Origin of the sequence: Pseudophaeobacter sp. TrK17 (assembly GCF_042192375.1) — a bacterium.
Lineage (GTDB): Bacteria > Pseudomonadota > Alphaproteobacteria > Rhodobacterales > Rhodobacteraceae > Pseudophaeobacter.
In genome coordinates, this window is the sequence record NZ_CP071704.1 from 56,370 (window position 1) to 114,040 (window position 57,671).

The following is a 57,671-nucleotide window of genomic DNA, read 5'->3' on the forward strand; positions in this document are numbered from 1 at the left end:
TCCGGCGCGCAGGCCAATCAGGCCGTGTTCCTTGCCCTGCTGAAACCGGGCGACCGGATCATGGGGCTGAACCTCGCGCATGGTGGGCACCTGACGCACGGTTCGCCCGTCACCATGTCGGGCAAATGGTTCGATGTGGTCAGCTATGAGGTCTCCAAGGACGATCTACTCATCGACATGGACAACGTGCGCAAAGTCGCGCTTGAGACGAAGCCAAAGCTGATCGTCGCGGGCGCGTCGGCCTATCCAAGGCACATGGACTTCGCAGCATTCCGCGCCATTGCCGACGAAGTCGGTGCCTATCTAATGGTCGACATGGCGCATTACGCGGGCCTTATCGCGGCGGGCGAATATCCTGATCCGGTGCCGCATGCTCATGTCGTGACTTCGACTACGCACAAGACGTTGCGCGGCCCACGTGGCGGGATCATTCTGACCAATGACGAAGCACTGGCCAAGAAGTTCAACTCCGCCGTGTTCCCTGGCAATCAGGGCGGCCCGCTGATGCATGTGATTGCGGCCAAGGCCGTGGCTTTTGGCGAAGCGCTACAGCCTTCGTTCAAGCAATATGCAAAGGATGTGATTGCCAATGCACGTGCGCTTTCTGAGGTGCTGGTTTCGGGCGGTCTGGGCGTGGTGTCGGGCGGCACCGATTGCCACATGGTTCTGGTCGATCTGCGCCCCAAAGGTGTGACCGGCAAGGCGGCGGAAATCGCCCTCGAACGGGCAGGGCTGACCTGCAACAAGAACGCCATTCCGTTTGATCCTGAAAAACCCTTTGTCACCTCCGGCGTGCGCCTTGGCACATCCGCAGGCACGACGCGCGGCTTTGGCGAGGCCGAATTCCGCAAGGTGGGTGAATTGGTTCTCATGGTGATTGACGCGTTGTCGGCGAATCCTGAAGGCGACGCCGCTGTCGAGGCAGCGGTGCTGGAAGAGGTGCGCGCGCTTTGTGAAGCCCACCCGATCTACACTGACGGCGTGTAAGTCATGTTCTTGTCGGTTTTCGACATCTTCAAGATCGGTGTCGGCCCTTCTTCGTCGCACACGATGGGGCCGATGACCGCTGCCGCGCGTTTCCTCGACGATCTGCGCGGCGGGGCCGAAAAAATTCCCGGAGCGGGCACGCTGACCCGCCTGGGGGCCTCACTTCATGGGTCGCTCGCCTTTACGGGCAAGGGCCACGGAACGGACCGCGCGGTCATCCTCGGGCTGATCGGGTATCTGCCTGCCTCGCTTGATCCCGATGCTGCCGAAGAACTTGAGACCGAAGTCCGCCGCATCAAACGCATCAGCCCGCCGGGGCTGGGTACGCTCGATTTCGACCCCGAGAGCGATCTTGTGTTTGATTTTGGCCCACCTTTGCCGGGCCATGCCAACGGGCTTGTACTGAGCGCGTTCGACGAACGCGGGAATCCCTACATGACGCAGACCTACTATTCGGTTGGCGGTGGATTTGTCGTGACCGAGGCCGAGCTTGAGACCGAAAAGGCCGCCAAGACGAAGACGCTGCACGCCGAGAAGGACGCGATGGGTTATCCCTATCCCTTCGGATCAGCAGCCGAGATGCTGGAGATGGGCCGCGCATCGGGCAAGAGCATCGCTGAGATGAAACGCGCGAATGAATGCGCCCATCAGAACATCCAGCCACGCGAGCTGTCTGGTCAGATCACCCGTATCTGCGACGTGATGAACGCCGTTATCGACCGCGGCCTTCGGATAGACGGCATTCTGCCCGGTGGGCTGAGCGTCAAGCGGCGCGCCAAAGCGATGCACGAACAGCTTCTGGCGGAACGCGGAAACAACCGCAGCCAGCCGCATGTCGCCAATGACTGGCTGTCGGTCTACGCAATGGCCGTGAACGAAGAAAACGCCGCCGGGGGCCGTGTTGTCACCTCGCCCACCAACGGCGCGGCGGGTGTCGTGCCGTCGGTCGTGCGCTATTACCGCGACCACTGCATCGGGGCCACTGATGCCGGTGTGCAAACGATGATGCTGACGGCGTCGGCCATTGGCGGGCTGATCAAGCACCGCGCGTCGATCTCTGGGGCGGAATGTGGCTGTCAGGCCGAAGTTGGCAGCGCCTCGGCCATGGGAGCAGCCGGACTGTGCGCAGCACTTGGTGGCACAAATGAACAGATTGAAAACGCAGCTGAAATCGCGCTTGAGCATCACCTTGGCATGAGCTGCGATCCCGCCGCTGGGCTGGTGCAGGTGCCCTGCATCGAACGCAACGGTCTGGGGGCCATAAAGGCGGTCAGCGCTGCAAGTCTCGCGCTGCGTGGGGACGGTACGCATTTCATGCCGCTCGACAATTGCATCGAGACCATGCGCCAGACCGGCGAAGACATGAACACCAAATACAAGGAGACGAGCCTTGGAGGCCTTGCTGTCAACCTGCCGGAATGCTGAGCCAAATCCAGTTTTGCGGGAGCCATCCGAACCACAATTCATCCTGAAACTATCCTGCGACGCGGCACCGGGGATCGTGGCGGCGGTGACGTCCGCGCTGGCCTCCCAGGGGGCCAATCTCGTCGAGACCGCGCAGTTCTGGGATCGCCAGAGTGATCGCTTTTTCCTACGCGTTGCGTTTCTGGCAGAGGACGGCGATGAGACCCGCATCCTCGACGCGCTCGCACCGATCAAGGTGCAGTTTGATATGGATTTGAACCTCCGCCATACGGCACGCAAGCCGCGCCTGCTCATCATGGTGTCGCGCTTTGATCACGCAATGCTGCATCTTCTGTACCAAGTTCGTGTTGGCTGGCTCGATGCTGAAGTCGTGGCCATCGTTTCGAACCATCCAGATGCGCGCCGCATCGCGGAACACGAAGGTTTGCCCTTTTACCACCTGCCTGTAACCCGTGAAACCAAGGCCGAAGCCGAGGCGGAACTGCTGACGCTGGTCGAGGAAACAGACGCCGATCTGGTGGTTCTGGCGCGTTACATGCAGGTGCTGTCTGACGAATTTTCGCGCGCGCTATCGGGGCGGGTGATCAATATTCACCACTCGTTCCTTCCCAGCTTCAAGGGGGCCAAGCCCTATCACCAAGCGCATGAACGTGGGGTCAAGCTCATCGGGGCCACGGCGCATTATGTTACCGCCGACCTCGACGAAGGGCCGATCATCGAGCAGGAGGCTGAGCGGGTCGCCCATTCCATGACCCCGGACGATCTTGTGGCGGTCGGCCGTGATATCGAAGCGCGGGTTCTGGCGCGCGCTGTCAAGATGCACCTTGAAGGACGCGTCATGCTGAGCGGGCAGCGCACGCTGGTTTTTACGTAGCCGAGAGTACCGCAAAGTGTGGGGCAGTTGAATTTTGGGATTGATGCTGGCAAGGATTTTGGATGTCATCCGCTTCTCAAATCTATCAGCTAAAGGTACGCCTTCTTGGGTTGAGCCCGATGATCTGGCGGCGTGTTTTGGTATCGGATTCGACGACTCTGCGTGAACTGCACGGCATTCTTCAGGTTGCGATGGGCTGGGAGGGCATTCATCTGTTCCTCTTCGAGGTTCACGCGGTACAATACGGCTCGTTCGAGTTGCATGCTGGAAACCCGGATGTATCCTTGCAGCAGTTTGGATTCCGCGAGAACCAACGATTTTCTTACGTTTACGATATGGGGGATCACTGGGAACACGAAATCCGTGTTGAAGCGATTAATCCGCCACCAAAGAAAACCTATCCGGCCTGCATAGGCGGTTCCGGAGCCTGCCCGCCTGAAGATTGTGGTGGTGTATATGGGTATCTTGAACGGCGGGATGAGGCTGACGGCTATGATGCCTGGAATGACATGGGCGTCATGGTTGGTTTCCTTGAAGATGTTGTAGCAGCGAACGCCCCCAATCGGCCGGTATCTGATTTCATGTCTGACGAGGTGGAAGCTGCGATGGAACGGGTGGTTGCTCGCAAACCGTTCGTCGAGGGGAAATTCTCACGGGGTGCTGTGAACAAGCGGTTTCGATCCGGAGATCATCGCGACCTGATGCGCCAGCAGATGTGGTAAGGGCCGTCCGTAATCGTTCGGTTCCGGACAGGGCGTAATGATCTGTCCATAAATTATCTTGAACCTGTATCGAACAGGTGTATGATTTTGGACAATATTTCCGGACAGAATTGCAATGCTGTGACCAGAACATTCGCCTACGCCAGAGTATCGACCGTCGAACAGGACCCCGAAAACCAGATCCGGGAGATCGCTGTCGCAGGATTTGCGGCGGAGCCACACCGGATCATTACCGAAACGGTTTCCGGCTCACAGGCCATCGCACAGCGGAAGGGATTTGCGCGTCTTCTGGACAAGATGGAGCGTGGCGATGTTCTTGTCGTGACCAAGCTGGACCGGCTGGGGCGCGATGCGATCGATGTCAGTACCACCGTCGCCAAGCTGGAAACCTTGGGCATCCGTGTGCATTGCCTCGCCTTGGGCGGCGTGGATCTGACCAGTTCTGCGGGCAAGCTGACGATGGGTGTGATCAACGCAGTTGCCCAGTTCGAGCGAGACCTTCTGATCGAACGCACGCAATCGGGGCTGGCGCGTGCGAAAGCGCAAGGCAAAACACTGGGGCGCCCATCAACCCTTTCGGCTGATCAGCAGGCGTTGGTCCGCAAAAAGATCGCCAATGGCGCGACAGTTTCCTCCATCGCACGCGAAATGGGCACCAGTCGGCAGACAGTCATGCGGGCGAGGGACTCAGAACCAATATAATCAAGCAGGCAGGACCTCGAAGATGGATATCGAAATCAGCGTCACAATAAGGCCCTGTACGCACGAAAGGGGTCAAAAACGGCCACATTTTCATGAGAGATCGGTTGTCCGCTTGATGCGGTCGATTGTTGCGACGCCGACGTTGAAGTGGCGTGCGATGGCGCGGATGGATTGGCCATCTTTGAGCATGGTTCTGACTTGATCCTGTTGATGAGGGGTGAGCTTGAGCTTGCGCCCGAACTTGACGCCGCGCTTTCTGGCGGAGACGCGTCCTTCCTCTGTTCGCTCGTTGATGATATTGCGTTCAAGCTCAGAAAGTCCAGCAAAAACAGTAAGTAAGAACTTTCCCATTGAGCTTGTACTGTCGGCCCAGGGCTCGCGCAGAGAGCGGAACGATGCTCCAGCAGTTTCAATTTTCTGGGTGATGGCAAAGAGATCATTGGTCGAGCGCGCCAGTCGGTCGAGGCTGGTGACCAGGAGCGTGTCACCGGGTTGTAGGGAACCTATCATCTTTTCAAGCTGAGGCCTACGCCGGTCAAACCCCGTGATTTTCTCCTGGAAAATCGTGTCACAACCTTCGCTCTGGAGATGCTCGATCTGGCTTTCAAGGTTCTGGCCGGTGGTTGAGACCCTTGCGTACCCAATCAGCATGGGATTTGCCTTGATTTGGCTGCCTTAATGCGGAACAAATATACGGATCTTGCAAGGCGCTGATTTTGCGTGCAAAAAATGTCGTTCCGTTTGTTATAAGTTTCGGAACGCATCATGCTGCCATCCTCATCTCTTCGAGGGGAAGGCGCGTATCCATATCGAGATCAAAGACACCATATGGGTTGAAGTGGCTGTGCGGCAGCGGGTTCAGCGCTGCCATGTCGCGGGCGGTCATCTTTTCGCGCCAGGGGCGCTCACGAAGTACCTGCTGGATCATGAGCGTATTCACATAGACCATCGCCGCTTGCAGCAGGTGCAGGCTGAGGACAGAGATTTCATGATCGTCACGACGGTTGGACACCAGCTCATTACCATTGCCGTAGAAGATGAAGTCGTTCACCCCGTTCCAGCGCTCTATGACATTGAGCCCGGAATGGATTTCGCGGCGCAGCTCCGCGTTGCCGAGATACCGGCATAGAAAGATCGTTTTGACCGCCTTGCCCAATTCCAGAAGTGCCGAGAACACTGGGTGCGTTTGGCCCCGTGTGAAGCGGCGGAGGATGGTCTCCGCATCGGCTGTCCGCAGCTTGAGGGCAATCGCAAGGCGGATCATCTCATCGTAATGCCGCGCGATCAGATCCCAGTCGATGGGTCGGGCCGTGCAAATCGGCTCAATATTTGCGAAGCGGCGGTCGGCCTGCTTGTCTGCGCGGGAGAGTTTTTGGCCGGCGATACCTCTCAGGCGTGGCATCAAGTCGAAGCCAAGAAGGTGGCAAAAAGCAAACCCCACGACGCTTTGTCCGTGAGTATCAACAAACTGGCGGTCGATATCCAGGTCCGTGCCGTGGTGCAGTACGCCCTCAATCATGGACGCAACCTCGGAAGACGAGACTTGTTTCAACTGTGAATGGACACAGGTGGCCTGCTTATCGACATGCCAATAGATCATTACACCACGCCCGCCATAGCGCTGATGCCACTCGGTCATCAGGTTCTGGTCCCAGGATGCCAGTTGCGTGGAATCCGAGGCGCAGCTCGTACCCGAATCTCCCCAGATATCGGAGCTGCGAATGCGGTAGGTGGCATCTGCAATCCGGCGGGTTGCATCCTGCAGTGCTGTTTTGTGAATGAAGCGTTGCCGGATGTAGAGCAACTCCTTGTAGCTGACCTTATGGGGGCCCGCCGCAATGGCCTTGAGCCCGATATTTGTCCCGATCCCGAACAGGGCGAGCAAGAGACGCCGGGAGACCTCTTCCTGCGGCAAGTTCTGCCGAGACCCCGCTGCACGGAACAGCGGCGTGAACTCTGTGCGCAGATCGACTTCCTTCAGCACATCCAGAAGGCTGGTCATCGGCCACCGTCGGCCAAGCTCCGCTTTAAGGTCTTCCAACCCCACAGGATCAGTCTGTGGACTCAAGGGACGCAAGGATAGGCGCGCGCCTCCGGCCCGAGCCTTGAGTTTGACATCCCTGTTGGCCGGGAAGCCTTGATCAAAGGCGCTCAGGGCCTCTCTCATGCCGTCTCGCAACGCCTGGACAAACTGAGCCGCACTCTGGGGCTGATCAAGCAAGTCGAAGTAGTGCGCGCGGCGCGTATCAAAATCGGCTGGTAGATCTTGGTCCGGATCGCAATATCGCTTTGCACCCTCTATCCAGATTTCTTTTGTCCGCAGCTTCTCACGCAGAGTCTGAAGGACACATATCTCGTAGTTGATGCGATTGACGCGGACCACGTCTCCAGGGCCCACCTCGAGAACAATGTCTCGCCACTTGGGGCGAATAACACCGTCGATCGGAACCTCCTCCTCAGCATAAAATTGTGGCTTCCGGTCCGATGGCTCCGTCAATACGGCAAGGGCGGCCAACAACGGCTCGGCACTGGTGCTGCTCGTCCGGAACGTCAGTGCTCTCAAGATCACTGGCAGGACGCGCCGGTAATGCCGCGCATAAGAGCGGCGGATTGTATGATGCACGCGGGTCGTGAATGAAGGCGTGTCTGCCTGGTAGGTTTTCGCCAGCTCACGGATCGTCTCACGCGGGACGACCGGGTAGATGACCTGCGGGATGTCGCCTTCCGGCTGCCCATCGACTGCGAGCACGATCTTGCCCAAAACCGTGTCTTTGCTTTCCGCCTTCCGAAAGTCAGCGACATATTCCTTGATCACCTTACTCTCAGCGCGCGCAGATATCTTGTGGATGATGCTGATCACCAAATCGCCCAGATCATCTGTCAATTCTGCGGCTCTGATCGCGCAAAAGCAACTGAGCAGGGCATGCCGTACAGCCTCGGGACGGCGGCGCATGTCCCAAGCATCTTCGCTGGCGGCGCGGCGAGCCAGGCTGGCGATATGGTCTGGATGAATGCCCTCCAAGAGATGAGGCGGTAGGCCGATGGCACGAACCATCTCTAACCGCGCCACAGCATCCTGAACGGCCTGTACGCTTGCCCCGCCTGGACCTCGCGCAAGCTGCGCAAATCGCGATGCGGCCTCATCGGTCGTCAGCAAAGCATCCAAGGCGTGTTTGTGCGCCAACGTCAGCCGCCCTGAAATCTTGGCGTATTGCCTGTGATCGAACTGGCGTTCCGATTGAGCCATCAGCTTGTCCAAGCGCGATTGCTCTGGTCGGATGAAACGATTGGCTAGAAACCACGCTGTCATCCGCTCATCAAGCGCCGACACCTGCGGCGCGTTCGGCAAGACCTCAACCACAAGCCATTCCACAAATTCGCCAGAAGCGGCTCGATCAAATCGCCGCAGCCGCAAATGATCCGAAACCAGACGGCGATACCGGCGATCCGAGCGCTCTGGTACATCTGATGGCAGCGGACCGTCATACTCGATCTGTTCCGCCAAAAACTGCACAACAGCCTCTGGCATGGCATCCATTCGGTTAGGAAATCTGGCATGGCGTTGGAAAAACTTCAGGTAGTATCCGAGTACAAGCCGTTTCGGCCCAGGCAACCCCTTCAGCAGCGGCTGCTCTGAGGGTTGCAAAACCCAATGTAAACGCAGGGCCTCTGCTGACCAAAGCTGTTCCATGCACGCTCCAAGTTAATTTATATCGGAGCATATATACGGATCAGTCCGCCATATCAACTCAAAATGCACAACCAGAAAATGTGGCCGTTTTTGACCCCTTTCGTGCGTACAGGGCCATCTTCGCTGTAGAGCGTGAAATCACTGGCCTGTCAGCCGCAGCGCGTCATGAAGTTCGCCAGCAGCGGGTCGCGCCGCTGGTCAATGATCTGCATGACTGGATGCGGGCCGAGCGGGCACGGATGTCAAAGCACAACCCTGTCGCCAAGGCGATCAATTACATGCTCGACGGGACAGGTCGCTGGGACGCCTTTACTGCCTTCCTTGATGATGGGCGCCTCTGCCTGACCAACAATGCCGCCGAGCGCGCTCTACGCGGCATCGCATTGGGCAGAAAATCATGGCTTTTTGCAGGGTCTGAACGTGGTGGCGACAGGGCAGCCTTCATGTATAGCCTCATCGTCACGGCAAAGATGAACGACATCGACTCTCAGGCTTGGCTGGCCGATGTGCTCGCCCGTCTGCCGGATATCCCGATCTCGCGCGTGCATGAATTGCTGCCTTGGCATTGGAAGGCCGCCACTGAATTGAAAAGGATTGCCGCATGACACTGGTCGCACGTCTCAAGGTGACATTATCCGATGTAGAGCCTCAGGTGCTGCGGCGCTTCGATGTGCCACTCAAGATCAAGCTGAACCGCCTGCACGACGTGATCCAGGCCGCGATGGGATGGACCGACAGCCACCTTTATGAGTTCCGGGCCGGCGGTGTTGGCTGGGGCGTGCCAGACCCTGACGGCTATTACGATGGCCCGCTGCCCGCGAACAAATCCAGCCTGCTGGATGTCCTCGAAGATGTCGGCACCAAGACCATCCTTTACATCTATGACTTTGGCGACAACTGGCACCATGTGATCAAGGTCGAGAAAATCGATGATGCCATCCCGGGTGCTGCATACCCGCGCCTTGTCAGGGCCATCGGGGCATGCCCCCCTGAAGATGTGGGTGGCTTCCCCGGATACGCCGACTTCGTTGACGCCATGGCCGACCTCAAACACGAAGAACACCATCGGATGCTGGAATGGTATGGGGAAAAGTTCGACCCTGAAGAGGCAGAGATCGGTCGCATCCTCGACAACTTCGAGCGCCTCGCCAAAAAGTGGACCCCAAAACCCCGCAAACCAAAAGCAGTTCCAAAACCCGTTTGATCAATAGGGCACGTCAGCGGCCTTCGGCGGATACTTACAAATGGGCTTCTGCGAGGTTCGGTATATCAGCCAACGCGGTGTCCTTCCGAGTCAATCAGCGGCGTGCCGTCCTCTTTGGCAATAGGGCCAAGGGGAGATGGTCGAGAAGATTCAGCACGGCGTCGCTAGGGCGGCAGGGCCGGACGCCCTTGGGCGCGAAGACGATAGGACCATTGACCAGAATAGGATGTTCCAGCATCGCGGCAAGCAACGTGTCGTCGTCCACCGAAAGATCAAGCAGGCCCAGCTCCTCTGCCGGGGACTTCGTCACCCGCAGGGCGGTGCGAGGCGTAAGGCCTGCGGCGGCGAACAGCGCCAGAAGCTGCGGGCGGGTCTAGCCGGTTTCGAGAAAAGGAACGACGACCGGCGTCTCGCCCGACGCCTCGATGATTGCCAGCACGTAGCGCGAGGTGCCGCAGTCGGGATTGTGATGGATGACGACGGTCATGCGGACCCTTCCTTGGGAAACCAGTGCTGAGTGCGGTTTGCGAAGGCGAAGAGGGACAGCATCACCGGCACCTCGATCAGAACGCCGACGACCGTGGCCAGCGCCGCACCGGACCCCAGACCGAACAGGCTGATCGCGACGGCGACGGCCAGTTCGAAGAAGTTGGACGTGCCGATCAGGGCGCAGGGTGCCGCCACGTTGAACGGGATACTCCAGGCGCGCGCCGCGCCGTGGGCCACGAAGAAGATGCCGTAGGACTGGATCAGCAGTGGCACAACGATAAGCACGATGACGAGCGGGCGGTCGAGGATGACCTCGCCCTGAAACACAAAGAGAAGCACCATCGTCACCAGCAGCCCGACGATCGAGAACGGCTGCACACGGGTCTTGAACGCGTCGATCGCCGTCTTGCCACCCTTCGCAACGAGGCTCCGGCGTGTCAGGTAGCCCGCGAGCAGCGGCAGCATGACGTAGAGGCCGACCGACAGCAGCAGCGTGTCCCAAGGCACGACCGATCTCATAATCGTCCCCCCTTTCACTCGGGGACGAGTTCTGCAATCTTTTCAAGAAGTGTACCACGCTCAATCACACCGGGGATTATTTCGTCACCCAATACGAACGTCGGCGTTCCAGTTATACCCAAAGCTTCTGCGAAACGCAGAGAGGCAGCAATGTGATCACTCACTGAATCAGATTGCATATCTGTTTTCAAAATTTCGAGATCGAGCCCCACATCGCCTGCAATTTTCATAACGCTTGCTTCAACGGCTTGCGCGTTCAATGCCATCATTGCCTCGTGAAACTGCTGATATTTACCTTGATTTCTCGAGGCAAGTGACGCGCGCGCCGCAACTTCGGAACCGGGCCCTAGGATTGGGAATTCACGATAAATAATGCGGACATCCTTGCTTGCCTCCAGTACCGCTTTGACCTCAGGTGCCGCGCGGCGGCAATATCCGCAGTTATAATCAAAAAATTCGACTAGCGTGACGCTGCCATCCAAGTTCCCGAAGATCGGAGCATTCTGTTCGAAATCATCGCGCAACTCAGACAGGGCGTCAGTCTGCGCTTCGGCGAGCGCTACATTTTCACGTTCCTGAAGGATTGCAAGCGCTTCGATCAGAATTTCGGGTTTTTCCAAGATCGCTTCAAGTGCGAGACGCTTGATATCTGCTTCATTGAGCTCTTGTGCGGCCACAGTAGTAACAGGAAATGCTGCTAATACTGTTGCAAGAACAATTTTCGACAGGCCGCGTCGCGCTAATAACATCTTGAATCCTTCCTAGGATTGAGAGAGATCCGGGGTGATTGAGTTATCTTCCCTAGGAAATCTTCTGCTGAAAAGCTACCAAAACACGCTGATCTCGCCAAGGCAGTGTTCTAAGTTGCGGGGTATAGGATCACACGGGTGTCCAGCGGGACTTTATCATAAAATTGGACAATCTGATCGTTCACCAATCTGGCGCACCCGTTCGAGACTGCACGGCCGATAGTGCTTGGGTCATTTGTGCCATGCACACGCAAAAAGGTATCGCCACGACCCGGTTGAAAGAGGTAGAGGGCCCGCGCACCTAGAGGATTGCTCAGACCGCCAGGCATTCCATTTCGTAAGGGACCATATTTCTGAGGCTCACGACGCAACATGCCCGGGGTTGGTGTCCAGCTGGGCCATTCCTTCTTTGCCCCAACATAGAATTCGCCTGCCTCATAAAGACCCGGGCGACCGATCCCAACGGTATAGCGAATTGCAGTGTTGTCAGGTTGGGTCCAGAAGAGGGCAAACTGGCTTGGGAAAACATGAATTTCGTATGGATCAGCGCCTCCTGGGATGCTTACTACTTGAGGCAAATACTCCGGCGGCAAATCATACTTTGGCAGCACTACATGAGCTGAAACGGGCTGACTGCACAAAGCACCGACAGCCCCGGTGGCAAGGAGAAATTTTCTTCGTTTCATGAAATTATGGCTTTCGAGTAGTGAACGTAGAATGAGCGCTGGTACAGGAGATCAGACTTTAACAAGTCATGCGAAGTGCGGGATCAAAACAGTTTGACTTGTGTTCCTACTTCGGCCAAAGCGAACAATTCTTTGATATGTTCGTTATAAAGACCAATGCACCCATTTGATGATCGGCGGCCAATCTTCCGCGTGTCTCCTGTCCCGTGGACGCGATAATACTGCCATGACAGGTAGAGAGCGTGCGTGCCCAAAGGATTATCAGGACCAGGTGGAAAGTAGTCGGGCCATTCTGGATTGCGGATTTTCATTGAAGGAGTTGGGCGCCAGCTTGGACCTTCCACTTTCTTGATCACGCTAGTGTACCCGCGTTTGGTAAGATCTTCGGACTCAGGCACACTGGAAGGATAAAGCTTATAAACGCTTTGGTTTTCGGACCAATACTGCACCGCTCGGGAATCTATATCGCAGAGTATTACCCCATGTTTCAGGTTGTCGAAGTGATCCTCCCAATTCGCGACAGCAAAACCGGACGAGTTCCTACGTACAACCGGTGATGCTATCGGAGGCGTGTTTTGGGCAAATGCGGTGCCCGCTTTCAGAGTGAGGCCGCTCGCCGCTGCTCCAAGCAGGATACTGCGCCGCGAGATAGCCGCATCTTTTACAAACTTCATTCCACTACCCTCAAACTAAACTTTTCCGGTTTCTACAACCTTCACCCACTGGAGGTTCAACCAATTTAGTATCACAAAAATGTGAGGTCAGTAATTTTGAGATTTTCGACAGGCGAGTGATGGCGTCTGAGATGCTCCCCGAAATTCGGACACTGGTGTAAGCTGCGATTTGTAGTCTGCTGATCTTCAACACGAAGGAGATCTGACATGTCGAAACGGAAGCAGCATCGCCCTGAATTTAAGACCAAGGCCGCATTAGAGGCGCTGAAGGGCGAAGAGACGGTCAGCGAGTTGACCAGTTGATTTGGGGTTCACTCAACGATGCCCCCTCAATGGAAATTATATGCCTGCCCGGGTCACTTCTGAGTGGAAATCAACAGCCTGCGGCAGGAAATGGATGCCGCCCTGCAATTTCCCGGCGTATCGAACGCCTGGACGATGCCGATCCGGGCGCGCATCGACATGCTGTCCACCGGCATCCGCACGCCTGTGGGGATCAAGGTCTTCGGCACCAGCCTGACCGAGATGGAAAAGGTCGCCCGTGAGGTCGAAGCCGTGGTACGATCGGTGCCCGGACCGTACAGCGCTTGGCCGCTACGGTCTGTCGGTGCAGGATGTGCAAGAGGTAATCGGCATGGCGTTGGGGGCCAAGGCCATCACCCAGACCGTCGGGGGACGCGAGCGCTACGACGTCGCAGTGCGCTATCCGGCGATACTGCGGTCTGATCCGGAGGCGATTGGGCGCGAGGTTCAGGTTGCACTGCCGGGCGGTGGCACCATTCCGCTGGGGGACGTGGCCACCATTGAACGCACCCGCGGAGCTACGTCGATCCGCACCGAGAACGGACAGCTTGCCGTATATATCTTTGTCGATATCGTCGGACGCGATCTTGGCGGCTATGTGGCCGAAGCTCAGGCGGCGGTCGCGGCCTCCGTCACTCTGCCACCCGGCTATTCTTTGGGCTGGAGCGGTCAGTTCGAATACCTTGAACGCGCGAAACAGCGGCTGGCCACTGTTGTTCCGCTGACGCTGGCGCTGATCTTTCTGCTGCTTTACCTAAACTTCCGCCGCCTGACGGAAACCTTGATCGTGATGCTGTCGCTGCCTTTCGCTCTGGTCGGTGGCATTTGGCTCATGTGGTTCATGGGCTTCAACATGTCGGTTGCGGTGGCCGTCGGGTTTATCGCGCTGGCCGGGGTGGCGGCTGAAACCGGAGTGATCATGTTGATCTATCTCGATCAGGCGTTGAATGAAGCGCGTGCCCGCGAGGGCGACAGGGACCTGACCCGCGACGAGCTCTACGCCGCGATCATGGTGGGTGCAGTAGACCGCGTGCGCCCCAAGATGATGACAGTTGTCGCAATCATGGCCGGCCTGATGCCGATCCTTTGGGCGCATGGCACCGGGTCCGAGACCATGCAGCGCATCGCAGTGCCCATGATCGGGGGAATGGTGTCGTCAACCTTGCTGACCCTGATCGTCATTCCGGCGGTTTATGCCATCATCAAAGGGTGGAGCCTGAAGCAAGCCGGTACAGTGCCTGATTTGGCCCTCGGGCGGGCCGCAGAATAAGGGCAACGGCGTCAAGCAAGCAATAGGATATTGAGATGTATGCTCGAAACCTATGGAGTCACCGCGACTTCGACCATGCGGATTGTAGTGTCCCCATCCCCGCCGCCGGTCGGCTGCGTCCAGGCCACAAACGTACCGGCGTCTCCGCGCGCCATTCGGGGAAAACCGATCGATCCGCCGCCCCGATTGATATGGAGCGCCTGAGGCGCTGCGCATCCGGTACTTCGCGATATGTGGCACATGACGATCGCTTCACCGCCTCCCACATATTCAATCCAGAGCGCCAATGCGCTTCCATCCGGCATTTGCAGAACATCCACCCGTCCCGCGGCTGTGCCGAGGTCAATGCGGAGCGGTTCGTCAAACTGCGCACCGCCATCGTCCGAAAACGCGATATAAACCTCCGGTTTATTCTCAGCTGCAGTGAACCAGACAACGGACACCTTGTCGTCCATCGTATCAACGGCTGGGCCATTTACGGGGCATCCGGAGATCTCCCATCCGTCGTTATGGATCGTGGCGGGCTGCGTCCATTCCCCGTCGGCGTGCCGCACAAGCGATATATCGCGGATTTCACCCGCCGTGCGGTCGCGATAAACGGCCACGATGTCGCCCGAGCCGGTGCGCGCCGCCGACGTCTGGCAACAAGTGCAAGCGCGCACATCCAACAAGCTTTCTGGCTTCATCGTTCCGTCAGAGTTGATCTGCCGCGAACGCAACTGCATTGCATTCTCGAAACTGTCGCCTTCTGTCTGACTTTCATACTTCCGGCCATCCAGCCACAGCGCCGTCAATCCGCCAAACTGATGGGGAACCAACGAAACAAACCCATGCTGGCGTTGAGATCTGTCATCATGGAGGATAAGGGGGACCGACCAACTTTTGCCCTCATCGAGGGAAAAAGCAATATTCACGTCGTATTGGTAATCGCTCGTACCATTGAGTTCGAGCCATTGTGCCGCCAGACCACCATCAGCCAGCACCGTTACCGATGGAAAATCGGCCCAGTTGATGTAAATCTTTGACGATTTATGAATTGCACGAGCGTCCGACCACTCACTGCCATCGAGGATGGCCATGCGAACCTCCGATTCGGCTCCTTTTTCTTCTGTCCAGCTCAATATGATCCGGCCATCCGGCAAGGTTGAAAGTGATGGTTCACGGGCGCCGATGCCGACCGGTGCTGCGTGGTCGGTCAATCTAAAGAGGCCGGTTTCCTCGGCATGAGTTGCGGTGGAAGATCCGAAAAATGCAGCAAGGATCAGGATCGATGCAGCGAGACACTTACTCATCTAGAGAATTTTCCTCAACAGTTGTGGCCATGTCGCGGCGAGCCGAATAGTCGTTGACCGCGAACCAAATCCCACCCTTCTGTCCGTCGAGACGGCTCAATTGATCCCATTGGCACGCTGCAATGCACGAACGTAAGACACGATATCGAGAATATCTGATCGCGTCACGCCTTCAACCGCTGGCATGTTGCCAAATTTCCAATGATGCGCCCGAACGCCATTCTGCGCTGCAAGGACAAACGCCATGTCACCGTGGTGGCCCGGCTCATAAATCTTGTGAACAAGCGGTGGAGCAACACCATCCCGGCCTTGCCCGTTCAGGCCGTGGCAGGCGGCACAGTCCGCATCATAAGCGCTTGCGCCGATCTGCTCCTGCTCTGTAAAACTGGCTGGCAGCTTAACAGTTGCAAGCGCACCTGCAGGAAGCACCCTGCCCTCCTCCGTCCGGGTGCCCGTTTGGGAGTCGGTCTGCTGCTTGAAATACCATCCCGCCGCAACAACGGCGACCAGAGCAAAAAATATTGCTGCCCATCTCATTCTATCAGACTCCTTCATGATGTTGTGATTGCCCCCTGTCTCTTCAAAGGCAAAGCCGGATATCTCAGTGTGGCTTCCTCGAATTGGCTGACCTCTTCTAGCTTAGGGTTGTCTGCCTGAGATTTCCTCGATCGCTGAATCGATCCAGTGAAAAAGGTCGTGATTTCCTGATATCGGATCCGCGTGTCTTCCAGCGTCTGATAGTAATTGAAGAGCTCTTTCAGCGGTGCCGAAAAGTCCTTGTGCGCTGCCAGGACGGCCACAAGCGCGCCGAGTGTAATCCGCCCGTCGATGACGAAGTATCCGCCCAGAGAGTAGAACAGGAATGGCGTCAGCGCGGTCAGAAAATTGTTCAGGGCCTTGATAAAGAATTTCAGGCGGAAGATCTTCCTGCGCACGTGCTCAAGCTCTCTAAAACTTGCACTCGCTGGCAGCAGCCCAGCCGAGTTGACCTGCCGTTGGCGCAATTGATCGCTGAGCTGCCTGCCAAGCTGTCGGACTTCCTTGATCCTGGTACGCGAAAGCGCGTTGACCCGGCGTTGCAGCTTGGGCAGCAGCACGAGCTGAATTGGCAGTACCGTCAGTGCGGCGGCACCCAAGACAGGGTCCTGAATGAACATGAAAAACAGGATCGTCAAAAGCGTACCGCCTTGCAGGATTGGCAGCGTAAGGACGTCCGCCGCGAAGCCACCTATCGGCTCGACTTCCTGTGCAAGAATTGGGACGATCTCGCTTTGGTTTCGGGAGTCTGGATCGCTGCGCCATTGCCGATAGACCAGCAGGCGGAAGCGTCGAAGAAAACGCTCCGCGACATACCCTTTGAAGACGTTAAGGCCATATTTGTTTAGCCCATTCAGGACAATAGCCAAAAGGTAGAGACCGCAAAGAAGCATGAGGAAAACGACCTGGTCGACGTCCCGTCCCAAAACGGCAACAGGGAAACGGTCAGAATCCAGAGCGTTGTTTACGATCTGTTTTGGCAGCTCCAGGGTCAGATAGAGAATAGGCATCGCGATGAGGCTAACCACGATCATCAGCGCCTGCTGCCTTCTGGAATAGCGCAAGACGGTGCTGAAAAGACTGCCTTCGAGCCCTCGTATGGGCTCTTGGTGGAACGCAGGCGTGCGAAGGTGCCTCCAAAGCTTCAGAACGCCGCGAATTGCAAGATATGAGCCAACACTGATCAGCAGCGCAGGCGCCAAGACCAGTATGAGATGAATGAACGGATGCACCCAGTCTGGCGTGGCATCATTGTAGTCGTATCCGAACGCGGCAGATACGTTATGTACAAACACATGATACCTATCCGAGAGCGACATGGAAAAGTCTAACCCTTGGATTTCGGCGCGAGGTGATCGTGGACGATGATGACGCCCCACATGCCCGCCTCCCGGTGGCCGGGTATCAAGCATGCAAACTCCAGGTTGGTCACATCGGAGAACTCCCAGATCAAATCGGCATTTTGTCCACTTGGGATCGAAACCGAGTTGGCGCTGTCATGCTGCATATCGGGATGTTCGCGCATCCATTGCTGATGTTTTGCGACCTCGTCAAAGGAACCGAGAAAGAACTCGTGATCCAATGCGCCGGTATTTCTGATTGAAAACCGGACAACCGAGCCGCTTTCAATCTGGATCGCGTCCGGCTCGAAAAGCATGTAGCCGCTTTCTGTCTCCCTGATGGACAATTCAATCGTCGTGTCGATTGAGGAGCCATCACCGGGTTTCCCGATCGGATCATGGCCAGGCACTTCGAATGCACGCGCGTGAGGCTGCTGGCCCTTGCCACTGGAAGCGCCCACTGAAAAAGCCGGAAGGACGAGCGCAAGGGCGATGGTGCAGGTTCTCAGGAAATTCGTCATGCTCGGCTACCTCCGTAGCGCTTGATTTTTTGGGATCTTCTTGCTTGCTCGGGCCAAGCCTCAAAGCGATGGGGCCAAGGCGTTTGCCCTGGCCCCATGGATTTTCATCACTTGATCTGTGTGACAGTGAGTTTGCCCTTGACCCGGTCAGCGACGAATTCGATGTCCTGACCTTCCGACATGTTCGCGATCATCGTCTCGTCCGCGCGAAACACCATGGTCATGGCGGGCATGTCGAGCGTGACCAACGGCCCGTGGATGATTGTAACCTTGCCGGCCTTGGCGTCGATTTTCTTGATGGTGCCGCTCGTGTATTCCACGTCAGCCTGAGCCATCTGGTCACCTACTGCGACCTCACGGTGCATGCCGGATTCGTAGTGGCCGGCGATCAAGCATGCCGCTTCGAATGTGCCAGAATTTGCGAAAGTCCAGACAACCTCGCCCGAAGCGCCCGCATCGAGACGGATACGGTTCGGATCGTCATGTTCCATGTCCATCTTGGCCATTTCGATCTTATGCTCGGCATTACGCTCTACCGTGTCGAGGACAAATTCATGCTCCAGCTCACCCTTGTTGGTGATGTTGAAGCGGATGGTTTCGCCCTCCTTGATATCCATCGGCTCACTCTCGATCAGCATCTGGCCCTCATCGTTTTCGAGCAAAGTGACGTCGATTGTGCGGTCAACCTTGGCGGCGTCACCCGGCATGCCGACCATCATTGCGGCTGGCTTGGTCTCCCCATGTCCACCGTCGTGTGTACCTGCAGCAAAGGCCGGTGCTGATAGCGCGATCGCGAAGCTTGTCGTCAAAAGAAGATTTCTCATTTTATTGTCCTGTAGGTTGGTTCGGTTGGAGATGACGAAGGGCCGCTCAGCCCTTCGAGGTTGGTTTCGGTGTGAGAATGGTCTTGGGGCTGTTGTTGGAGGCAAAGTCGGGTAATTCGCCAGTCCATTCGTAGGCCATCTCGCCCGGAGGGTTCTCGTACCAGCCGGGATCGGAGTAATCGTCCGCGTCGATGCCGTCCCGCACCTTCACGACCGAAAACATGCCGCCCATCTCGATGGGTCCGTACGGGCCCCAACCCGTCATCATCGGGATGGTATTGTCGGGTAGCGGCATTTCCATTTTTGCCATGTCCCCCATGCCGGACATGCCCATCGGCATGTATTCCGGCTGGAATTGACGGATCTTCTGGGTCAGCGGCTTCTTGTTCACCCCGATGAACGTCGGCACGTCATGGCCCATGGCGTTCATCGTATGGTGCGATTTGTGGCAATGGATCGCCCAATCTCCCAGATGATCGGCGACGAATTCGTAGGCGCGCATCGCACCTACGGGAATGTCGATGCTGACCTCCGGCCACTGTGCTTCAGGCGGCACCCAGCCGCCATCTGTGCAGGTGACCTTGAAGTCATAGCCGTGCATATGGATCGGGTGGTTCGTCATCGTAAGGTTCCCAACCCGTACTCGCACCCGGTCGCCCTTGTTCACGACCAGCGGATCGATGTCGGGGAAGATCCGGCTGTTCCAGGTCCAAAGGTTGAAATCCGTCATCGTCATGATGCGGGGTACATAGGTACCCGGATCGATGTCGAAAGCATTCAGCATGATCAGGAAATCCCGATCGACCGGCATGAATGTGGGATCCTTGGGGTGGACCACGAACATGCCCATCATCCCCATCGCCATCTGGGTCATTTCATCGCCGTGGGGGTGGTACATGAACGTTCCGGACTTCACCAAGTCGAATTCGTAGACGAAGGTTTTGCCCGGCGGGATGCTTGGATGGCTCAATCCGGAGACCCCATCCATGCCTGAAGGAAGAATGAGCCCGTGCCAGTGCACCGTTGTGCCTTCCGGCAGCTTATTGGTGACGTAGATGCGCACCCGGTCGCCTTCGACTGCTTCGATCGTCGGGCCGGTGGATTGGCCGTTATAGCCCCACAAATGCGCGATCATGCCATCGGCCATCTCACGCTCGACGGGCTCGGCAACAAGGTGAAATTCTTTCACCCCGTTGTTCATCCTGTGGGGCAATGTCCAGCCGTTCAAAGTGACGACAGGAGTATAATCCACACCAGAGGACGGTCGCGGCGTGACCGCTGTTGCTGCGCTATCCATTTGGGCAGCTTCGGGCAGGCCCATGTTCAGGGTTTGACCCCAGGCTTTCGAAGATACCAGCGTTGCACCTGCCGCGCCGGCTCCGAGTAATTGACGTCTATTTAGCATGTCAGTTCCTTTCAGTGTCCTGCGCCGCCACCGGCGGCAAGTGTTGCGCCTTCTCCACCAGCACCGCCGCCATCTCCGCCGCCATAGATCGCAGCGGTCAGGTCAGCCTGAGCCATGTAGAATTCGCGTTTTGCGTTTGCCGCTTCCAGTGATGCGCCAAGTTTCTCGCGCACGTCTGTCAGTAGCTCGAAAGTGTTGGTGATCATGCCGTTATAGGACAGCAGACCCTCTTCTTCGACGGTCGTGCGTAGCGGCACCAGAACGTCGCGGTAATGGCGGGCGATCTTATATGACGCATGATAAGAGGCTTCAGCACCACGCGCTTCGGAGCGGACGTTGACGGCTCTCTCTGCCAGCACGTTGGCTGCTTGCAGGTACGACAATTCCGCCTTGCGCATCCGTGCCTTCCCGGTGTCGTAGATCGGGATTGCGAACTCCACCTCCACCTGAGGGGTGGTTACGGTTTCTGTTTCCCCGTCCTCGATTTCCCTCTCCGCTTCGAAGCCGGCAATGAATTCGAGATCGCTGATAATGCGGGTCTGGTCGGTCAGACCGAACGCTTTGGCCTGTGCTTCCAGGCCAAGTTTGGCAACGCGCAGATCAACCCGATTCCGCAATGCCTTCGCTTCGATGTCAGTCACACGGCCGACGGAACGCGGCAGCGCAGGAAGGGCATCGGGCACATAATAGTCGACTTCGGTGCCCCACAGCCCCATGAGCCTGGTCAGCTGCTCCTTGGACCGGGTAGCATTCAAGCGTGCCTGGGCAAGTTGTCCGGCGAGTTCGGCGTTGAAGGCCTGTTCACGGGCCTGCCCGGCTGTGTTAAGCGCGCCGGTCTCGCCCAGTCTCATCGCCAATTCCGATCCGGCGTCAGACGTCGCTTTCGCACGGCGGAGATAACTCACGGCCTCGAAGGCGGCTACGGCATCGACCCATGCCTTCCGCGTCTGATTGGCCAGTGCGAGCGTGTCGTTCACGGCGCTCAGTTGAGCCTGCCGGAAGTTTGCGTCTGCAATGGCCGTACGCTGCTTGCGAGTGGTGGCATCGAGCACGTTCGACCGGATCAGTCCTTCGATCGCCCTGTAGGCACCCAGTTCGGGCGCACCGATGCCGAGTATACCGATTGCGACGATCGGATTTTCCGGAGTCGATTGCTGCCAAGCCTCAGCGGCGGAGAGGCCGACATTTGCATAAGACGCCTGCAACCCCTTGTTGTTCAGAAGCGCGACCTGAACGGCGGTGTCCGCCGAAATGGTCTTGCGGTGCACCATTGCGTGCACCTGCTTCTTCAAGGCCTCGTTTTCGGCCTGGGTTTCGGCGAAAGCTGTCCGTTTGCCGATGGCTGGTGTGACCTGGCTGGAAATATTGGCGAAGCCAGCTTTTGGTTCCGTGTAGATGCCTGGCACAGCTGTAGCACAGGCACCCAAGATTAGCGGAAAGCCGAAAACCAGCGGAAACTTCGATACCCGCATCAGTTGCCCTCCGTCTGTTCTTGATTGACGGAACGCCAGTCGCGGGGACCTGTAGGGCCGCGATAGGTGTAGCCCGCCAAGGGGTCCTGATAGCTGATCGGCGATGAAACTGCCGTGTTGGCGACGGCCTGTTGGGTCGCGACGGACGGCAACGGGGTGGGCTCATAGGCGCATGCGCCAAGCCCGAGGGCCGAAGCCCCCATAAGTAGATGAATTTTCATGAAAGTAACCTGATTGGTGAACGTTGTCTCACGCAGAATCTGCGCAAGGCTCACACCCGATTTGGGCGCCGGTTCAGATCAGGAATCGAGGGGGCCGAAGAAACCCTGCTGTTTCTACCGAATAAGTTTGACCGTCCAGAATGACATATTCACTTTTACCAACCGGCTCTGCTCTGATCCTGGTGTCTTCGATGAAGACGACAGAAATACAGATGCCGTTGCAACACTCTTTGGATTGTTGCTCTTTGCCATCCTTGTCGGACGCTGCGATGTCGATGTCGCTTGCGACCCTAAGCTTCTCATGCGCGTGATGCGCATCGCTTCCGGTGTCATGAGTCATGGCAGCACCAACGACACCAACAGACTTGGCTTGATGTCCGTCATGCATGCCGGACGCAGCGTGAGCGGCAGAAGGTGGTGAAAACACCAATGCCAGCGCAAACGCAATGCACGTAAACGCCCTTGACCAGCTTGATATGAAAACTCGAAAGCTCATGCCGCGAACATCGGATACCGACGCAGTACAGTCAATCCGTCCTGCGCAGGAAGGTTTGTCGCTTTTTTTGAAACAGGCGAGTTTTGGCCGCTGCTGTCAGAGAGTGTTGCATATCAGCGACATAGAGAGAGCCACTATCTCCGTCCAGCGGAGCGTTGCTGACGCATCTTGGCTACTGAACCTCTGCCAGCTTCTCAGACCTGTAGCCCGCATCGCTGATCGCTGCGGCCAATGCAGTTTCATCAAGAGTGCTGTCGACGTCGACGATACGTGCAGTCAGATCGCACGAAACCGTTGCATCTGGGTCGGCCGCCATAATGGCCTTTTGGATGGAAGCGGTACAATGGCCGCAACTCATGTTCGGTACGCTGAATTTGAACATCGCAATCTCCTTTGACGACATGCATGTAAGGCGTTCCGGCGCGGGAAGGTCAATGGCCAGAATTTTATTCTACATGCCTGTTGACCTTCCAGTAACTGGAGGCCCTATCTGTAGCAGGATCAGATCAAGGAGATTCTCATGTCGGATCCGCGCACCCTTCGGCTTTCCCTGCAAAACATGTCATGCGCTTCCTGCGTCGGGCGCGTGGAACGTGGCCTCACGGCTCTGCCGGGGGTCAGCGATGTCCGCATCAATCTCGCCAACGAGACCGCCCAGGCGCAGATAGACACGCCGGAGCGCATTGCCGAAATCGTCACGGCCCTTCAGGAGATCGGCTATCCGGCCCGGAGCCGGAGCGTACGTCTGAACATCGCATCCATGTCCTGTGCCTCGTGCGTCGGTCGGGTGGACAAGGCACTGGCAGTGCTGCCGGGCGTGCTGGACGTGAACGTCAACCTGGCCTCGGAAACCGCTACGGTCACCTATCTGGAGGGCGCGGTCGCGGTTGTCGACCTCATCAAGGCGGCCAGCGACGCAGGTTACCCCGCTACTCAGGCCGAAGACAGTTCATCGGAAGACGCAGGAGCCCGCAAGAACGAAGAGGCGCGGGTTCTGGCACGACGGACTGTCGTGGCAGCGACCCTCGCCCTGCCGGTGTTTCTACTTGAGATGGGCGCACATCTGATCCCCGGCATGCACGGTCTGATCGGTGACACCATCGGCCACCGGGCCAGCTGGATGATCCAGTTCGTGTTGACCACAGCAGTCCTGCTCTGGCCAGGACGTACTTTTTACACACGCGGTTTCCCGGCACTGTTGAAAGGCGCGCCGGACATGAACAGCCTTGTCGCGGTTGGCACATCGGCGGCCTACGTCTATTCGCTCGTGGCGCTTTTCGCACCGACGCTGCTGCCCGCGGGATCGCGCGCGGTCTATTTCGAGGCGGCGGCGGTGATCGTGGTGTTGATCCTTCTGGGCCGCTGGCTGGAGGCCCGCGCCAAGGGCCGGACCGGGGCTGCGATCCAGAAGCTGATGGGCCTTCAGGCAAAGACGGCCCGTGTGCTGGTAGACGGAGAGCCGCAGGATGTGGCCATCGACCGCATCGTCGCTGGCGACATTCTGATCGTGCGCCCTGGCGAGCGGATCGCAGTGGATGGTGAGCTGACCGAAGGCAGTGCCCGTGTGGATGAAAGTATGATCACCGGCGAACCGGTGCCGGTCGCCAAATCCGTGGGCGATCCCGTCACCGGCGGCACCGTCAACGGCAGCGGTGCCTTCCGGTTTAGCGCGACGCGTGTGGGTGCCGACACGACGCTGGCCCAGATCATCCGGATGGTCGAAGAGGCGCAGGGCGCCAAGCTACCGATCCAGGGGCTGGTGGACCGGATCACGCTCTGGTTCGTGCCCGCTGTCATGGCATTGGCGCTTTTGACGGTGATTGTCTGGCTGTTGGTCGGTCCTTCGCCCGCGCTGTCCTTTGCTTTGGTGGCCGGTGTATCTGTGCTGATCATCGCCTGCCCCTGCGCGATGGGGCTCGCCACGCCGACGTCGATCATGGTCGGCACGGGACGTGCCGCCGAGATGGGCGTGCTCTTCCGCAAGGGCGACGCGTTGCAACAGCTATCCAGCGTGGATGTGGTGGCGCTGGACAAGACCGGAACGGTCACCCAGGGCCGCCCGGAACTGACCGATCTCGTGCTTGCGGACGGCTTTGACCGCGCCGAGGTGCTGGCACTGGTCGCCGCTGTCGAGGCGCAATCGGAACACCCGATCGCCGAGGCAATCGTGCGCGCGGCAAAGGTCGAGGGCGTCGCGCGGCATGACGCCAAGGATTTTGAATCCATCACCGGCCACGGCGTGCGGGCAAAAGTGGCGGGCCGCAAGGTGCTTGTCGGGGCCGACCGCCTGATGACCCGCGAGGGGCTGACAATCAGCGATCTGGCCGACGAGGAGCGTCGGCTGGCCGAACAGGGCCGCACCGCACTTTTCGCGGCGATCGACGGTCGTGTCGCCGCCGTCATCGCGGTAGCCGATCCGGTGAAGCCGTCCAGCGCCGCTGCAATCCGCGCCTTGCACGCACAGGGACTGAAGGTTGCCATGATCACCGGTGACAAGCGCGAAACGGCAGAGGCTATCGCCCACGAAACCGGCATCGACCATGTGATCGCTGGCGTTCTCCCCGACGGCAAGGTGGCGGCGCTGGATGATCTGCGCGGCGCGGGCAATCGCATAGCGTTCGTTGGCGACGGGATCAATGACGCACCCGCGCTTGCCCATTCAGACGTGGGTATCGCCATCGGCACCGGTACAGACGTGGCGATCGAATCCGCAGACGTGGTGCTGATGTCAGGCGATCTGCGCGGCGTCGTGAACGCCCTCGAGGTGTCGCGGAGCACCATGCGCAACATCCGCCAGAACCTGTTCTGGGCATTTGGATACAACGTCGCCCTGATCCCGGTTGCGGCGGGCGTGCTTTATCCGGTGTCCGGGCTTTTGCTCTCACCGGTTCTGGCGGCGGGTGCGATGGCACTCAGCTCCGTCTTCGTGCTGACGAATGCGCTGCGGCTGCGCCGCGTGCGCCCGGCGATGGACGAAACGGCGCGCCCCTTCTCCGAAGCCTCGGCATCCCCAATTCCAGCTGAATGAACTCAAGGAGGAAACGATTATGAACATCGGAGATGTGGCCGACCTTTCCGGCCTTCCCGCCAAAACGATCCGCTACTACGAAGACATCGGTCTTGTCGAACCGCTGCGCAGTTCAAACGGCTATCGCAGCTTCCGGCAGAGCGACGTGCACAAGCTGGCCTTTCTGGGCCGCGCCCGCGCCCTTGGATTCACCATCGAGGATTGCCGGAGCCTGCTGAAGCTTTATGCCGACACCGACCGCGCCAGTGCCGAGGTAAAGCAGATCGCCGAAGAGCACCTTGACCGGATTGACTGCAAGATCGCGGAACTGACTGAAATGCGCGCCACTCTGTCGCATCTTGTGGATGCTTGCGCGGGCGATCACCGCCCCGATTGCCACATCTTGGCCGATCTGGCGATGGAACAAAAGGCGGGCAGTATCAGCAAGGCGTCCGGATAGCTCTGACGTCTGCAAAAGCCGAACTTTCCCGAAAACTACGGAACATTCCAGCGCAGCAATGTTGTTCCTCCCGTAGGTCATCAATTTTTCGAGACTGGAGGTTTCCAATGACATACACACGCTTTTTCGCGATGATCGCCACATCCACGGTGGTGATGTTCATCCTGATGTATCTCAACACCTATCTGCTGACACGTCCTTTCTCAACCTGATCTTTCTCGTCATCGGGGCAATACTGATCTGGCTTCACCTCAAAAATGCAAAGGAAAATTAACCGATTGAGGCCAGGAATGGGAAGGTTCCCAGAAGCCAGTAGGCAACCCGGGACAATTGGCCGGTCATGATGGCAACGCCCATGATGATCATGGCGACGCCTGCGCCCTTATAGAGCCAGCGACCGGCCTTGCCGATCTGTCTGACCCGCGCGGCGATGGCGTCGGTGAACAGCGCGGCCAACAGGAACGGCACGCCCAGCCCCGCGGAATAGATCGACAGCAGCCAGATTCCGTCCGACATACCGCCGGAAGTCGAACTGAGTGTCAGGATCGCGCCAAGGATCGGTCCGATGCAGGGGGTCCAACCAAAGGCGAAGGCCAAGCCCAGGACGTAGGCTCCGAGCGGGCGACCCCCCGGAATGTCGAGTGTGAAGCGGGTGTCACGCGAGAACGCTTCCAGACGGAAGGCACCCAGCATGACCAGTCCGAACAGGATGATGATCGCCCCGCCCAGATAGTTGAGCTCAGTGCGCCAGGACAGAAGCAGCGACCCGAGCGCGCTGGCCCCGGCACCCAACGCGACAAAGACCGTGGAAAATCCCAAAACGAAACAGGCGCTTAGCCCAAGTGCCCCGGCGCGCGCCCGCAGGCCCACCGATCGCGTCGTGCGCAAATCCGGCTGGCCAGCAATATAGGAGACATAGCCCGGCACCAGCGGCAGGACGCAGGGCGACAGGAACGAAATGGCTCCCGCCAGAAACGCCGCGACGATGCCGATGCCGGAAATATCCATCATGCGTTACCATGTCCGCTGAAGGGCCGTGATGCCCACCAGAAGGCAATCAGCGGGATTACGATCCATTGCAGTACCGGCGACAACCCTGCATCGAGGACCGGAATGATCGGCATCAGGTCCGAATAGGCCCAAGCCGCGCGGATCACGATGTTGAGCCATTCACTGAACAGCGTATATCCCAAACCGAACAATATTGTCAGGACGGTCACCGATCGTCGTGTCGGCGCCACGAAGGGCCAGCCGCGGCCCGTCAGCATCAGGGCAAGCATCAGCGCGCTCATGGCAATCAGGATGTCGCCACCCGTGCAATGAACCGCGGCGAAGACGATCTCACCCCAGGTGCCCTCGTTCCAGATCGTATAGAGCGGCATGTGGGCGAACTCCCAGATCAGATTAGCCGGGATGATCACCGAAAAATATCGACGGAGTGCTGTCAGGGAAATTCTATCCGGCGCGGACTGCATGACGCCAATCTCAGCATTACTCATTGAAACGCCCCCGTCAGCCGGTCCCACCAACCGCGTTCCCGGCGTCGGTGCTGGGCATTGTTGATCAACTCGCTGACATATAGGTCAGGTTCACATGCTTGAATTCCATACCATGGAACTTTGCGGCGAACCGCCCCCCGATATCCACGACATGGGTCACTGCGCCGTGCATCATCATGTCGCTGTCGGCGGTCATCGTGAACTCCAGCCCATAGTCCCGCGCCAGAAGGCGCGTTGCGTCGTCAGCTTGATCAGGCCGTTTGGTCAGGATGACCCAGTTGGTCGGATCGAATCCATGCCGGTTCCCATATTCGCGCAGGACGTCGGGCGTGTCATTCACGGGATCGGTCGTGATCGAGATGAATTGCACCAGATCCTGCATCGGCCCGTCGTTGATCGAAGCCTGGACCGCCGCGATCTTTTCCGCATGGAGCGGGCAGATATCCGGGCAACTGGCGTAAATAAAATGCAGGATAACCACCTTGTCGCTGAAATCCGACAGGCGCACGGGATTGCCCGCCGCATCCTGCAACCCGAAATCCGGGGCCTGTGCGGCGTCGATGGCCTGGAAGGATGGCTCCATCTCGAACATCCGCGCATCCAGATTTTCACCCGGATGATCGGCGAAGGCCGCAGAGGAGATCGTGGCCGCAAGTGTCGCCAAGGCGGCGCGCCGAGTCAGACAGAAAATCAACTGCATCACCTTTCCGGTTGATCGGGTTTGCCACCACCCGCATCGTTGCATTTCCCGCCGGACCCGCCCTTCATGCACAGACCAAGCCCGCACATCGCGGCACAGGGTGCCAGCGAGACCAGGACAGGCGCGAGACCGATCGCGGTGAGCCATCCCCAGTTCAGGGCCATGCCGCCGCCCATCACGGTTGCCGCACCGACGAACAGCAATCGTCTGCGCGGCAACCACCGGAGCCGGTTGCCGACGCTTTCGGTGCCGACGGCGCCCGCATCGTTGGAAGATGATATGTCGGTCATCCGGAAAATCCTTTTGAAGTTTGAGTACTGGTCATTTTGAGAACTGGACGGTCAAGGGCGGGCGGCGCTCTTTCAGGGGCGCTTATTCGATAAAGCCTCGCAAGAAGGAGACCATCTCGGGATCATCCCATTCGGCCGGGCCGACCAGTCTCCCAAGCTCCCGCCCCTGCGCGTCGATCAGGATCGTTGTCGGCAGACCGACGGTGCGCAGCGCGGTCATCGACAGCATGGTCTTGTCGACATACATCTTGAGATTGTTGACACCGATCTCGTCGTAGAACCGCCGCACGACGGGCGACCCGGCCCTGTCGATGGACAGGGCGACAACCTCGAAACGGTCGCCGCCAAGTTCCGCCTGAAGTGCATCCAGCGTCGGCATCTCTTCCCGGCAGGGGACGCACCAGGTTGCCCAAACGTTCACGAGGATCACCTTGCCACGAAAATCCTCCATGTCCCCACGGCTGCCGTCCTCGGTCTCGAAGCGCACATTGATCACCGGCTGCGGCGTGTCGTGCAGTGCGAAGCCTTGCGGCCCGGCAAACGCCGTGCCGACGGACAATGCCCAGACGAGCAGCGCCGTTTTGAGATATTTCATGGCGTTGGCTCCTTGCCAGCTTGGGTTTTCAGATCACGGACGATCGGCAAAAGGGTTTCCTCCAGAATCGCTCGCGTGATGGGGCCGACATGGCGGTAGGCAATGGCGCCGTCGGACGTGATGACATAGGTTTCGGGCACGCCGTAAACGCCCCATTCGATGCCAGCACGTCCGTCGATGTCGGCCCCGATGCGCGCGTAGGGATCGCCCAATTCGTCGAGCCAGGCGCGCGCCTGCTCGGGTGGGTCCTTGTAGTTGATCCCGTAGAGCGGCACCTCACCGGTGGCGCTCAGCTCCATGAACAGCGGGTGTTCGGCCCGACAGGGCACACACCACGACGCAAAGACGTTCACCAGCGAGACATGGCCGATCAGGTCCTGCGTCGAAAGACCTTCCTCGCGGCCGAGCACCGGAGCAAGCGCAAACTCCGGCACAGGTTTGTCGAGAAGCGCCGATGGCAAGTCGTCGCCGCCCCTGAAAAGCCCCCAGCCGAACAAGACCATGAGGGCAAAAGCTATCAGCGGCACCAGCACAAACCCGGAGATCCTGCGCCGCGGTACGGGGTCGATTTTGCTGACGACCTCTTGCGTCATGGCTGCACCTGCTCATCCGCAAGGGTACGGCTTTCCTGCGAAGCGCGGATCCGATCGGGCCATGTGCTCTTGATGTAATCGATGATCGCCGTGATCTCTTCATCCGTCAGCACCTCCTTGAAACCGGGCATGTCGCTTTCATAGCCATTCCCGACAATCGCCGCCGTTCCGCGCTTCACGATGTCCAAAAGCACGCGGTCCGTATGGTGCCAAGTATGGCCCGAGGCGTCATGCGGCGGGGCAGGCAACCGGCCGTTCGGCAATCTGGAGCGCCAATCGGGCTGCCCCTCCAGGTTTGCGCCATGGCAACTGGCGCAATTCTCCTGATAAAGGCGTTCGCCCGCGAGCGAGTCATCCTGCGCCGAAACGGGCAAGACCGTTGCAGCCAGCAAAAGTGCTGCGAGCCTAATGGTAATTTTCATGTCGCTTGTGCCTTCTTCTGGCTATCCAAATACAACGAGAGTGCGACTATCGATGCCACGACAAGCAGGACGGACGCCCCCAGACCAATCCCCATCGACAACAGGCCGTCGCCGTTGCTGTCGCCCTCATTCCGCATCTTGGCGCATTTCTATTTTCCGCTGTCCGAGCGGATGTATTTGACCAAGGCGATTGCCGCGAGCACCAGCACCGCCACGATGAGTAACCAAACCAGTCCCATCGCGATCATCATGCCGCCACCCATCATTCCACCATCCATCATCATGCACTTCATCCTTTGTTTTCCCTTGAAACCGGTCAGGCACGGGATCGCACCAGACCGCGCAATTGATCATTCGACCGCATAGACGGTCGGGTTCACACCTTCTTCGACGGTGTAAATCTTGAACGGTTCCTGCTTCGCGCCCCCCATACCCGGCGATCCCAACGGCATGCCGGGAAGTGTCAGACCGGCGATGTCCGGGCGCTCATCAAGCAACTTGCTGACGACATCAATTGGCACATGACCGCTGACGACGTAGTCACCCAGAAAGGTCGTATGGCAGCCCTGGAAATCGTCCGGGATACCTGCATCACGGCTGATCTGAGCAAGATCATGGGTCGGCTTTACCTCGACCGTGAAGCCATTCTCGCGCAGGTAGTCCGCATAGCTCTCGCAGCATCCGCATTGCGGGTTCTTGTAGAGCGTGGCCTCTTGCGCTGCGGCAGGCGCGGCATTCAGGCTCATTGCAAAGACAGCGGCAGCACCTGCGGTGCCAAGACTGGCAAGTCCAATTAGTTTCTTCATCGGTTCTTTCCTTTCGTGGTGATCGTTACGTGAGATTGTTTCAGGTTTTGGTCGTGCCAGGATCGACACGTATGATGCCCATCATGCCGGCCGCCTGGTGTTCGAGGATGTGACAATGGAACATCCAGTCTCCCGGATTGTCCGCCACGAAGGCGATTTCGACCCGTTCCTCGGGTGCCAACAGGACGGTGTCCTGCCATTCGCGATGCCGTGTCGGTTGTCCGTTCCGTGCGATCACACGGAACGAATGTCCATGAAGATGCATCGGGTGATGCCACGCGGTGCGATTGTCCATCTGGAGCACATGCGACGTGCCCTGCTGCAGGAGCAGCAATGGATCCATCATGTGCCCCGTTGCTGCTTTGCCGTTGATGAACCACATGTTGCCTTCGCGCATCTGCTCCATCATGGACCCCATGCCGCCGCCCATCATCATCTGCCCCATCATGCCGCCGTTGAAGACGATCTGATGCCGCGTGGCGGCTTGCATATCGGGTTCGGCCAGCGGGTTGGGAGGCAGCGCCATCGACCAGTCCGGGACCGCGTCCCGTAACCGATCCGGCCCGTAGGCGAGATCGACCAGACGGTATTCCAGATCCCTGTAGAAGACATCGGTGATGGTCAGGCTCTCTCCGGGCTTGCCGATCATATCAATCACCAGATCGACACGCATGGCCGGACCGACCACCACGATGTCATCGACTGGTACATGAGGTGATACGGGTTGACCGTCCAGAGCGACCACGACCGGCGCAAGACCACTGAAATTCAGCCCGAAGATCCGGGCATTCGCCGCGTTGATCAACCGCAGGCGGATGCGTTCTCCGGATCGCACGGAGATGCGTTCCGGCATCTGGCCGTTGATGGTCACGGAATTGCCTATGCGGCCGCCGTGCATGGCGTCGTGACGGCTTCCGAAGTCCCCGGCAATCTGTCCTTCTCGGGTCATGCGCCAGTCATCGAGCATCCAAGTCAGGTCGCGATCCACACGGATCGGGTCCGCCTCCTCGACGATCAGCGGCCCGTAAAGGCCACGGCCGACCTGTTCTGAACTGCGCTGGTGCGGGTGATACCAGAACGTACCTGCGTCCAGCGCATCGAATTCGTAGAGAAACTTGCCACCGACTGGGATCGGGTCCTGTGTCAGGAAAGGCACGCCGTCCATCGCATTGGGTGTGCGAATGCCATGCCAGTGGACCGTCGTCCCTTCATTTAGCCCGTTCTCGGCCAGAACCCGAATTCGGTCTCCCTGCAGCACCCGGATCTCGGGGCCGGGGAGGGATCCGTTGTAGCTCCAGACGTCGGTAGAGCCGTAGGGTGCCGGTCGCAGGGCGGCTTGTCCGGCCGCAGCGCGTAGCAAGAATGGGTCCTCTGTCGGACCTGCCATCGCTACTCGTGCCGGTGACAGAGCGGATATGGCCGTGAAAGCGGCACCGGTGCACAGCACGTGCCGCCTTGAAATCAGTCTGTTGAGGGTCATTACTTCTGCCTTGATCTGAAAGGGTCGCACTCAGCCAGCTTCGGCCAAGGCAACGGTCAGGCCCCGCAACAAGCGAGGCCGTTATCAGGTTCAGACAGGCAGCTTGGGAGGAAATGGATCAAGGGAGGGAACCGCGCCAATCGGGATCACAGGTCCCGCGACCGGGATGACAACGCCGAAGGCCATCTCAAGCGTCATCGCTGACGTACGAGCTACGATACCGGCCGTACTTCCCGCGCCACAAGGGACTGTACACCCACCCTCGCAGGATATCCCGTCAGCAAATCCGATCGGATCGCATCCGCCGCAATGGTCGTCCCCGCTTTCGGCGCCCACCATCTGAGCCATTGCTGCCTCAGCCGCATTCACTGCCGATACATCCGGCGCAACCACGGCACCGAAGCTCAATGCAAGAATCAAAATGAGGCGGAAAACGCAGATCATGCGATCCTTATGCAAGCTTCCAGTAGGGGGAGGTCAAGAAGTATCCCGTAACATAGGCGTGACATTGCCACGCGGGTACTCACTGATTGGCCGAAAGATGCCCGAAGTTGGTTTCAGGGGAAAATCTGAGGCGAGACTGCGGACTCATCCAAGGTCTTTTTCGGAGCCAGGCTGCCACCCGCATCTTTTCATGCGGGTGGCAGCCCTTGTGTCAACTTGCGTCTTTGAATTCGGTGTATTCGCCGCGCACCTGGACAGTCACGGTTGCGGGCTGGCTGTCCCGATTCCGCCAGAACCATCCGTGTTCGCCGTCAAATGCCGCGATGATCTCGCCCTCGTCGCCCGTCGAACCGCGGCCCTTTTCATAGGTCACCGACTGACCGCCGCCGTGGCCGTGCATGTCGAAATTCACCCGACCGCCATCGACCAGCATTCGGTATTCCACCGTCTGGCCCTCTTCCATGACCAGCTTCCACTCGGCACTGTCGCCGGGTGCAAGCGTAAAGGTGGTTTCGTCACGCCAGATTTCGGCCTCCTGTGCATGTGCCGCGCCGACAAAAAGTCCGAAGATATCGTTCATAAGGCTCGACTGCTCTTCGGCTTCGATCTCCAACAGCCTGTCGGCTTCGGCCTCCTCCGCAAGCTGGGCTTTGATCTCACCCATCTCGCTCAGCCCGAGAACCCCGCCGATCCCGGTCGGGTCGATGTTGTATTCGGCAGGCAGCACGACGGTCACAAGGATCGCAACGGCGCTGGCCGCCGCAATGGCAGTGGAACGGATAAGCTGCGCGGAGCTGGGAAGCTCATCAAGGCTCGGTTTTTTTGCGTTAAACATCTTGGTCTCCTAAATTCTCAGGTGGCTACGAAGTAGCCGGTGATTTGCAGGCCCATGAGGATGAATCCCATGGACATCATGACGACGTTGGCGGTGTAGGCTTGGCGGAAGAAGTTTGGGGATTTCCGCCAGAATCCCATGACGATGAGGATCACGGCAAGCGCCATGATCTGGCCAAGCTCGACGCCCACGTTGAACGCCAGAAGATTGGCCAGCAGCCCGTCCGAAGCGATTTCATAGTCTAGGATTTTCGTGGCCAGGCCCGTGCCGTGGAAAAAGCCGAAGATCAACGTTGCGGCCTTGGTGTTCGGCTGGAACCCGAACCAGCGCTGATACGCCCCGAGATTGTCGAGCGCCTTGTAGACGACCGAAAGGCCGATGATCGCGTCGATGATGTAGGCGTTGATGCCCCAGCCGAACCAGACACCGGCCAGCATCGTGGTCGAGTGCCCCAGGGCGAAGAGGCTGACATAGATGCCGACATCCTTCATCTTGTAGAGGAAGAAGACGACGCCGAGCAGGAACAGGATGTGGTCGTATCCCGTCACCATGTGTTTGGCGCCGAGATACATGAAGGGAATGATGTTGATCCCCCAGATTTCTTGGATGTAGCCCGCGTCACCTTCGGTGACATTGTGGGCAAACGCGTGGCTTGCACTCAGAACGAGTGCCGACAGCGTTATTAAGGACAGGATCACGATCCGGCGTATGCCGGGATCGGTCCAGCCACGGTGGACTGTGTTCATGGATTTGACTCCGCATATGTGTTGATGATCGAATGCAGCGCGCTGTTGGCACGCAGTCGATCAGACGCGCGGAGGTCGTTCGATTTGGTATGTCTGTAAGGTGTTCGACGTGGCCGAACTCAAAGGCCATGCGGCTCTGTAAATATCGAGCGGGTGCAGCGATCGGTCGGGGCCAGGCACGACCGCCTGACTGTGATCGTGATCGACGCTGTCATGGTTGTGTCCATGCATGGCCCAGGCAAGGTCTTCTTCCAGTCCATGCGAATGACCGTGCTCAGCAATCATTTCTGCGTGCTCTTGGAGGACGCTGAAGACTGAGGGCGCGTGCGAGGTTGCGGGCACCACAGACCAGAGGAGTACGGCCAAACATAAGAGTGTCGCAAACGCGGCGTTTACAACTGTCCTCAAGGTTTCCATAGGTTCTGCCCGTCTGCTCGTCTCTAGCGTGGTGCGTCGTGGCACGATCTTGTTCTATCCTCCCGGGGGGGATAGAACTACTTTATGACAAAACATCCAGTCCATGCAACCCATCCCGCCCTTGTCGCCCGGCTGAAACGCGCTGACGGCCATTTGCGCGCCGTGATCGAAATGATCGAGGCGGGCAAACCCTGTCTGGAGATTGCTCAGCAGATGCAAGCGGTCGAAAAGGCCGTGACGAACGCCAAGCGTGCGCTGATCCATGATCACATGGACCATTGTATTGACGTTGAAAGTTCCGAAACTGATCGCGCCGAGTTGCGGGCGATCGCCCGATATCTCTGAGGCCGACCATGCTCGATATTCTCTCCGACCGCACTTATCGGCACCTGTTTCTGGCGCAGGTCGTAGCCCTTCTGGGTACCGGACTCGCCACAGTCGCACTCGGCCTGCTCGCATTTGATCTTTCGGGCGACGCGGCGGCACTGGTCCTCGGCACAGTCTTCACCATCAAGATGGTTGCATATGTGGGCATCGCGCCCATTGCAGGGGCTTTCGCAGACCGCGTGCCGCGCCGGGCGCTTCTGGTGACGCTCGATCTGGTGCGTGCCGGTGTCGCCCTCGCACTTCCCTTCGTGACCGAGGTCTGGCAGGTCTATGTCCTGATCTTCCTTCTTCAATCGGCTTCCGCCGCCTTCACGCCGACCTTTCAGGCAACGATCCCGGACGTTCTGCCGGAAGAGGCGCGCTATACCCGCGCGCTGTCGCTGTCGCGGCTGGCGTACGATCTGGAAAACATCGTCAGTCCGACGCTGGCGGCGCTTCTGCTCGCGGTGATGTCCTACAACACGCTGTTCTTCGGAACGGTTGTCGGTTTCGCCGCATCAGCCCTTCTGGTTGTTTCGGTCGTGCTGCCGAGTCCCCGCCCATCCGAGCCGCGTGGTGTCTATGACCGCACTACGCGCGGCATCCGCATCTATCTGGCCACGCCCCGCTTGCGCGGGCTCTTGGCATTGAACCTCGCGGCGGCGGCGGCAGGTGCGATGGTGCTGGTCAATACCGTCGTTCTTGTGCGCGGCTCGCTCGGCCTTTCGGAAAGTGCTCTGGCCTGGACGATGTTCGCCTTCGGCGCAGGGTCGATGATCGCCGCGCTGGTCCTGCCGCGTGTTCTCGATGTGTTGCCGGACCGGCCCGTGATGTTCGGCGGAGCCGTGCTGATGGTGGCTACTCTGGTCGGTCTGGCATTGACGGTCCTTGGAGCAGGCCTTGGCTGGTCCATCCTCCTGACAGCCTGGCTGCTGGTGGGGTTGGGGTATTCCACCGTTCTCACCCCCTCGAGCCGGTTGCTGCGCCGTTCCGCCCACGCCGGGGACCGCCCGGCACTCTTTGCAGCGCAATTCGCGCTGTCCCACGCCTGCTGGCTTGTGACCTATCCGCTGTCGGGATGGCTGCTGACGGTCTATGGTGTCGTTCCCGCACTGATCGGACTGGCCCTCATCGCCGCCTTCGGAATGCTCGCAGCGCTGAAACTCTGGCCGTCCGGCGATCCCGTTGAGCTTGAGCACACCCACGATAATTTGCCACTCGACCATCCCCACCTAAGGGGACATCGCAGGCACAGCCATGCCTTGATCATTGACGAGAGCCATCCTCGCTGGGCCACGCATTTATAAATCGCAGCCAGAGACGAAGACTGGACACGGGCGGTTCGTTTTCATCTGTGCGGACATTCGTGCTTCGAGCAACATTCGTCAAACTGGGCTAGATCCGCGAATTCTCTGCAAGTTTGGCGGACAGAAGCGTTGGCTCTAACATAAACTGTCGGCCCCCCGACAAAGAGCACGGCTTAAGTTGCGACCCTCCACATCCGATACCGCCCCTGCCCCGTTGTCGCTTTACCCTTAAATCGGCTCTGCCTCAATCTGTGTGGCGGAACGGTAGCATTCTCGCCCGCAACAATTCTGGACCGGCTCGACCGTACATGGCGCGTTTGAGCGTCTTCAGGCGATTGATCTGACCTTCTGCTTGGCCGTTGCTCCATGGCATCTCGATGGCGTTTTTGACTGCATCGAAGTCCCGGTTCAATGTGCGGGCAAAGCGCACGATGGGCGCCAGATCGGTTTCGATCGCGTTGTCGATCCATGCTGGGAGCGGGTCTGCTTGGCGGCTGCGCAGGATGCCGTTGAACCGCATGGCGAGACTTCGCATCGTTGCGAAGGCGGGAGAACCGGCCTTGAGCGCGTCGACTTTCCGCGCTTGATCCGGGGTGAGCTTTCCGCGGGGTTTGATGCACAGCGCGGCTGCGATGACCGGGGAAATCGCGTGCCCCGTTTCCGGGTCCCGGACTGGCTTAAGGATTTCGTGCTCTACCTTGGAGTCGCTCCCTTGCTGTTCTGCTTTTCGCCAGCCCGCCAACAGACGCTGCAAATGCGACTGACTCCCCTCGTAACCGCGCTCTCGGATCAGACGGAACAGGGCGCTGCCAGTTCGAATGCCCTCCTTCCAGCTTTGGCTCAGGAACTCTTCAAAGTACCACGGCGATGTCGGCTTCAAAGCGGCCCGCCTGCGGTCCGGTGGTGTCTCGAACTGCAGCCATTTCGCGATGCTGCGACGCGGGAACCCTGTTCGCCGCCCGATCTCGCTGCATGAAAGCCCCTGATTTCGGAGCGCATGAATGGTGGCGAAAATCTCTTCCCGAGACGTCCTATGCGCCAGGCGTGACTTCAGAAGGCTGCCGGCTGCGGTGATGTTGTCGGCGTCGGACAGCAGCGCCCTGCCGGTCGCACGGCCGTGAAGGTTCATTTGCTCCTCGATGGCCTGCCGCAGGTTTTGTACGATATGGAACCGGTCAGCGACCTGCTTCGCCTGCGGTGCCCCTTGCCGTGCTGCCTGGGCGTAGAGACCGCAGCGATCTCTGCTGATCACTTCCACCTCGGGGTGTCGCTTCAGCCAGTTGGTGCAGCTGACGACATCTCGATCCTCAAGAATGTCGATCACCACGCGACGCTCCAGATCCACAATGATCGTGCCGTAGGTTTGCGATTTCCGCCAACTCCAGTCGTCGATCCCGATGACTGTCGGCGACTCGCCACTGTCTTGGGCACGGTTCTTCAGCTGCCTAAGCACCGTGTCATCGCTGACTCCAAGGCCCAAACGATGCAACAACCGCTCGGCTGGCCGTCCGCCGGTCGCATGCCCAAGATGGGTGACAATCTCCCCGACACGCGAAGTACGACGTGCAAATGGACGCGCAATCGAGGCGATTTGGTCTGAGAATGTCCGGCGTGGGCAAGCGGGTGCCTGACATCGCCAACGGCAAATTGCGAGATCAACCGTTACCTCGTCTCCATGCGCGGGATAATCCTGCAGCCGCCGACGCCGCCAGCCGTGACGTCGGCGTGAATGCAATCCACAGTCTGGGCAAATGCCGTTGGGAGCCAAGACGCCAGATACAATCCACCCGCCTCTTTCACTTCGCTCAACGCTTTGAACGGCAACATCGCTCCCGGGCGACCAGTGCTTCTTCGAACTCACAACTATACCTCCTGAATTTTCCAGTTTCAGGATAGTTCCGCCACACAAAGTGAGGCAGAGCCCAATTAAGGGCTACGCGACACCAATAGTTGAGAGCATTCGGTTGCGGGACATCACGCGTTCAGTGCCGGTGTTGAGCAAGGCAAAGCACCCGGTGCCATAAGTAGATTTCATCATGCCCGGTTCAAAACAGGCATTGCCGATCATTGCCGCCTGTTGATCTCCGGCCACCCCAAGGATGGGGATTTCTGCCCCTAACCACTGTCTTTGCACTTGGCCAAAATCGCCGTCGCAATCGCGTACCTGCGGCAAAATCTGACGCGGCACGTTAAAGAGATGCAACAGAGTATCGTCCCAGTCGTTGGCTTCGATATTGAAAAGCATCGTGCGCGCGGCATTTGTCGCGTCAGTCAAGTGCTGTCTACCGCCGGTCAATCGCCAGATCAGAAAACTATCTATTGTGCCAAAGGCAATGCGGCCTGCCACGGCTCTGGCACGCAACCCGGCCACGTTGTCCAAGAGCCAGGCGATTTTTGTGGCAGAAAAATAGGGGTCCAACAAAAGCCCCGTTGTCTGCGTCACATGTCGCTCGGCCCCGTCTGCTCGCAAATTGGCGCAGGTTTCGGCAGTCCGCCGATCCTGCCAGACAATAGCTGGATACACCGGCTCACCTGTATCACGATCCCATATCACGACGGTTTCACGTTGATTGGCGATGCCGATCCCGGCAATGCGGCTGGCGTCGATCTCAGCTTTTGCCAGACAGTCGCGCATAACTGTAAGAACGCTTGTCCAGATGTCGTTGCTGTCGTGTTCCACCCAACCCGACGCGGGAAAATGCTGCGGAAACTCATGCTGCGCAATGGCTACGATGTTTTGGGTCGCATCAAACAAGATCGCACGCGATGATGTGGTGCCTTGGTCAATGGCAAGGATATGGTCCGGCATAGATCTACGTCCATTTTTCTTGGTCTAGTGCGATCACGAGTTTGCTTGACGGATCTGGTTCTGCAGGGCATCGCCTGAACATAGCTGCGCGACGAAATCGGCGAGTCGCGACCTTTCAATCTTCGTCATCCGAAGGCCCAGTTTGGTCCGGCGATAGAGAATGTCGTCCGCAGACGTGGCCCATTCATCCTTAATAAGATGGCGCACTTCGGCCTCGTAGAGCCCCGCACCAAAATGCTCACCCCACCCATTCAAGCCAGTCGGCACGCCAAGAACATTGCGAACCTCGGTGCCATAGGCGCGGACGAGACGTTGGGCGGTGTAAGCGTCAAGCACTGGAAAGTCACGTTGAACCGCGTCGATCATATCGCGCACACGAGATAGCGAGAAATCACCGCCAGGCAGCGGAGCGGCATGTGTCCAAGGGGCTCCCTTGCGGCCCAACAGGGACTCAACCTGTGTCATGACAGCCTCGGCCAAGCGGCGATAGGTCGTCAGCTTGCCACCGAATATGTTGAGTAGCGGACCCATACCTTGCGACGTATCAGGGCGGACGACATAATCTCGCGTCGCCTCTCGCGCCGCCGACGCACCATCGTCATAAAGGGGGCGCACCCCAGAATAAGTCCAAACGACGTCCTCAGGCGTTACAGGTTGCCGAAAATACTGACTGGCCATATCGCATAAATATGTCAGTTCCTGATGCGTGATCTCTGGTTGCACATGAATGTCATCATGGTCCATGTCCGTTGTGCCAATCAGCGTGTAATCAGTTTCATAGGGGATCGCGAAAATGATGCGGCCGTCCGTATTCTGAAAGAAATATGTGCGATCATGATCAAACTTGCGCGGCACAACGATATGACTGCCCCGGACCAGCCGGATGTTGCGGGCATCGTTTTGGCCGAAGACAGTCTTTAGAACCTCGTCGACCCAAGGACCGGCACTGTTCACGATCAATGCGGCAGTGAAGGACTTTTGGCTGCCATCGTCGGACCGCGTTTCCACAACCCACTTGGTGCCGTCAAAACGGGCCTGCGATACAGCGGTATGACCGTTGATATCGGCGCCCTTGGCCAGAGCATCGCGTAGGTTCAGGATCACTAATCGGGCATCATCCACCCAGCAATCGGAATACTCAAACGCCTTGCGATACTTGGCTTTGAGCGGGACACCCGCCACATCCTGAGTCAGATCCACACTGCGCGTGGGCGGCAGAAGCTGGCGTTTTCCCAGCGTGTCATACAAAAAGAGTCCAAGCCGGATCAGCCACGCGGGCCGGCGCCCCCGCTGCCATGGCATTAGAACTGACAGGACGCGCGATACAGGCGTCGTGCCGTCAAACCGCATGTCTGCGTGATAAGGTAGGACAAATCGCATCGGCCAAGCGATATGCGGCATGGCGCGTAGCAGCACCTCGCGTTCCATCAGCGCCTCTCGCACGAGACGGATTTCCAGATATTCGAGATAGCGCAACCCGCCGTGAAACAGCTTGGTCGAAGCTGATGACGTGCCAGCGCCGAAGTCGCCCTTTTCACAGAGTATCACGGAATACCCACGCCCAGCCGCATCTCGGGCGATACCAGCACCATTTGCCCCTCCCCCAATGACCAGCACGTCATAGTGTGGGATCGTTTCTTCCAAAGAGAATTGAGACATAACCGTCATTCGGCGTCCTTAAGAGGCGAGAAAGTGGCATCCACTTCGGCCAGCACGAGCTCGGTATCGGAAGATTTGCACATTTCGACAAACGCAGCGCCGGGAGGTTCGTCTGTGACAACGACATCGATTTCCGTGACATCTGCGATCTGAACTGGGGCGCGGCGACCGAATTTCGATGCATCGCAGGCTAGTATACGAGTGCGGGCTTGACCCAAAATCGCCTTGGCCACTCGCACTTCGCGGTAATCAAAGTCCAACAACGTCCCGTCTTCGTCGATCCCTGAGGACCCGATCACCGCATAATCCACCCTGAATTGTTGGATCAGATCAATCGCAGATGCACCAACGATCCCGGCGTCGCTCTTGCGCACCATGCCGCCCGCGACGATCACGTCTATGCCCGAACATTCCTGCAAGATCAGCGCGACGTTCAGGTTGTTGGTGATGACCAAGAGGTTTTGATGCTGACGAAGCGCTAAAGCCACTTGTTCGACCGTAGTGCCGATGTTCATAATCAGCGACGCACCATCGGGAATCATTTTCGCAATGGTTTCCCCAATTCTTCGTTTTGCTTCGAATGAGATTTCGCGTCTAGCGTGGTAGCCAAGATTGACAGTACTCGTGGGGAACATGGCCCCGCCATGCACGCGCTGCAAGTGACTCGAATCGCATAAGTCATTCAAGTCTTTACGTATTGTCTGGGGTGTAACAGCGAAGTGTGTCGCGAGATGGTCCACATTCACGCGCCCCTCCTTCCTGGCAATGGCCAAGATATCCTGCTGTCGCGGGCTAAGATTATGCAGCATCGGCGCCTTCCTTACGTTCATTAGTCTGCGCGAACATTCGAAATTTATCAATACGAAAGGAATTGACTTTCGTATTTTCTTCGGCTTTCTTCAATCAGGTTCACGTTCGGAGGATTTGGAGAGCGTGATTTTGGAGGAATGACATGCTCAACAGAAACTTCGTTCGCAGCGCCGCCTTACTAGGCGCGCTTCTTACCGCCCAGATGGGTCAGGCTCAGGACGTGCAATTGCTCGATCCTTCCTTGCTGTCCCCACGTGGCGATCAAGTGATCGCCACAGATACGTTCAAGAAAGAAGCCCCCTGGACCATCGGTTTTTCGTGGCCGGGCGTTGGCAACACCTGGATCTTGCAGACGATTCAGGAAATTAACCACGAATCCGACATCACCGAAAACATCGGTGAATTAAAGTTTTCGGATGCAAGCTGGCAGCCAGCCAAACAGGTCGCTGATATCGAAGACCTATTGACCAGCGGCATTGATGCCCTGTTGATCCTGCCCATCAACCCGGATCTTGTGAAAACACAGATCGAAGCAGCCCGCGCCCGCGGTATTCCGGTTATCGTTTACACGCCCGAAGGCACGACGATCGACGCTGATGTCGTGTTCTATGGTGGTGGCGAGTTCTTTGGCAAAGTCGGCGGTGAATTCCTTGTCGATCGGCTGGAAGGCAAAGGCACGATCTGGGTATTCCGCGGTGTCGCAGGCAGCTCTGATGACGTGACACGTTACGATGGACTGATGCAGGCCCTTGAAGGTTCTGAAATCGAAATCGGCGCCGAGGTCTACGGCGATTGGAACTACGCGAAGTCCAAACAGATCTGTGAAAACCTTGTCGCATCCGGTCAGCCAGTAGATGGTATCTGGTTCTCGGGCGCTGAAATGACACGGGCTTGTCTGGATGTGTTCACGGAAATCGGAAAACCGCTCGTGCCGATGACTGGAGAGAATAACAACGGGTTCCTGCGGATTTGGAAAGATGCCGGGCTTGACAGTGCCGGCCCGGTTTTCACGCCGAGTATTGGTCCAGCAATGGTACGGGCTGCCGTGGCTTTGCTTGAAGGCAAGGAACTGTCGGCGGCTTACGAATCTGATCCCGATCCGATCACCAGCGCCAACTTTGACAGCCTCTATCGTGCCGACCTCTCGGATGCCTATTGGATGCCCTCAACGTTGCCCGATGACATCCTGATGGACACATTCAAACGCTAAAACGACAGCGACAGAGGGCACGGCGTGCCCTCTGTCAACGTGTGTCGAGAGGGATGATGCCTCCGTGATAGAATATCGTGATGTTACAAAAAGATTCGGTCCTTTCAATGCCCTGTCTGGGGTAAGCTTCACCGGGTGCGCGGGATCGGTTCATGCTGTGACAGGTGAAAACGGTGCGGGGAAATCCACACTCATGAAACTGCTTGCGGGCGTTCACGCCCCAAGTGCCGGTGAGATTTACATGGACGGAGTCCCGCTGCATTTCGACGGAGCGGACAAGGCGCGCGCGGCCGGGATTGCGACCGTGTTTCAAGAGTTGACCCTTCTCGAAAACCTGACGATCGCGGAAAATCTGTTTTTGGGTCGTGAACCACGCCAATATGGGATGATCAGTGGGTCGATGATGCGGCGGCAGGCGCGTGTCATACTCGACGACATTGGCATTGATCTGGACGTTGACCGGCTCTGCGGCGGCCTGACCGTCGGAGAACAGCACCTCGTCGAAGTCGCCAAGAGCGCTGTTATGAAATCCCAAGTCGTGATTTACGATGAACCGACAGCCGCGCTGGATGCCACCGGCGTGGAAAAGTTGATGGCGCTGATCGCCCGTCAAAAGGCGGAAGGTAAACTGATTTTCTACATTTCGCATCGAATGGATGAGATTTTTCAGATCTGCGACATGATTACGGTGCTGAAGGATGGCGAACACATGCGCACCTGCGCGACTGCCGAATTGACCCGCGAAACGCTTGTGTCGCTTATGGTCGGACGCGAATTAGGGGCACTTTATCCAGAACGCCCTGCCCTTCATTCGGATGCGTCGGCCATGTTGCGGGTTGATGAACTTTGGTTGCAAGGATCAAGTGCACCGGTGTCCTTTGCACTACGCCGAGGCGAAATCGCGGGCCTGGCTGGGCTAGAAGGGCAAGGCCAACGCGACTTGATCAGAACAATTGCCGGGTTTGAAGCGCCTGTATCCGGGGTGGTGCATCGTGCGGGACCAGGCGGCAGCGAAGTTGCGCTTCCCCATTCAATTGCGGGCGTGGTTCGCGCCGGAGTGGGATTTGTTCCGGAAGACCGCAAGAGCGAAGGTCTTTATCTCACCCTCTCAATTGAACGAAATATCGCGCTTGGAAACCTTCGGTCCAAGCCGCTTTGGTCCATCGCGCATCGCGACCGCACTGGGGTAACGAACCTCATGAAGGCGATGAACGTGGCGGCACGCAGTGCGGATCAGCCTGTCGGGGCCCTGTCCGGCGGGAACCAGCAGAAAGTCATGATCGGGCGTTGGATCAATTCGGGTGTCGACATCCTTTTGATCGAAGAACCGACGCGTGGTGTTGACGTTGGCGCAAAGGCCGAGATTTATCGTTTGTTGCGCAAGTTCGCGGCGGATGGAGGGGCTGTTCTGATCACCTCCAGCGAAATGACAGAGCATCTTGGGATCTGCGACCGCATCCTTGTTGTCCGCGAAGGCGCGATTGTTGCTGAGTTGGACGGGGCAACCGCAAAGGAAGAGCAAGTCGCGCGATATGCGCTGATGGGCAACACAGGAGCGAAGAAATCAGCATGAATTTATTGTTTGCCACGAATCCAAGAAGCGGTCTGGGCCTTGTATCCATCGGCCTGCCCATCGTGATGTTCCTTGTATTATCACTCGTCGCGCCCAAGTTTTTCTCCTTTGAGAATCTCGGGAATGTTAGCAACCAGATCACGGCGCTTTTGATCGTCACCTTGGGTCAGATGATTGTGGCTCTTGTGGCGGGGATCGACATTTCCGTTGGATCTGTTGTGAGCCTGACAAGCGTTATCGTCGTGTCGGTCGACCCCGAAATCGCCATTTCCATGGCTGTTCTCGCGGGGTTGGCGGTCGGTTTGGTCAACGGCTTCGGCGTGGTCGTCGCTGGCGTCCACCCATTGATTATGACTTTGGCGAGCATGACTTTTCTGCAAGGGTTTGCGCTTCTCATTCAAACCGGTGCGGGCGGCACGGTTCCCAGCTATATCCAAAGACTTTCCACTGGCACCTTTTTGGGCCTGCCGATGTCAATCGTCTGGTCGATCATCGTGGTCGCCATTGTGTCCTTTATCATCTACCGCACCCGCTTTGGCCTGCGGATGTTTGCCATCGGAGCCAATGCGCGCAACGTGGAACTCAGCGGCGTGCGCACGACTTGGCCACGCATCCTATGCTATGTTCTTTGCTCACTTAGCGGCGTTTTGGCAGGAGTGTATCTGACAGGGCGCATCGCAACAGGCGATCCGATGATGGGCCAATCATTCAGCCTCGACTCCGTTACAGCGGTCGCGTTGGGCGGCGTGCAATTGGCCGGTGGCACCGGAAGCGTCCTGGGGGCCGTTTTTGGCAGCCTCACGCTGGGTCTTATCACAAACGGGATGAACCTCTTGGGCATCTCCCCGTTCTTTCGCGGCGCATTGACCGGGCTGCTTCTCGTTGGAGCGATCAGCCTTCAACGTCGAAAGGCGATTGGCATATGACAACTCCAAGCACACACATTGATCGCGCAAACGCCCCCTCGCGAGTGAAAGTCATCGCGGCCAAATTGCCATGGTTTTACATCGCAGCTCTCGCTTTGGTTCTCATCGCAGGCTTGATCCGCCCCAACCTTATGCAGCCCTACCTGTTGCTCTTGATCCTTCGACAGGCAGCGCCTTTAGGATTGGCCGTTTTAGGGCAATCGGTCTGTATTCGCCTTTTGTCCCTCGACCTGTCTTTTGGCGGGGTTGCGATGGTCGTTGCCTTCTTGATGACAAGCGGCGCGGTTGATTTGTCAGTCGGCCCGCTGATTATTCTTTGCCTTGGGTTTGGCGTTCTTGTGGGTGCGGTAAACGCGTTTTTCATCACTAAGCTGAATGCGTCGGCGGTAATCGTGACCTTAGCAATGTCGATGGTGCTGGGCGGCATTGTGTTGGCCTTAGCGCAATATCGCTCTCCTGCTGACGCGCCCGATTTGCTGCGAAACTTTGGTCGCGCTCGCGTTGGCATGGTGCCTGTGGCTGTACTATGCTGGCTTGCAATAATGGCGGTCATGGCTGCGTTTTTGCGGTTCTCAACCTTTGGACGCTATGTCGATGTGATCGGCGCCAACCCGCGTGCCGCCATCGCTTCTGGCGTGCCTTATGTCAAAGTCATGTTTACCGGGCACATCATGTCCAGCCTTTTCGCCGTTATCAGTACGCTCTTTTTGCTCAGCTTTATCGGCGTCGGCAGCCTATCAATCGGGGCCGATCTCGCGCTGAATTCTTTGGCGGCGGTCATACTTGGCGGCGTGACGTTTGGATCAGGCAAGGGCGGCGTTCTTGGGCCGACGGTTGCGGCGTTTATGCTGATGTTCGCATTCAACTTTCTGACAAGCCTTGGGCTCGGTGAACCAGGAAAACAGATGGCTCAGGGGGCGATTATTGCAGCTGCGGCCATTGCCTATGCTGCCCGGGGCGCACGGCACTAATCACCAAACAACACTTACAGCGGAGGAAAGAGAAATGGTGGATATTCTGGAAGGTGCAGAGCCTTTTGCATTTGAGGGCAACGATATCGGCGTTCTTGTCGTTCACGGATTTACAGGTTGCCCGCAAAGCATGCGCTACTTGGGTGAAGAGCTGAACAAACGGTTCGGATTTACGGTCGTCGGCCCAAGGTTACCGGGACATGGCACAAGCGTTGACGACATGGCCACAACAGGTTGCGCCGACTGGATTGGTGAAGCCGACCGCGCGTTGAAAGAACTGGCATCACGGACAAAAAAGGTTTTCGTGACCGGCCTGTCCATGGGGGGCACGATCACACTCAACCTCGCCTGGCGCCACAAGGACATCGTTCAGGGGATTGCCCCGATTTCCGCTGCCTTTGGCGTGTTGAACGAGCCAATGGCCGAAGCGATGTTCTTGAACCCAATGCCGGACCGCTTGCCGGGTGTTGGTTCTGACGTAAAAGATCCGACCGTAACCGAACTTGCTTATACCGAGGTCCCCACATCCTGCCTTGGCGAGCTCACGAACCTCATCATGGGGACCAGCACTATGATGAAGGAAATCACCTGCCCGGCTCTGATCATTCAAAGCCGCGATGACCACGTTGTTCCAGCCCGGAATGCCGACCTGATCCTGGCCGAGATTTCGTCGGACGACAAACGTCTATTGTGGCTGAATGAATCTTATCACGTGGCGACTTTGGACAATGACAAGGACCTGATTGTTGATCAGGTTGGGACGTTCTTCCAGGCGCTCGCTGCAGCCTGACCGGCAATTAGATCGCATTGACAAATACGATACGGGCGCGGGATTGCGCCCGTATCAAAGTTGAAGCACCTTCAGCTTACGTTGGATGTCCCGTTCTTCTTTTGTCATGAAAACTTCCTCCACCCCAAATCAGGGAAATTACATTAAGTGTCCCGAGAGTCCGTACATCTCAACGGCTATCGTGGGCGAGGTTTGTTCCGCTGAGCTACTCCCCTTCGATTGGACAATATCTGGCGTAAGTTAAGCTACTCTTTGCACCCGCTGATTGGGTTGGGTTTCGTCTTTTCTCAGCCTATAGACCACGGCAGGTGGACTGGCGCCAAGGGCTGAGTGTGGGCGTTGGTGATTGTAGAAGGTCATCCATTTCCGGATGCCTGTCTTTGTGTCACTGTGCCCTAATTAATCAGATTCTGCGGATTCAGGGCATTTGGGGGCACTTTTGTACCCTTAATTACAATATATCCACAGGCTCCACGCCTCAGGATTTGACGCTACTTGAGAGCCTCCAGATTGCATCGGCGCGCGTCAGCAGCGCTTGACGATTTGCGTCCGGTCCGAGTTCGGAGATGGCCTGACGAGCTGCCTGCAGAGCTCGTTCGGATCCGCCTTGGCGGCTCGTTTCACGTGTTTCCTGCTTAGGCGCATGAACTGCTTCAGGTTGGTCCGGAAGCCGTCGATCAAGTTTCTCCGACAATCTACGGATCCGCTCGATCACCCGCCGATGCCGAGGAAAGGCGCGGCGCAATTCCCGGACCGCCCGATCGTTTCCTCGCAGGATGATGGCCGCCCCCAACAAGGGACGGGACATGCCAACACCGACTGCGGCGAGCGCCATCAACCTTTCGCGCTCGTTGGCGGAGATGACGGACGCTGAGCGGCCAAAGTCCTGCATCGATACGACATGCAGGGTCAAATCCATCCGGCGCAGCCGCCTGAGATCGTTCGTGGCGACAGCCGTTTTCAAAGCTTGCGCGCCGCGATCAGCGCGCGCAAGAAGCCGGTCTGATACGGCTTCGGTTAGCCGCTTCGTTGCGAGGGTCTGTCCACAGACCTCGCAGGTCATCGACCACGCAAAGCGCCAATGCCGAAGTACCAGATCGGGCGTTTTCTCCACGCAGGCCGAACAATACTGGAAGTCATGCGGCGACACGCATCGGGCGGATTGATGCATCTTGGCCAGAAGGGTCATGGCGGTGATCTCGTCCCGGGTCCGCTGAAGCACAGCACTAAGCCGCACCCAGTCCACCACCCGTAGGTCGCTCGCATGCTCAGGCACCCTACCCTGCCCCAAACCCAGATAGCCACAAAGCTCTGCTACCGAGCAATGATTGGCCTTCGCCAACCGACCGATCCAGCTGGTCAAGAGCTCATCGCGCACCGGCGGTGGCCGAAACGGTAGCGGTCTGACGTTCACCCGAATGCAGCAACGGGCTGGCGAGGAATGCTCCAGGCGTGCTTCGTCCATACCGGTTGCCAGGCCTGAACCGCTTCGTCCGTGATCCGCTCTTCTCCGGTCTCGATCGCATCGATAGCCAGGGACTTGATCATGATGAACACGCGCGAGGTGACGCCACCGGTCACTTTCAGGATCGTCCGAAGCGACGCCACCGTCAGACCCGAGCGTTGCTCAAGCGCCATCGCCGCGATCAATGTCTGGATTAGGCGAGAGAACTCCACATCATCTTCCCAAAGCGGCAGGTAGTGTTCGTCCAGACGTCGGGCCAGTTGGTCGTCTCCTCGAACCGCCTCCAGGGCTTCGTTCACACCGAAGACGACGAGCGAGGCACGGAGATCGTTGGCGAGGAACCGGAGCATGTTCAGGAAACGACGTTGCTCCCGGTAGCTGCCAGCAAGCAGATTGTGCACCTCGTCGATCATCAACATCCTAAGGTCCATGTCCCGAAGATGACTGAGCGCGCGCACCTCGAGCTCGGACACGGTATGCCGGCCCCACATCGGCGCCCCAATCGTCGCCAGGATGTGCTGATAGAAGCGTCTTTCGTCTGGTGCGGGCGGGGCCTGAACCAGCAGGATGGGTGTCTTCGTGACGCCCAGATCGGCATTGTACTGCGTTGGATATTTGCTCGCCATCCGCTTGGCGATCATCGTTTTTCCGATGCCAGAGCTTCCATAGACCATCAACCCCGGCATCCGGCTTTGCTGCGGCATTTCCATCAGGGATGTCAATCGGTTGAGAACGATGGTGGCACGGTCAAACGCAATCCAATGGTCGCCGCGAATACGGTCAATTCTTTCGTCTGGGGTCATTAAACTCATCAATCTCATAGGTTGGCAGATCAGGATTGCCCGTGTCGATCGCGAACATTTCGCGCGATGGATCGCGGCGCGGTTTGTGCCGGGGAAGCCGAGCACCTCTTTCGTTTTCCAAGCGGGCAGTCCGCGTCTTTTGGCGCGCCGCCTCGGCCAGCCGCCGTTGCGCGTCTATCAATTGGAATAGGACCCGCTCGTTGATCCGACCGCCATGTTTGTCCTGCCATTCTTTCCGCGCCCGCCGACTTTCCCAAAGCGATATCCGCGGGTGGCTGAGATCCCGATAGCGTGCCGGGATCACACGGCCGTCACCGGAGATGACCCAGACCTGCGACAAGTCTCGCGGATCGTATTTCACCTGCACCTTGCCCTGCCCGCGTCCGACCAACGACGCGAAGACGTCACTCCAGTAATGGACCCCGAAGAGCGTGATCCCGGTGCGCCCGAGCTGGCGCCACTCGAAGGGCAAGAAGCTCGTCCGAAAGGCTTCGACGTCAACGACCTGCCGCCCCGCAGTATCCCCGCCGAGGTCAGCCCAGGCAGCCAACGGCGTTCGGCCGAGGGCTTCGTGAACCGTATTGTGGTAGCGGCAGATTTCCAGATGAAGCCAATCCTCGAACTCGGTCAGTGTCAGGGCCGCGTGCTTCTCGCTGTCATAATCGCCCTTCTCGACGATTGAAGAATGTGTCGTCCCGGGCAGCACGTGAACGGCACCCATGGTCGTTCCGATCAACCGTTCGACATGGCCGCCATAGTGTTTGCCGCCAAGCGGACGATACTCGACGGCAATGCCCCAATCTTCGCAGGCCATTCTGAAGGAGTCGCTGTGGAATTCCTGCGCATTGTCGACGTGGATCGCCTTCGGAATGCCAGCCGTCGGCCAAACCAGCTCTTCCATTGTTCCAGGAACGTGCACCAATTTTCGGCGCACACAGTGATCGAGACACAGGGCGATCGACAAAACAGAGGGCTCATCGAAAGTGACATGTACCCCGAGAACGATCCGGCTCGCGACATCGATGGCCACCGTCAGATAGGGGCGCGCAAGCGGCAGTCGATTGACGTGATCGACCAACGTGATGTCCGAAGTTGTATGATCGATCTGAACGACTTCCAGCGGGGCTGAAACTTCAAGGCGGCCAGGACGCGCGGCAAAAACCTTGTCAGCCTCCTCTGCCCCGCGCCGTTTCCGGAAGACCACTCGCTGATCCATCGCGTCGAGACGGGCTTTGACCGTTTTCCGGGTCGGGGGCTGAAACCCCTTCGCTTCGCACTCGGCACGGATCTCGCGCCAGATGCGAAGAAAGCTCGAACGCTCACGAACCAGATAGTAGCGCTGCAGACTCTCATCGATGATGATTTCGACGTCTTGAGCGATCCGTTTCGACCCCGGTTTCGGCCCGCGACGGTCCAACTCCAACGCCGTGGCACGTGCATCGTTCTCTCTCAGACGCCGGTAGAGCGACCATGTATGGCTTTTCGCCAAGCCGAGTTCCCAAGCGGCGTCCCCTATAGCAGCGCTGATCGGCTCACCCCTCTTCTCGAGCTCCAGGATCGGCCGAAGAACCGCTGCACGATGTTTCGCAAGACGCTCGTTTACCACGCAAATCCCCCTCCCCAATAGATCGACACTTATCCATAGCTTAGACCGTACGGCAAATAAGGATACAGTATGCTAATTAACGGTACAATATGAAAATTAAGGGTACAAACCGCCATTGATTTCAGGGGGCAATTTCAGACACGATTCTGATTAATTAGGGCACAGCGACAGGAGTAGCCAACCAGGCCCTCCGCGTTACCTTTGTCATTACCCTTGCCGGGACGGCCGTAGCGATCACGGAACAGGTAATGTGACAGGAACCCGCTGAAGAGCGTCGCCCGCTTGCGCGTTCCGTCCGGCAGGATCTTCGCAACCAGGCACCTGTCGTTGTCGTAGAGAACCGAGACAGGTGCCTTGCCGAAAAAGGCAAAGGCGTGGACGTGGCCGTCGACCCAGGCCTCGGCGGTGGCCGCCGGATAGGCCCGCACGAAGCAGGCATCACTGTGCGGCAGATCAAAGCTTTCCAGGAGCCGAAGCACCTGAATGAACTCTCGGCGCCCTTGGCGGGCATGTCTCGCTTCCATTAGGCGACGCAGGGTTTGCAGCTCGTCGGGCATCTCCCAATCGACCAAAGGGGCGGCTTGGTCCAAGGCCCCGGGCTTCGTCTCCAGAAGGGCAAAGTAATGCACAGGGTCGAAGATCATTTGTTCGCGCTCGTAGCAGCGGGCGTGACGGGCGATGACCCCACCACCACAGCCGATTTCGACCACATCCACAAACGCACGGATCGTCACCTCCCGTAAGCCATAGGTGCTGGGAACCGAGTAATCATTGGATTTGTAGCGCACCAGAGATTGGGAGCTGACCCGGCCCGTTGCCTTGTGGCAGGCTTGGTAAGGCATTGCAGGGAGTGGCGACATGGCAGCCAGATCCCGCTTCAGCCGTTCCCCGATCGTCTCCCGGTGCCCATGCAAGACAGCCGACTGCCGTGTCAGACATTGTTCTTCGAGCCAGACATTGAAGCTGTCCAGATCAGGGAATTCCGGCAGCGGCACCATCAGGTTGCGCCGGGACCAGCCCACCAGACCTTCGACATTGCCTTTATCGTTCCCCTTGCCCGGGCGGCCGTAGCGATCATCAAAAAGGTAGTGTGACAACATCTCCGTGAACATCTGCGTCCGCCGACGCCGCCCTCCGGCTTCGATCTTCGCAACAAGGCAGCTGTCATTGTCATAGACCACCGAGAGCGGCACGCGCCCGAAGAACTCAAAGGCGTGAACATGCCCGTCCATCCAGGCTTCTGTTGTCGCCGCATGATAGGCCCGCACATAGCATGCATCGCTGTAGGGCAGGTCAAAGGCAAAAAAGTGGATCTTCTGTTCCACGCCCCCCAGGATGACAACGGCCTCACCGAAATCGGCCTGCCCGTGACCCGGAGGATGGGCGAGTGGAATGAACATCTCCCGCGCTTTTTGACGATGCCCCCGAACATAGTCCTTCACGGTCGTATAACCGCCGGTAAAGCCTTCTTCCTCACGGAGCCGTTCAAAGATCCGCTTCGCCGTATGGCGTTGCTTCTTCGGACGGTTCTGATCCTCCAGAAGCCATTGGTCAATTGTATCGGTGAAGGCTTCCAACTTCGGGCGCCGAACTTTCTGGCTCCGGCGGTAACCAGGGGGAGACGAATACGCGCACATCTTGTCGACCGTTCCACGGGCAAGGCCAAAATCACGGGCGATCGAACGTTTGCTGCGCCCCTCATCGAAATGCGCGCGGCGCACGGCTAAATATACTTCCACGGTGAAAATCCTCCGGCCCTCCCTGCAAAGACAGTGAGAGCAAAAGTGGACGACTTTTGCGCCGCCCGCCCCGGCAAAATACCGGCGCTACCGTGGCCTAATTTGCAACCGCCCTATACAAGGACATCCTGATCGCCGTCGTGGATGGGCTGAAGGGCTTCCCGCAGGCCATCGAAGCGGCCTTTCCCCAGACCCAGGTCCAGACCTGCATCGTTCACCTGCTGCGCCATTCCATGAGCTTTGCCAGCTACAAGGACCGCAAGGCCGTCGCCACGGCGCTAAAGACGATCTACACGGCGGTGGATGCCGACGCGGCCGAGGCCGCTCTGGCAGAGTTCGAGGAGAGCGATCTGGCTAGGCGGTATCCGGCCATCGCACCGAGCTGGCGCCGGGCCTGGAACGAGGTGATCCCGTTCCTCGACTACCCGCCCGAGGTGCGCAGGCTGATCTACACCACGAATTCCATTGAGGCATTGAATTCGAAGATCCGGCGCGCCGTCCGAACCCGCGGTCACTTCCCAAGCGATGAGGCAGCAGCGAAATTGATCTATCTGGCGCTCAATGCTACATCCACCGAATGGAAGCGTTCGGTGCGCGAATGGCACGCTGTCAGAAGTCAGCTTGCCATCATGTTCGAAGACCGCTTCCCAATGGCGTAAAAAAACGCGTCAGGCACAAAATTCGGCACAGTCTCGGGGTGGTTGGTTGGTTTGCGCCCGTTCGGCGCACGGACTGCCAGAATAAACCGTTCAAAGAACGCCCATTCCTCGTCTAACATCAGGTCTCGTGCCAAGCTGGTCTCCATCACAGATAACAGCTTGAATCACGGTCAGCACCCAATGGGAATCCCTTTTGTCAACACGGCCTAAGTCATTAAGGAATCCGATACGAAACCCAAAACTAGGCCTTTGAAAATATGACTCAGAAAAAGGCCGCATAGGGCCAACAAGAAAATTGTCCAAAAACAGGGTCAATGTCCATTTAAATTTCAGCAGAGATCAAAGGCTGATTAAGCCGCCCGCAAACTATGATTAGCATTTTAGTCGCCAGGAGATTTAGACACGGACAAGCTTTTTTGACTGTTCCAATTGTCCAAACTCTGCAGGTGCGCCATGATAACACCCATCAACCCACTGCGAACCCATGCAGCCAAAGTTACATCGTCAAGAGCCGCAAGTTTTTCGGCATCCACAACTTGAAGGTCTGTGACCGTACCAAGAAGTTTTCCACCTTCTTCAACTTTGTAGACTTTTGGAACCAAAATATCTGCGTCCTGTAATGGTTTAAGGAGCGCTTCTGTATTGATCAGTTCTTTTTGAAAATCTGTTAGGAAGGTGCGTGCTCGATCTACAGCACCACCTGTGGGAATTGACCCATCTTTAAAAAGAACCTCGCCATCCGCATTCGTGGAAATTCGGTCCTTCACAATCATGATAAGATATTCGCCCAATTCTTTCTTTTCACCCATGACAAATGGAAATCGGCGTATATGAGCGGGTATGTAGCGGGCCGACCACTGGTTTTCTTTGTCGAGATAAAGGTTACCATCTTTGCGATAGCCCATTTGAGCAACTGGCAAAAACCTACCTGATGTTGGAAAGAAGATTGGGTACTCACGACTAGCTTTAGTGATTTCACTCATAGCCAAGGGCGCGCCTAAAACATTTTTGGCAAACGCAAAGCTGTTAGAACGTTTCAATCGGTGGTCTGCATGCACTTTACTATCAAGCGCGACTACATTTTCAAACATGTGGATCTCCATTTACCAGCAGGTAGGATGAGTTATACATATCATATAAGCACTATAAGTATCAATCATACAGCGTTGAGATAAACAGTACAGTTGCGCATTTTTCAAGCAAGAAACGGTGGGAGATTCAGAGCAAGTTTCCTCTTCATCCCCCAGCTATCGTTTAATCTATTGAGTGGCCTGCTTGGCCATCAAAAACAATGTTACCATGTCTGGCAGTCCATTAACCGTTATATCGGCTTCGCCTTGCCAAGCTTCAATGCTCAGTGCTGTCTGGGGCCCAAATTTACCATCATCAGAGCCTGTTGGTAACTTACCATCTGCAATCAATATTTTCTGAACGCGACGTACAGTTTCTTCGTTTACTGAAACAGCTTGTCCATTATGGGACAATTGCACGAGTGGGCTGTTTTCAGTCAACTCTAGCGCAGAAAAACTCTCAACCATTGCAAACACCACGTTTTCAAAAAGCTGATCAGGATTATTGGCGCAAATGTTTTGGGCGAGGCTCACCATTGGAGAGTGAGACTTGACAGGGGTAATATCGTACAAGCCTTCTGCCATCCTGTTTTGAGCCGAAATAAAGCCCGATATCCATTCTGCTAATTGGGCTTTGGCTTGAGCAGCTTGCTCACCATTCAGAAGGGTCATGATCGTGTTGCAATCACGTGCGCCCCATCCGTAAACGGCAAATTCACCATCAGATGTTGCGGCCAAAGCAGGAGTAGCAATGCTTAAAGTGAGAGCTGTCGTAAGGGTTGAAAAGATGTTTCGCATGATCCCTGAGACGTCCTTATGTTTGTGTGATTTGGTTCTGCAGAACAAAAAAGGCCCCCGATAGACGGGGGCCTTTGTCTTTTGACCGTTTTTAGCGGTCTGTGCGTGTGACAGTGCTGGATGCAAAGTTACCGATAGAGCTCGCGGAGATGCTGTTGTTAGACACACCAACCGATGCGCTCACGACGCCGCCAGTCGAGAAGGAACCGATTGTGGCACCCGTCGCCAGCGACGTGATTGCACCACTGTTAGACTGTGCATTAAAGACTGCTGCGCTGGAGTCGTTTGCCGCAGTTGACAGAGATGCGAGCGTTACGCTGTTGGTTGCAACGTTACCGAAGGCTGACGCATTGATCGAATTGCCAGACACGGTTGCTGATGCTCCATTGAGAGCGAGACCCAATGTACCGAGTGTACGTGTACCAGAGGTCGTATTAACCTGGTAGTTTGTACCACTTGATGTCGCGTTGATTGCAGCCGCCTGAGACTGTTCATTGAAGACACCGAAGGAAGCATTAAGCACGCCACCAAGTACGCCAGCGGTGGAGTTCAAGCCTGCTGGGCTTACACCTCCAGTGACATTTGCACCATTCGCAACCACAGTGTTCTGCGCCACGTTACCACGCGCAAGTGCAAGAGTGCTGTTGCCCTCTACCATTGCAGTGCCAGTGTTCAAAGCTGTCGCGTCGGTTGTACCAGACAGGCTCACTGTCGTGTTCGTCGATGCTGAAGCGTCAACTGTGCCTGCAGAACCGTTGGTCTGGGAATTCATGACCAGAGCCGTTGAGTCTAGCGATGCAGTTCCGGCCCCACCGATGGTGATGCTGGAGTTGGTCGCCAGGTTGGCCGAGGCACGGGCTTCGGTCACATTGCCCGTTACACCAAGCGTGCTGCCTGATGCTGCCGCGCCGGAACCCGCTACTGTTCCATCCACTGTAGCGCTAGAGATGGTTACGGTGTTGGCTGTGTTGGTCGAGTCGATGGCGCCAGTGTTATCCTGGCTGTTTAAGACCAGATTACCGCCGCTTGCTGTTGTGAACGCGCCAGAGGAGTCAGCAGCGGCATTTGTACCAGCAGCTCCTGATACGATGTTAGCGCCAGACGTTGTCAGAGAGTTTTGCGCTTGGTTACCTGTAGCGCTGGACGCACTGACGTTGCCGGACAGCATAACGCTGCTGCCATTGATCCCAGTTGGCGTGGCACCACCGGTCACATCGACATCCACGACCACCGCGGATCCACCTGTGGCCGTGACAGCACCACTGTTGTCCTGCTCACTCAACAGCTCTGTCGCTGCATCCACGTTTGATGCATTCGCCCCAACAGACACGGCGTTCACCACAGAGTTGGCGAGAGCCGTTGCAGAAGAGACATTGCCAGCCAAGGACACTGTGGAGTTCAGAACGCCGCCACCTGAGCTCGTTGCGCCAGTATCAGATACATCAACTGCCACTCTGGACTGTGATGTCGTGGCTGCGACTGCAGCATCGTTATCCTGGGTTGATCCAAGCACATAGGCTGCAGTTGTAGTGCCACCATCAGTGAAAGATGCATCCGTGCCTGCACCCGCATCAATGCTGTTCCCATCAACTGTCAGCGTATTGCTCGCCACGTTGCTCCGAGCCAGAGCTGTGGTCTGATTACCATCAAGAGACACACTGCTGGATTGGATCGGGATGGAACCTGTGTTGCTGAGGGTGACATCGACATCTTGATTAACCGTCGACGACACTGTCGCAGCACTCGTGACAGCCTGGTTGTTCACCAGAACACCAGTGCGGTCCATGTTGGCCGTTCCAGCATCACCCAAGGTCAGTGTTTGCGTACCATTGTTGCCAGTTGCCTGTGCAATCGTGGAGTTGCTGCTGAGCGAGACGTCACTACTGATAATCTCGTTTCCACCAGTGCGTGTGACGTCTTGGTTGTAGACATCCGTCGTAGCCGAGGCTGTGACGTTTGCGGAAACCGACTGCAGAGAAGCCAATGCGTTGTTCGCGTCAGCCGTGAGAGTCGTCAGAGCAATCGTTGCATCCACCGCTCCGGTTGCTGTCGCGTTGGTCACATCCACTGTTGTGGCATTCGTCGCCACGTTCCCGTTCGCAACCGACTGGTTTACGTTGCCTTCCATCGCGAGTGAGAAAGTTGTGCCGCCAGCATTTGCAACAACATCCAGATCGGATGTTGTTGATACGGTTGCCGTCGACCGCTGAGCGCTCTCAAGTGCGGTGTCGGCGTCCGTATTGGTTGCCGTCAGGTTGACACTGTTTGTCGCCCGGTTTGCCGTCGCATAGGATTGCTGAAGGTTATCAGACACAGTTTGCGTTGAGTCTGCAACGACATCGATCTCCCCATCGCTGAGGATCGCAAATGTTGCAGCAACATCAGATGACAGGGCCGAGGCACTATCCTGCAA

The 57,671-nt window shown here is 57.5% G+C and carries 52 protein-coding genes and 9 pseudogenes (2 of these 61 cut by a window edge); 18 read left to right on the forward strand and 43 right to left on the reverse strand.

The features are described from left to right. The 5 genes from glyA to JZI28_RS23460 all read left to right on the forward strand — a co-directional run. Positions 1-987, forward strand: the 3' portion of a protein-coding gene (glyA, locus tag JZI28_RS23440; protein ID WP_040482927.1) for a serine hydroxymethyltransferase. 288 nt of this gene lie to the left of the window's left edge; only the last 987 of its 1,275 coding nucleotides appear in the window; its start codon lies off the left edge, out of view; its stop codon occupies positions 985-987. 3 nt (positions 988-990) lie between these two features. Then, positions 991-2,412: an L-serine ammonia-lyase gene (locus JZI28_RS23445; RefSeq protein WP_375700446.1), complete on the forward strand. Its 1,422-nt coding sequence runs from the start codon at positions 991-993 to the stop codon at positions 2,410-2,412. Positions 2,413-2,425: 13 nt separating this feature from the next. Then, the gene (gene purU, locus JZI28_RS23450) at positions 2,426-3,286 is read left to right on the forward strand and encodes a formyltetrahydrofolate deformylase (protein ID WP_007206132.1); all 861 of its coding nucleotides are present in this window, start codon (positions 2,426-2,428) and stop codon (positions 3,284-3,286) included. Between the two features lie 62 nt (positions 3,287-3,348). Then, positions 3,349-4,008, forward strand: coding sequence for a plasmid pRiA4b ORF-3 family protein (locus tag JZI28_RS23455; RefSeq protein ID WP_375700447.1), 660 nt, complete (start codon positions 3,349-3,351; stop codon positions 4,006-4,008). 120 nt (positions 4,009-4,128) lie between these two features. Beyond that, entirely contained in the window at positions 4,129-4,710 is a 582-nt protein-coding gene (locus tag JZI28_RS23460) for a recombinase family protein (RefSeq protein WP_375700448.1), read from the forward strand. Between the two features lie 90 nt (positions 4,711-4,800). Here JZI28_RS23460 and JZI28_RS23465 read toward each other — a convergent pair whose 3' ends face one another. Together JZI28_RS23465 and JZI28_RS23470 are read right to left on the reverse strand one after the other, a co-directional pair. Continuing rightward, positions 4,801-5,361 carry a recombinase family protein gene (locus JZI28_RS23465; protein ID WP_375700449.1) on the reverse strand — a complete coding sequence of 187 codons (561 nt, stop codon included), beginning with the start codon at positions 5,359-5,361 and terminating at the stop codon, positions 4,801-4,803. 112 nt (positions 5,362-5,473) lie between these two features. Beyond that, positions 5,474-8,401, reverse strand: coding sequence for a Tn3 family transposase (locus tag JZI28_RS23470; protein WP_375698918.1), 2,928 nt, complete (start codon positions 8,399-8,401; stop codon positions 5,474-5,476). A gap of 113 nt (positions 8,402-8,514) precedes the next feature. Between JZI28_RS23470 and JZI28_RS23475 the strand changes: the two are divergent. Beyond that, positions 8,515-9,006, forward strand: a pseudogene (locus JZI28_RS23475) (transposase); the annotation flags it as partial. Beyond that, positions 9,003-9,605 carry a plasmid pRiA4b ORF-3 family protein gene (locus tag JZI28_RS23480; RefSeq protein ID WP_375700450.1) on the forward strand — a complete coding sequence of 201 codons (603 nt, stop codon included), beginning with the start codon at positions 9,003-9,005 and terminating at the stop codon, positions 9,603-9,605. The pseudogene JZI28_RS23475 and the gene JZI28_RS23480, both read left to right, overlap by 4 nt. 65 nt (positions 9,606-9,670) lie before the next feature. Here the strand turns inward: JZI28_RS23480 and JZI28_RS23485 are convergent. The 5 genes and pseudogenes from JZI28_RS23485 to JZI28_RS23505 all read right to left on the reverse strand — a co-directional run bounded on the left by JZI28_RS23485 (position 9,671) and on the right by JZI28_RS23505 (position 12,722). Continuing rightward, positions 9,671-10,092: pseudogene (locus tag JZI28_RS23485) on the reverse strand (ArsC/Spx/MgsR family protein). Further along, a pseudogene (locus JZI28_RS23490) lies at positions 10,089-10,604 on the reverse strand (arsenic resistance protein); the annotation flags it as partial. The pseudogenes JZI28_RS23490 and JZI28_RS23485, both read right to left, overlap by 4 nt. Before the next feature lie 23 nt (positions 10,605-10,627). Further along, the gene (locus JZI28_RS23495) at positions 10,628-11,362 is read right to left on the reverse strand and encodes a DsbA family protein (protein ID WP_375700375.1); all 735 of its coding nucleotides are present in this window, start codon (positions 11,360-11,362) and stop codon (positions 10,628-10,630) included. A gap of 110 nt (positions 11,363-11,472) precedes the next feature. After that, positions 11,473-12,048: a L,D-transpeptidase gene (locus JZI28_RS23500; protein WP_350135242.1), complete on the reverse strand. Its 576-nt coding sequence runs from the start codon at positions 12,046-12,048 to the stop codon at positions 11,473-11,475. A gap of 83 nt (positions 12,049-12,131) precedes the next feature. Beyond that, positions 12,132-12,722, reverse strand: a complete 591-nt coding sequence (locus JZI28_RS23505; RefSeq protein ID WP_375700376.1) for a L,D-transpeptidase — start codon at positions 12,720-12,722, stop codon at positions 12,132-12,134. Between the two features lie 366 nt (positions 12,723-13,088). Here JZI28_RS23505 and JZI28_RS23510 point away from each other — a divergent pair. Next, positions 13,089-14,295, forward strand: a pseudogene (locus tag JZI28_RS23510) (efflux RND transporter permease subunit); the annotation flags it as partial. Positions 14,296-14,345: 50 nt separating this feature from the next. On the opposite strand, the gene JZI28_RS23515 reads toward JZI28_RS23510, so the two are convergent. From JZI28_RS23515 to JZI28_RS23560, 10 genes are all read right to left on the reverse strand, one after another. Continuing rightward, positions 14,346-15,587 carry a sialidase family protein gene (locus tag JZI28_RS23515; protein WP_375700377.1) on the reverse strand — a complete coding sequence of 414 codons (1,242 nt, stop codon included), beginning with the start codon at positions 15,585-15,587 and terminating at the stop codon, positions 14,346-14,348. Positions 15,588-15,683: 96 nt separating this feature from the next. Then, positions 15,684-16,124, reverse strand: a complete 441-nt coding sequence (locus JZI28_RS23520) for a c-type cytochrome (protein WP_375700378.1) — start codon at positions 16,122-16,124, stop codon at positions 15,684-15,686. A 14-nt stretch (positions 16,125-16,138) separates the two neighbouring features. After that, positions 16,139-17,443, reverse strand: coding sequence for an ABC transporter transmembrane domain-containing protein (locus JZI28_RS23525; RefSeq protein WP_375700379.1), 1,305 nt, complete (start codon positions 17,441-17,443; stop codon positions 16,139-16,141). A gap of 8 nt (positions 17,444-17,451) precedes the next feature. After that, a complete protein-coding gene (locus JZI28_RS23530) occupies positions 17,452-17,985 on the reverse strand; it encodes a plastocyanin/azurin family copper-binding protein (protein ID WP_375700380.1) in 534 nt (177 codons plus the stop codon). A gap of 107 nt (positions 17,986-18,092) precedes the next feature. After that, positions 18,093-18,809 carry a copper-binding protein gene (locus tag JZI28_RS23535; RefSeq protein WP_045685165.1) on the reverse strand — a complete coding sequence of 239 codons (717 nt, stop codon included), beginning with the start codon at positions 18,807-18,809 and terminating at the stop codon, positions 18,093-18,095. A gap of 46 nt (positions 18,810-18,855) precedes the next feature. Then, a complete protein-coding gene (locus tag JZI28_RS23540; RefSeq protein WP_375700381.1) occupies positions 18,856-20,214 on the reverse strand; it encodes a multicopper oxidase family protein in 1,359 nt (452 codons plus the stop codon). Positions 20,215-20,225: 11 nt separating this feature from the next. Continuing rightward, positions 20,226-21,686, reverse strand: coding sequence for a TolC family protein (locus JZI28_RS23545; protein ID WP_375700382.1), 1,461 nt, complete (start codon positions 21,684-21,686; stop codon positions 20,226-20,228). Then, positions 21,686-21,907: a hypothetical protein gene (locus JZI28_RS23550; protein WP_239032051.1), complete on the reverse strand. Its 222-nt coding sequence runs from the start codon at positions 21,905-21,907 to the stop codon at positions 21,686-21,688. Before JZI28_RS23550 ends, JZI28_RS23545 begins: the two co-directional genes overlap by 1 nt. Before the next feature lie 73 nt (positions 21,908-21,980). Further along, positions 21,981-22,403, reverse strand: coding sequence for a hypothetical protein (locus tag JZI28_RS23555; RefSeq protein ID WP_375700383.1), 423 nt, complete (start codon positions 22,401-22,403; stop codon positions 21,981-21,983). Positions 22,404-22,575: 172 nt separating this feature from the next. Then, positions 22,576-22,785, reverse strand: coding sequence for a heavy-metal-associated domain-containing protein (locus tag JZI28_RS23560; protein WP_007120889.1), 210 nt, complete (start codon positions 22,783-22,785; stop codon positions 22,576-22,578). Between the two features lie 138 nt (positions 22,786-22,923). Between JZI28_RS23560 and JZI28_RS23565 the strand changes: the two genes are divergently transcribed. Together JZI28_RS23565 and cueR are read left to right on the forward strand one after the other, a co-directional pair. After that, positions 22,924-25,431: a heavy metal translocating P-type ATPase gene (locus tag JZI28_RS23565; RefSeq protein WP_375700384.1), complete on the forward strand. Its 2,508-nt coding sequence runs from the start codon at positions 22,924-22,926 to the stop codon at positions 25,429-25,431. A 19-nt stretch (positions 25,432-25,450) separates the two neighbouring features. Beyond that, complete coding sequence (gene cueR / locus JZI28_RS23570; protein WP_375700385.1) at positions 25,451-25,870, forward strand: Cu(I)-responsive transcriptional regulator; 420 nt, start codon at positions 25,451-25,453, stop codon at positions 25,868-25,870. 270 nt (positions 25,871-26,140) lie between these two features. On the opposite strand, the gene JZI28_RS23575 is transcribed toward cueR, so the two are convergent. The 12 genes from JZI28_RS23575 to JZI28_RS23630 form a co-directional block, all read right to left on the reverse strand. Continuing rightward, on the reverse strand, positions 26,141-26,881 hold the full coding sequence (locus tag JZI28_RS23575; RefSeq protein ID WP_375700386.1) for a cytochrome c biogenesis CcdA family protein: 741 nt from the start codon (positions 26,879-26,881) through the stop codon (positions 26,141-26,143). Further along, on the reverse strand, positions 26,878-27,369 hold the full coding sequence (locus JZI28_RS23580; protein ID WP_375700387.1) for a hypothetical protein: 492 nt from the start codon (positions 27,367-27,369) through the stop codon (positions 26,878-26,880). The genes JZI28_RS23575 and JZI28_RS23580 overlap by 4 nt, the downstream gene beginning before the upstream one ends. Positions 27,370-27,433: 64 nt before the next feature. Beyond that, positions 27,434-28,069 (reverse strand): SCO family protein, encoded by a 636-nt coding sequence (locus tag JZI28_RS23585; RefSeq protein WP_375700388.1) that lies wholly within the window; start codon positions 28,067-28,069, stop codon positions 27,434-27,436. Then, positions 28,069-28,359: a hypothetical protein gene (locus tag JZI28_RS23590; protein ID WP_132998136.1), complete on the reverse strand. Its 291-nt coding sequence runs from the start codon at positions 28,357-28,359 to the stop codon at positions 28,069-28,071. The genes JZI28_RS23585 and JZI28_RS23590 overlap by 1 nt, the downstream gene beginning before the upstream one ends. 82 nt (positions 28,360-28,441) lie before the next feature. Further along, positions 28,442-28,954 (reverse strand): TlpA disulfide reductase family protein, encoded by a 513-nt coding sequence (locus JZI28_RS23595; protein WP_037929516.1) that lies wholly within the window; start codon positions 28,952-28,954, stop codon positions 28,442-28,444. Continuing rightward, positions 28,951-29,547: a DsbE family thiol:disulfide interchange protein gene (locus JZI28_RS23600; protein WP_093734045.1), complete on the reverse strand. Its 597-nt coding sequence runs from the start codon at positions 29,545-29,547 to the stop codon at positions 28,951-28,953. The genes JZI28_RS23595 and JZI28_RS23600 overlap by 4 nt, the downstream gene beginning before the upstream one ends. Beyond that, complete coding sequence (locus JZI28_RS23605; RefSeq protein ID WP_037929512.1) at positions 29,544-29,969, reverse strand: cytochrome c; 426 nt, start codon at positions 29,967-29,969, stop codon at positions 29,544-29,546. Before JZI28_RS23605 ends, JZI28_RS23600 begins: the two co-directional genes overlap by 4 nt. A gap of 149 nt (positions 29,970-30,118) precedes the next feature. After that, positions 30,119-30,253: a hypothetical protein gene (locus JZI28_RS23610; protein ID WP_007121580.1), complete on the reverse strand. Its 135-nt coding sequence runs from the start codon at positions 30,251-30,253 to the stop codon at positions 30,119-30,121. Positions 30,254-30,319: 66 nt separating this feature from the next. After that, entirely contained in the window at positions 30,320-30,775 is a 456-nt protein-coding gene (locus JZI28_RS23615) for a DUF411 domain-containing protein (protein ID WP_093734044.1), read from the reverse strand. Between the two features lie 40 nt (positions 30,776-30,815). After that, complete coding sequence (locus tag JZI28_RS23620) at positions 30,816-32,255, reverse strand: multicopper oxidase family protein (RefSeq protein ID WP_141135344.1); 1,440 nt, start codon at positions 32,253-32,255, stop codon at positions 30,816-30,818. A 655-nt stretch (positions 32,256-32,910) separates the two neighbouring features. Then, positions 32,911-33,534 carry a transmembrane anchor protein gene (locus tag JZI28_RS23625; RefSeq protein WP_375700389.1) on the reverse strand — a complete coding sequence of 208 codons (624 nt, stop codon included), beginning with the start codon at positions 33,532-33,534 and terminating at the stop codon, positions 32,911-32,913. Between the two features lie 17 nt (positions 33,535-33,551). Next, entirely contained in the window at positions 33,552-34,280 is a 729-nt protein-coding gene (locus JZI28_RS23630; protein WP_375700390.1) for a HupE/UreJ family protein, read from the reverse strand. 501 nt (positions 34,281-34,781) lie between these two features. On the opposite strand from JZI28_RS23630, the gene JZI28_RS23635 reads away from it, so the two are divergent. After that, a complete protein-coding gene (locus JZI28_RS23635; RefSeq protein ID WP_007120627.1) occupies positions 34,782-35,042 on the forward strand; it encodes a metal-sensing transcriptional repressor in 261 nt (86 codons plus the stop codon). An 8-nt stretch (positions 35,043-35,050) separates the two neighbouring features. Further along, positions 35,051-36,370: an MFS transporter gene (locus JZI28_RS23640; protein ID WP_375700391.1), complete on the forward strand. Its 1,320-nt coding sequence runs from the start codon at positions 35,051-35,053 to the stop codon at positions 36,368-36,370. Between the two features lie 244 nt (positions 36,371-36,614). On the opposite strand, the gene JZI28_RS23645 is transcribed toward JZI28_RS23640, so the two are convergent. The 4 genes and pseudogenes from JZI28_RS23645 to JZI28_RS23660 form a co-directional block, all read right to left on the reverse strand. After that, positions 36,615-38,153 carry an ISL3 family transposase gene (locus JZI28_RS23645; RefSeq protein ID WP_081710569.1) on the reverse strand — a complete coding sequence of 513 codons (1,539 nt, stop codon included), beginning with the start codon at positions 38,151-38,153 and terminating at the stop codon, positions 36,615-36,617. Between the two features lie 162 nt (positions 38,154-38,315). After that, positions 38,316-39,179, reverse strand: a pseudogene (locus tag JZI28_RS23650) (FGGY family carbohydrate kinase); the annotation flags it as partial. A 33-nt stretch (positions 39,180-39,212) separates the two neighbouring features. Next, complete coding sequence (glpD, locus tag JZI28_RS23655) at positions 39,213-40,847, reverse strand: glycerol-3-phosphate dehydrogenase (RefSeq protein ID WP_375700392.1); 1,635 nt, start codon at positions 40,845-40,847, stop codon at positions 39,213-39,215. Continuing rightward, entirely contained in the window at positions 40,844-41,647 is an 804-nt protein-coding gene (locus JZI28_RS23660; RefSeq protein WP_375700393.1) for a DeoR/GlpR family DNA-binding transcription regulator, read from the reverse strand. Before JZI28_RS23660 ends, glpD begins: the two co-directional genes overlap by 4 nt. Before the next feature lie 143 nt (positions 41,648-41,790). Here JZI28_RS23660 and JZI28_RS23665 point away from each other — a divergent pair, with 143 nt between their 5' ends. The 5 genes from JZI28_RS23665 to JZI28_RS23685 all read left to right on the forward strand — a co-directional run bounded on the left by JZI28_RS23665 (position 41,791) and on the right by JZI28_RS23685 (position 47,118). Beyond that, entirely contained in the window at positions 41,791-42,858 is a 1,068-nt protein-coding gene (locus JZI28_RS23665; protein ID WP_375700394.1) for an ABC transporter substrate-binding protein, read from the forward strand. 64 nt (positions 42,859-42,922) lie between these two features. Continuing rightward, on the forward strand, positions 42,923-44,431 hold the full coding sequence (locus JZI28_RS23670; RefSeq protein WP_375700395.1) for a sugar ABC transporter ATP-binding protein: 1,509 nt from the start codon (positions 42,923-42,925) through the stop codon (positions 44,429-44,431). Continuing rightward, positions 44,428-45,357, forward strand: coding sequence for an ABC transporter permease (locus JZI28_RS23675; protein ID WP_375700396.1), 930 nt, complete (start codon positions 44,428-44,430; stop codon positions 45,355-45,357). The genes JZI28_RS23670 and JZI28_RS23675 overlap by 4 nt, the downstream gene beginning before the upstream one ends. A gap of 131 nt (positions 45,358-45,488) precedes the next feature. Then, positions 45,489-46,328, forward strand: a complete 840-nt coding sequence (locus JZI28_RS23680; protein ID WP_375700452.1) for an ABC transporter permease — start codon at positions 45,489-45,491, stop codon at positions 46,326-46,328. A gap of 34 nt (positions 46,329-46,362) precedes the next feature. Continuing rightward, the gene (locus JZI28_RS23685) at positions 46,363-47,118 is read left to right on the forward strand and encodes an alpha/beta hydrolase (RefSeq protein WP_375700397.1); all 756 of its coding nucleotides are present in this window, start codon (positions 46,363-46,365) and stop codon (positions 47,116-47,118) included. Positions 47,119-47,358: 240 nt separating this feature from the next. Here the strand turns inward: JZI28_RS23685 and JZI28_RS23690 are convergent, their stop codons facing one another. The 6 genes and pseudogenes from JZI28_RS23690 to istA all read right to left on the reverse strand — a co-directional run. Next, positions 47,359-47,490: an integrase core domain-containing protein gene (locus tag JZI28_RS23690; protein ID WP_375700453.1), complete on the reverse strand. Its 132-nt coding sequence runs from the start codon at positions 47,488-47,490 to the stop codon at positions 47,359-47,361. 106 nt (positions 47,491-47,596) lie between these two features. After that, positions 47,597-48,583, reverse strand: a complete 987-nt coding sequence (locus JZI28_RS23695) for a TniQ family protein (RefSeq protein WP_375700398.1) — start codon at positions 48,581-48,583, stop codon at positions 47,597-47,599. After that, entirely contained in the window at positions 48,529-49,386 is an 858-nt protein-coding gene (locus tag JZI28_RS23700) for a TniB family NTP-binding protein (protein ID WP_375700399.1), read from the reverse strand. The genes JZI28_RS23695 and JZI28_RS23700 overlap by 55 nt, the downstream gene beginning before the upstream one ends. Continuing rightward, positions 49,364-50,992 (reverse strand): Mu transposase C-terminal domain-containing protein, encoded by a 1,629-nt coding sequence (locus tag JZI28_RS23705; protein WP_375700400.1) that lies wholly within the window; start codon positions 50,990-50,992, stop codon positions 49,364-49,366. Before JZI28_RS23705 ends, JZI28_RS23700 begins: the two co-directional genes overlap by 23 nt. Positions 50,993-51,162: 170 nt before the next feature. After that, positions 51,163-51,447: pseudogene (locus JZI28_RS23710) on the reverse strand (IS21 family transposase); the annotation flags it as partial. Beyond that, positions 51,442-52,731, reverse strand: a pseudogene (istA, locus tag JZI28_RS23715) (IS21 family transposase); the annotation flags it as partial. The pseudogenes JZI28_RS23710 and istA, both read right to left, overlap by 6 nt. 119 nt (positions 52,732-52,850) lie before the next feature. Here istA and JZI28_RS23720 point away from each other — a divergent pair. After that, a pseudogene (locus JZI28_RS23720) lies at positions 52,851-53,390 on the forward strand (transposase); the annotation flags it as partial. Positions 53,391-53,428: 38 nt separating this feature from the next. Here JZI28_RS23720 and JZI28_RS23725 read toward each other — a convergent pair. The 4 genes and pseudogenes from JZI28_RS23725 to JZI28_RS23740 form a co-directional block, all read right to left on the reverse strand. Further along, positions 53,429-53,536, reverse strand: a pseudogene (locus tag JZI28_RS23725) (IS5/IS1182 family transposase); the annotation flags it as partial. A 234-nt stretch (positions 53,537-53,770) separates the two neighbouring features. Continuing rightward, a complete protein-coding gene (locus JZI28_RS23730; protein ID WP_375700307.1) occupies positions 53,771-54,481 on the reverse strand; it encodes a SapC family protein in 711 nt (236 codons plus the stop codon). A 168-nt stretch (positions 54,482-54,649) separates the two neighbouring features. Beyond that, the gene (locus JZI28_RS23735; RefSeq protein WP_375700308.1) at positions 54,650-55,258 is read right to left on the reverse strand and encodes a peptidoglycan-binding protein; all 609 of its coding nucleotides are present in this window, start codon (positions 55,256-55,258) and stop codon (positions 54,650-54,652) included. 91 nt (positions 55,259-55,349) lie between these two features. Next, positions 55,350-57,671, reverse strand: partial view of a beta strand repeat-containing protein gene (locus JZI28_RS23740; protein ID WP_375700401.1) — the end only. Its footprint extends 3,000 nt past the window's final position; 2,322 of the gene's 5,322 nt are visible here — the last part of the coding sequence; its start codon lies beyond the right edge, outside the window — the gene reads right to left on this strand; its stop codon occupies positions 55,350-55,352.

Coding starts and splice junctions, on each gene's coding strand:
- JZI28_RS23465 (WP_375700449.1), bottom strand. CDS start 5,361: ATGCTGATTGGGTACGCAAGGGTCTCAACCACCGGCCAGAACCTTGAA.
- JZI28_RS23620 (WP_141135344.1), bottom strand. CDS start 32,255: ATGACCCTCAACAGACTGATTTCAAGGCGGCACGTGCTGTGCACCGGT.
- JZI28_RS23630 (WP_375700390.1), bottom strand. CDS start 34,280: ATGAACACAGTCCACCGTGGCTGGACCGATCCCGGCATACGCCGGATC.
- JZI28_RS23625 (WP_375700389.1), bottom strand. CDS start 33,534: ATGTTTAACGCAAAAAAACCGAGCCTTGATGAGCTTCCCAGCTCCGCG.
- JZI28_RS23470 (WP_375698918.1), bottom strand. CDS start 8,401: ATGGAACAGCTTTGGTCAGCAGAGGCCCTGCGTTTACATTGGGTTTTG.
- JZI28_RS23580 (WP_375700387.1), bottom strand. CDS start 27,369: ATGAGTAATGCTGAGATTGGCGTCATGCAGTCCGCGCCGGATAGAATT.
- JZI28_RS23495 (WP_375700375.1), bottom strand. CDS start 11,362: ATGTTATTAGCGCGACGCGGCCTGTCGAAAATTGTTCTTGCAACAGTA.
- JZI28_RS23585 (WP_375700388.1), bottom strand. CDS start 28,069: ATGCAGTTGATTTTCTGTCTGACTCGGCGCGCCGCCTTGGCGACACTT.
- JZI28_RS23615 (WP_093734044.1), bottom strand. CDS start 30,775: ATGAAGAAACTAATTGGACTTGCCAGTCTTGGCACCGCAGGTGCTGCC.
- JZI28_RS23605 (WP_037929512.1), bottom strand. CDS start 29,969: ATGAAAATTACCATTAGGCTCGCAGCACTTTTGCTGGCTGCAACGGTC.
- JZI28_RS23505 (WP_375700376.1), bottom strand. CDS start 12,722: ATGAAGTTTGTAAAAGATGCGGCTATCTCGCGGCGCAGTATCCTGCTT.
- JZI28_RS23530 (WP_375700380.1), bottom strand. CDS start 17,985: ATGACGAATTTCCTGAGAACCTGCACCATCGCCCTTGCGCTCGTCCTT.
- JZI28_RS23545 (WP_375700382.1), bottom strand. CDS start 21,686: ATGCGGGTATCGAAGTTTCCGCTGGTTTTCGGCTTTCCGCTAATCTTG.
- JZI28_RS23680 (WP_375700452.1), top strand. CDS start 45,489: ATGCAGCCCTACCTGTTGCTCTTGATCCTTCGACAGGCAGCGCCTTTA.
- JZI28_RS23555 (WP_375700383.1), bottom strand. CDS start 22,403: ATGAGCTTTCGAGTTTTCATATCAAGCTGGTCAAGGGCGTTTACGTGC.
- JZI28_RS23445 (WP_375700446.1), top strand. CDS start 991: ATGTTCTTGTCGGTTTTCGACATCTTCAAGATCGGTGTCGGCCCTTCT.
- JZI28_RS23455 (WP_375700447.1), top strand. CDS start 3,349: ATGTCATCCGCTTCTCAAATCTATCAGCTAAAGGTACGCCTTCTTGGG.
- JZI28_RS23500 (WP_350135242.1), bottom strand. CDS start 12,048: ATGAAACGAAGAAAATTTCTCCTTGCCACCGGGGCTGTCGGTGCTTTG.
- JZI28_RS23675 (WP_375700396.1), top strand. CDS start 44,428: ATGAATTTATTGTTTGCCACGAATCCAAGAAGCGGTCTGGGCCTTGTA.
- JZI28_RS23535 (WP_045685165.1), bottom strand. CDS start 18,809: ATGAGAAATCTTCTTTTGACGACAAGCTTCGCGATCGCGCTATCAGCA.
- JZI28_RS23550 (WP_239032051.1), bottom strand. CDS start 21,907: ATGAAAATTCATCTACTTATGGGGGCTTCGGCCCTCGGGCTTGGCGCA.
- JZI28_RS23735 (WP_375700308.1), bottom strand. CDS start 55,258: ATGCGAAACATCTTTTCAACCCTTACGACAGCTCTCACTTTAAGCATT.
- glpD (WP_375700392.1), bottom strand. CDS start 40,847: ATGACGGTTATGTCTCAATTCTCTTTGGAAGAAACGATCCCACACTAT.
- JZI28_RS23700 (WP_375700399.1), bottom strand. CDS start 49,386: ATGACCCCAGACGAAAGAATTGACCGTATTCGCGGCGACCATTGGATT.
- JZI28_RS23640 (WP_375700391.1), top strand. CDS start 35,051: ATGCTCGATATTCTCTCCGACCGCACTTATCGGCACCTGTTTCTGGCG.
- JZI28_RS23575 (WP_375700386.1), bottom strand. CDS start 26,881: ATGATGGATATTTCCGGCATCGGCATCGTCGCGGCGTTTCTGGCGGGA.
- JZI28_RS23560 (WP_007120889.1), bottom strand. CDS start 22,785: ATGTTCAAATTCAGCGTACCGAACATGAGTTGCGGCCATTGTACCGCT.
- JZI28_RS23685 (WP_375700397.1), top strand. CDS start 46,363: ATGGTGGATATTCTGGAAGGTGCAGAGCCTTTTGCATTTGAGGGCAAC.
- JZI28_RS23595 (WP_037929516.1), bottom strand. CDS start 28,954: ATGAAATATCTCAAAACGGCGCTGCTCGTCTGGGCATTGTCCGTCGGC.
- JZI28_RS23665 (WP_375700394.1), top strand. CDS start 41,791: ATGCTCAACAGAAACTTCGTTCGCAGCGCCGCCTTACTAGGCGCGCTT.
- JZI28_RS23525 (WP_375700379.1), bottom strand. CDS start 17,443: ATGTCGCTCTCGGATAGGTATCATGTGTTTGTACATAACGTATCTGCC.
- JZI28_RS23540 (WP_375700381.1), bottom strand. CDS start 20,214: ATGCTAAATAGACGTCAATTACTCGGAGCCGGCGCGGCAGGTGCAACG.
- JZI28_RS23600 (WP_093734045.1), bottom strand. CDS start 29,547: ATGACGCAAGAGGTCGTCAGCAAAATCGACCCCGTACCGCGGCGCAGG.
- JZI28_RS23695 (WP_375700398.1), bottom strand. CDS start 48,583: ATGGACGAAGCACGCCTGGAGCATTCCTCGCCAGCCCGTTGCTGCATT.
- JZI28_RS23515 (WP_375700377.1), bottom strand. CDS start 15,587: ATGAGTAAGTGTCTCGCTGCATCGATCCTGATCCTTGCTGCATTTTTC.
- JZI28_RS23565 (WP_375700384.1), top strand. CDS start 22,924: ATGTCGGATCCGCGCACCCTTCGGCTTTCCCTGCAAAACATGTCATGC.
- JZI28_RS23730 (WP_375700307.1), bottom strand. CDS start 54,481: ATGTTTGAAAATGTAGTCGCGCTTGATAGTAAAGTGCATGCAGACCAC.
- JZI28_RS23610 (WP_007121580.1), bottom strand. CDS start 30,253: ATGATGATGGATGGTGGAATGATGGGTGGCGGCATGATGATCGCGATG.
- cueR (WP_375700385.1), top strand. CDS start 25,451: ATGAACATCGGAGATGTGGCCGACCTTTCCGGCCTTCCCGCCAAAACG.
- JZI28_RS23635 (WP_007120627.1), top strand. CDS start 34,782: ATGACAAAACATCCAGTCCATGCAACCCATCCCGCCCTTGTCGCCCGG.
- JZI28_RS23660 (WP_375700393.1), bottom strand. CDS start 41,647: ATGCTGCATAATCTTAGCCCGCGACAGCAGGATATCTTGGCCATTGCC.
- JZI28_RS23590 (WP_132998136.1), bottom strand. CDS start 28,359: ATGACCGACATATCATCTTCCAACGATGCGGGCGCCGTCGGCACCGAA.
- JZI28_RS23520 (WP_375700378.1), bottom strand. CDS start 16,124: ATGAGATGGGCAGCAATATTTTTTGCTCTGGTCGCCGTTGTTGCGGCG.
- JZI28_RS23480 (WP_375700450.1), top strand. CDS start 9,003: ATGACACTGGTCGCACGTCTCAAGGTGACATTATCCGATGTAGAGCCT.